The organism is Streptomyces sp. NPDC001852 (assembly GCF_042891825.1).
Classification (GTDB): Bacteria; Actinomycetota; Actinomycetes; order Streptomycetales; family Streptomycetaceae; genus Streptomyces.
Genome location: NZ_JBIATN010000037.1, coordinates 1 through 57,671, shown reverse-complemented (window position 1 = coordinate 57,671; position 57,671 = coordinate 1). Strand labels below are relative to the sequence as shown.

At 73.4% G+C, this 57,671-nt stretch carries 21 protein-coding genes and 2 pseudogenes (1 of these 23 running past the window's edge); 21 read left to right on the top strand and 2 right to left on the bottom strand.

Features of this window, described 5'->3' with window-relative positions:
- Both ACFYZB_RS40630 and ACFYZB_RS40625 read left to right on the top strand, forming a co-directional pair.
- A protein-coding gene (locus tag ACFYZB_RS40630; protein ID WP_388766954.1) for an aminotransferase class V-fold PLP-dependent enzyme crosses the window boundary here: on the top strand, positions 1 to 470 show its final stretch. The gene continues 811 nt to the left of window position 1, outside the view; only the last 470 of its 1,281 coding nucleotides appear in the window; its start codon lies off the left edge, out of view; it ends in the stop codon at positions 468 to 470.
- 151 nt (positions 471 to 621) lie between these two features.
- Positions 622 to 1,668, top strand: a complete 1,047-nt coding sequence (locus tag ACFYZB_RS40625) for a fatty acid desaturase family protein (protein WP_388766953.1) — start codon at positions 622 to 624, stop codon at positions 1,666 to 1,668.
- Positions 1,669 to 1,765: 97 nt separating this feature from the next.
- Here the strand turns inward: ACFYZB_RS40625 and ACFYZB_RS40620 are convergent, their stop codons facing one another.
- A complete protein-coding gene (locus ACFYZB_RS40620; protein ID WP_388766952.1) occupies positions 1,766 to 2,617 on the bottom strand; it encodes a mycofactocin-coupled SDR family oxidoreductase in 852 nt (283 codons plus the stop codon).
- A gap of 227 nt (positions 2,618 to 2,844) precedes the next feature.
- Here ACFYZB_RS40620 and ACFYZB_RS40615 point away from each other — a divergent pair, with 227 nt between their 5' ends.
- From ACFYZB_RS40615 to ACFYZB_RS40550, 14 genes and pseudogenes are all read left to right on the top strand, one after another.
- Positions 2,845 to 5,937, top strand: coding sequence for a BTAD domain-containing putative transcriptional regulator (locus tag ACFYZB_RS40615; RefSeq protein ID WP_388766951.1), 3,093 nt, complete (start codon positions 2,845 to 2,847; stop codon positions 5,935 to 5,937).
- Between the two features lie 661 nt (positions 5,938 to 6,598).
- The gene (locus ACFYZB_RS40610) at positions 6,599 to 7,834 is read left to right on the top strand and encodes an FAD-dependent monooxygenase (RefSeq protein ID WP_388766950.1); all 1,236 of its coding nucleotides are present in this window, start codon (positions 6,599 to 6,601) and stop codon (positions 7,832 to 7,834) included.
- Between the two features lie 325 nt (positions 7,835 to 8,159).
- Positions 8,160 to 9,644: an AMP-binding protein gene (locus tag ACFYZB_RS40605; protein ID WP_388766949.1), complete on the top strand. Its 1,485-nt coding sequence runs from the start codon at positions 8,160 to 8,162 to the stop codon at positions 9,642 to 9,644.
- Positions 9,641 to 10,891 carry a type III PLP-dependent enzyme gene (locus ACFYZB_RS40600; protein WP_388766948.1) on the top strand — a complete coding sequence of 417 codons (1,251 nt, stop codon included), beginning with the start codon at positions 9,641 to 9,643 and terminating at the stop codon, positions 10,889 to 10,891. Before ACFYZB_RS40605 ends, ACFYZB_RS40600 begins: the two co-directional genes overlap by 4 nt.
- Before the next feature lie 19 nt (positions 10,892 to 10,910).
- The gene (locus tag ACFYZB_RS40595) at positions 10,911 to 11,396 is read left to right on the top strand and encodes a cobalamin-dependent protein (protein WP_351215378.1); all 486 of its coding nucleotides are present in this window, start codon (positions 10,911 to 10,913) and stop codon (positions 11,394 to 11,396) included.
- On the top strand, positions 11,393 to 12,733 hold the full coding sequence (locus tag ACFYZB_RS40590) for a methylaspartate mutase (RefSeq protein WP_388766947.1): 1,341 nt from the start codon (positions 11,393 to 11,395) through the stop codon (positions 12,731 to 12,733). Before ACFYZB_RS40595 ends, ACFYZB_RS40590 begins: the two co-directional genes overlap by 4 nt.
- Positions 12,734 to 12,865: 132 nt before the next feature.
- Positions 12,866 to 29,218 (top strand): SDR family NAD(P)-dependent oxidoreductase, encoded by a 16,353-nt coding sequence (locus ACFYZB_RS40585; RefSeq protein WP_388766946.1) that lies wholly within the window; start codon positions 12,866 to 12,868, stop codon positions 29,216 to 29,218.
- Positions 29,215 to 30,591: pseudogene (locus tag ACFYZB_RS40580) on the top strand (type I polyketide synthase); the annotation flags it as partial. The gene ACFYZB_RS40585 and the pseudogene ACFYZB_RS40580, both read left to right, overlap by 4 nt.
- Positions 30,592 to 30,648: 57 nt before the next feature.
- The gene (locus ACFYZB_RS40575; RefSeq protein WP_388766945.1) at positions 30,649 to 31,179 is read left to right on the top strand and encodes a flavin reductase family protein; all 531 of its coding nucleotides are present in this window, start codon (positions 30,649 to 30,651) and stop codon (positions 31,177 to 31,179) included.
- A gap of 43 nt (positions 31,180 to 31,222) precedes the next feature.
- Positions 31,223 to 32,485 (top strand): LLM class flavin-dependent oxidoreductase, encoded by a 1,263-nt coding sequence (locus tag ACFYZB_RS40570; RefSeq protein ID WP_388766944.1) that lies wholly within the window; start codon positions 31,223 to 31,225, stop codon positions 32,483 to 32,485.
- A 1-nt stretch (position 32,486) separates the two neighbouring features.
- Positions 32,487 to 33,239, top strand: a complete 753-nt coding sequence (locus tag ACFYZB_RS40565) for a thioesterase II family protein (RefSeq protein ID WP_388766943.1) — start codon at positions 32,487 to 32,489, stop codon at positions 33,237 to 33,239.
- Between the two features lie 210 nt (positions 33,240 to 33,449).
- Positions 33,450 to 34,574, top strand: a complete 1,125-nt coding sequence (locus ACFYZB_RS40560; protein ID WP_388766965.1) for an NADH:flavin oxidoreductase — start codon at positions 33,450 to 33,452, stop codon at positions 34,572 to 34,574.
- Between the two features lie 47 nt (positions 34,575 to 34,621).
- Entirely contained in the window at positions 34,622 to 35,887 is a 1,266-nt protein-coding gene (locus tag ACFYZB_RS40555; RefSeq protein ID WP_388766942.1) for a cytochrome P450, read from the top strand.
- A gap of 12 nt (positions 35,888 to 35,899) precedes the next feature.
- Positions 35,900 to 36,097 carry a ferredoxin gene (locus tag ACFYZB_RS40550; protein ID WP_351215315.1) on the top strand — a complete coding sequence of 66 codons (198 nt, stop codon included), beginning with the start codon at positions 35,900 to 35,902 and terminating at the stop codon, positions 36,095 to 36,097.
- A gap of 243 nt (positions 36,098 to 36,340) precedes the next feature.
- On the opposite strand, the gene ACFYZB_RS40545 is transcribed toward ACFYZB_RS40550, so the two are convergent.
- Positions 36,341 to 36,796, bottom strand: coding sequence for an SRPBCC family protein (locus tag ACFYZB_RS40545; RefSeq protein WP_351215313.1), 456 nt, complete (start codon positions 36,794 to 36,796; stop codon positions 36,341 to 36,343).
- 253 nt (positions 36,797 to 37,049) lie between these two features.
- Between ACFYZB_RS40545 and ACFYZB_RS40540 the strand changes: the two genes are divergently transcribed.
- The 5 genes and pseudogenes from ACFYZB_RS40540 to ACFYZB_RS40520 form a co-directional block, all read left to right on the top strand.
- Positions 37,050 to 38,240 carry a DUF993 family protein gene (locus ACFYZB_RS40540; RefSeq protein WP_388766940.1) on the top strand — a complete coding sequence of 397 codons (1,191 nt, stop codon included), beginning with the start codon at positions 37,050 to 37,052 and terminating at the stop codon, positions 38,238 to 38,240.
- Positions 38,241 to 38,284: 44 nt separating this feature from the next.
- A complete protein-coding gene (locus ACFYZB_RS40535; protein ID WP_351215309.1) occupies positions 38,285 to 39,697 on the top strand; it encodes an FAD-dependent monooxygenase in 1,413 nt (470 codons plus the stop codon).
- Positions 39,698 to 39,910: 213 nt separating this feature from the next.
- Positions 39,911 to 46,957: pseudogene (locus ACFYZB_RS40530) on the top strand (SDR family NAD(P)-dependent oxidoreductase); the annotation flags it as partial.
- Between the two features lie 3 nt (positions 46,958 to 46,960).
- Positions 46,961 to 51,799: a type I polyketide synthase gene (locus ACFYZB_RS40525; RefSeq protein ID WP_388766938.1), complete on the top strand. Its 4,839-nt coding sequence runs from the start codon at positions 46,961 to 46,963 to the stop codon at positions 51,797 to 51,799.
- Between the two features lie 113 nt (positions 51,800 to 51,912).
- The coding region (locus ACFYZB_RS40520) for an SDR family NAD(P)-dependent oxidoreductase (protein ID WP_388766964.1) at positions 51,913 to 57,671 on the top strand (5,759 nt) is incomplete at its 3' end.

Genomic DNA, 57,671 nt, shown 5'->3' with positions numbered 1-57,671 from the left:
CCGCCGTGGAACAGGTGCCCGGCACCGAACTGATCGCCCCCGGGCGGACCCAGTCCGGCATCCTCGCCTTCCGGCACGAGGAGGTGCCGGCCGCGCTGCTGCGCCGCGGGCTCGCCGCCCGCGGGGTCGCCGTGTGGAAGACGGTCGCCCAGGAGACCCCGCTGTACCTGCCCGGCCGCGGTGTCGTCACGGCCGTACGCGCATCCGTGCACCACGACAACACGGCGGGGGACATCGAGGCGTTCGCCGACGCCCTGCTGGACGTCGTCGCCGAGGCACGACGGCCGCGGCCGGTTCCGGTGCCGCGCCTGCTGTCCGCCGTACTGCCCGCGCCGGCCGCGGCACAGCCGCACGGCGGCGTCCCGGTGGCCCGCGTCGCGCTGCCGCGTCAGCGCAGGGCCGGGCAGCGGCACCTGACCCTGGTGTCCTCCGGGCCGTCCGACACCATCCCGCTGGAGCCCGGGGCGTGAGCGGGCCTCAGCCGCCGCGGAGCATCCCTAAGGCGCCGGTCGAACGGCCGTGAATTAGGGGTGCTCCCGCATTCGTGCCGGGGTCCGCTCCGCCAGGAATAGGGGTCGGATGCCATTATGCTGCGGAATATACGCCCACATACTGGGTCGCATGGCGAACCCCACAGTGCTCACGGAGCAAATTCCGCCGGTCGCCCGAGGAGCAGGGAGTGATTTCTCCCGCCTGTCGCGCAGAATTTCCGAGGCAGGGCTGACGGAACGGCGCCCTGTCTACTACACCCTGCGATTCGGCGCCGTCGTCCTCGCACTGGCGGCCTGCTGTACGGCGTTCGCCGTACTGGGAGACAGCTGGCTGCAACTCCTCGTCGCGGCCGGCCTGGCCGCGGTCTTCGGACAACTCGGCCTCGCCGCCCACGACCTGGCGCACAAACAGGTGTTCACGCGGCGCCGCCCGACCGAGATCGGCGGGCTGATCGCCGCCAACGCGCTCCTCGGCATGAGCTACGGCTGGTGGATGAACAAGCACACCCGCCACCACGCCAACCCCAACCACGAGGAGAAGGACCCCGACGTCGCGCCCAACCTCATCGTGTGGTCGCGCCGGCAGGCGAGCGAGGCCCGGGGGCTCCCGGCCTTCATCGGCCGGCACCAGGCGGCGCTGTTCTACCCGATGCTGACGCTGGAGGGGTTCAACCTCTCCGTCGGCAGTTTCCGGGCCCTGTCCGCCCCGTCGATGAAACGGCCCTTCCTCGAAGGAAGCCTGCTCGTCGCGCACTTCGTCGTCTATTTCGGCGCCGTGTTCACGGTGCTCCCGCCCGGCAAGGCGGTCGCCTTCGTCGCCGTGCACATGGGGTTGTTCGGCCTCTACCTCGGCTCGGTGTTCGCCCCCAACCACAAGGGCATGCAGATGGTCACCGACGGCCAGGAGCTGGACTTCCTGCGCCGCCAGGTGCTCACCTCGCGCAACGTGCGCGGCGGCGCCCTCATCGACGCGCTGATGGGCGGCCTCAACTACCAGATAGAACACCACCTGTTCCCGAGCCTGCCCAGCCCCGCCCTGCGCGAGGCCCAGCGGATCACCGAGCAGTACTGCGCCGAACTGGGCATCCCCTACCACCAGACCGGACTGATCGCCTCCCACCGCGAGGCCCTGCGGCACCTCAGGGACGCCGGTGAACCCCTGCGGGCGCGCCGCTGAACCGAACCCGGTACCGGACCCCTGCACCGAACCCCTGCACGCGGCGGGCCGCCGGCGGACGTTCCGCCGGCGGCCCGTACGACTGGGCTGCGCGGGGTCAGAGCCCGAGCTTCACCTGGGCACCGCCGTCGATCTTCAGGTGCAGGCCGGTGACGTACCGCGACTCGTCCGAGGCCAGGTACACCACCGCGTGCGAGACGTCGGCGGGGGCGACGTACGGGATCGGCATGGCCTGGATGCCGGTGAAGATCGGCAGGGCGTCCTCGACCGTCGGGTTCTCCTTGTCGGGCATGAACGCCTGGTAGACGGCGTCGTTGAGGAGCATGTCCGTCTCGACGTTGGTCGGGTGCACCGCGTTGACCCGGATACCCTGCTGCGCGACGAGCTGGGAGAGCGTGTTGACGTACTCGACCAGCGTGTGCTTCGACAGGCGGTAGCCGGCGAAGCCCGGACCGGCCTGCGAGACGTCCGCGTGACCCGGCTGCAGGCCGACGATGGAGCCGACGAGGATGATCGAGGCACCCTCACCGAGGTGCGGCAACGCGGCGTGCACCGTGTTCAGCACGCCCGACAGGTTGATGTCGACGGTGTCGACGTACGCCCCGATCGGACGGCCCGCACCGATCGGCAGGATTCCGGCGTTCGGGATCACCACGTCCAGACGGCCCAGCTCGGCCACGCCCTCGTCGACGGCCCGCCGCAACGCGTCACGGTCGCGCACGTCCGCGACCCGGACCACCGCACGCCGCCCGGTCTTGCGGACCAGCCGGGCCGTCTCCTCCAGGTCCTCCGCGCTCGCCAGCGGGTACTGGACACTCTCGACCGCGCCGTCACCGAGGTCGATGACGATGACGTCCGCGCCCTCCTCCGCCAGCCGCACGGCGTGGCTGCGGCCCTGCCCTCGGCCCGCACCGGTTATTACTGCTACTTTTCCTGCCAGCCGGCCCATGGGGCCCTCCTTCGTATTCGGTGCGCAGTCCACCGGAGTGCAATGACTCGCCTCATTATTGGGGCGCCATGACCGCTCACAACGCGCCAATCACCCCTAAACCGATAGGGGGAGGCCCCTTGGTTTCCGGCTCGGGCGTGACCGGAGTGAAGGCCGTTACGGCGGGCGCCGCGGCCCTGTCCCGAGGCCCTCTCTTGCCGTCGGCCGTAATGAGGGACAATCTTCCCGTGCTGTTCACGATTCTGGGGCCGATGGAAGCGCGGACCGCCGAGGGCGAACCACTCGAACTCGGCGGCGCACGGCTGCGGTTGGTCCTCGCGCTGCTGCTGGAGGACGTCGGCAAGGTCGTCTCCACCGAGCGCCTCATCGACGAGGTGTACGGCGACGAGCCGCCCGCCAGCGCCGCCAACGCGCTGCAGTCCCAGATCTCCCGGTTGCGCCGCCGACTCGGCGTCACCATCGAGTCCCTGCCGCACGGTTACCGCCTCGACGTCGATCCCGACGCCATCGACGCCCACCGCTTCGAACGCCTGGCCAGGCAGGGACACGAGGCGCTCTCCCAGGGCGACCACCGCCGCGCCGCCGCCCTGCTGCGCGAGGCGCTCGGCCTGTGGCGCGGACCGGCCCAGACCCAGGCCGCCGCGCGCCTGGAGGAACTGCGGCTGGCCGCACAGGAGGACCGCATCGAGGCCGACCTCGTCCTCGGCGAATCCGACGCGCTCGTACCGGAGCTGCGGCAGCTGGTCGAGACGTATCCGCTGCGCGAGCGGCTGAGCGGACTGCTGATGCGGGCCCTGCACGCCAGCGGACGGCGGGCCGAGGCGCTCACCGTGTACGAGCACACCCGGACCACCCTCGTGGAGGAACTCGGCACCGACCCCTCGGCCGAACTCTCCCGGATCCACCAGGAGTTGCTGCGCTCCGACGGCGCGCCCGGCGGTATCACCCCGCGCGGCGTGCCCGCCCAGTTCACCAGCTTCGTCGGCCGCGACCAGGAACTGCGGCGGATCCGTGAACTCGTCGCCAGCGCCCGGCTGGTCACCCTCATCGGTCCCGGGGGCGTGGGCAAGACCCGGCTCGCCGTGGAGGCGGCGAGCAGTGAACGCGCCGACGACGTCTGCTTCGTGGAACTGGCACCCCTGGAGGACGGCGGGCAGGTCCACGCCGCCGTGCTCACCGCGCTCGGACTCAGGCCCGGCGCGGACGGTGGGCGCGGGCCCGAGGAACGCCTGGTGACCGCCCTGGCCGAGCGACGTCTGCTGCTGGTCCTGGACAACTGCGAGCACGTCGTGGAGGACACCGCCCGGCTCGCCCGGCGGCTGCTCGGCGCCTGTCCCGGCGTACGGATCCTGTGCACCGGACGCGAGGCGCTCGGCCTGACCGGGGAGGCGCTGTGCCCGCTGTCCCCGCTGGAGCGCCGCTCGGCCGTGCAACTGTTCACCGACCGCGCGGTGGCCGTCTCGCCCGGCTTCACCGCCGACGCGGCCCGGGCCGGCGTCGTCGAGTGGATCTGCACCGCCCTGGACGGCATGCCGCTCGCGCTGGAACTCGCGGCGGCCCGGCTGCGCACCCTGAACGTGGAGGACATCGCCGCCCGTCTCGACGACCGGTTCAAGCTGCTCTCCCGCGGCGACCGCACGGCGGACCCGCGCCACCGCACCCTGCGCTCCGTGGTCGAATGGAGCTGGGACCTGCTCGACGCCGACGAGCGGGCCATGGCCCGCCGGCTGACGGTGTTCGCCGGCGGTGCGACCTTCGCCGCCGCCGAGGCGGTGTGCCATCTGCCCGACACCGAGCAACTGCTCGACTCCCTGGTGGGCAAGTCGCTCGCGGAGCTGCGCGACGGGCGGGTGACGATGTTCGAGACGGTGCGCGCCTTCTGCGCCGAGCGGCTGGTGGAGTCCGGTGAGCAGGAGGAGTTCCGCCGGGCGCACGCCGCGTACTTCCTGGACCTCGCCCAGCGTGCCGAGCCCTGTCTGCGCCGCACCGAACAGGTGGAGTGGCTGGCCGTCCTCGGCGCCGAGCAGGGCAACCTGGAGGCGGCGCTGCGCTGGACCATGACCGCTGACCCGGAGGCCGCTCTGCGCCTGGTGGCCGAGCTCACCTGGTACTGGTGGCTGCGCGGGCTGACGGTGGAGCACGCCACGCTGGCCACCACGCTGCTGACCGGGATCGGCGAGCGACCGCCGCCGGGCCTGGACGAGGAGTACGCGCTGTGCGCGCTCAACGCCCACACCGAGTGGGCGCTGGAACGCGGTGCCGACCGGGCCGGCCCGGACGGGCAGCAGTGGCTGGACCGGGCGGACGCGGTGCTGCTGGGCATCGACCGGCCGCTCCGGCGTCCGATCCTGACCGTGCTGCGGGCACTGATCGCCGGTCCGGGGCGGGCCGCGGACGAGGCCACCCGGCGCCGGCAGATCGGCGCGGACCCCTGGTCGCGGGCGGTCGGCCTGATGGGCGACGGCTTCCAGCCGTGGTTCGGCGGGCAGCCCGAGGAGGCCGAGGCGCAGTTCGTCACCGCCCTCGCGCACTTCCGCCAGACCGGGGACCGCTGGGGCATGGCCAACTGCCTCGACCCGCTGGCCATGTTCGCCGACTGGCGGGGCGACCACGAACAGGCGCTGGCCCATCTCGACGAGGCGATGGTGCTGGTCGGCCAGCTGGACGCGCCCGAGGAGATGGCGGGCCTGCTGTGTCATCGCGCCGACGCCCTGCTGCACTGCGGCGACTTCGAACAGGCCGCGGCGGACTACGGCCGCGCCGCCGAACTCGCCCGCCGCGTCGGCAGTTCCGACAAGGTCGCCGCCGCCCAGCTGGGCCTCGGTGACGTGGCGCGGCTGCGGGGTGACACGGCCGGTGCCCGGGAGTGGTACCAGCGGGGGCTGGCGTCCTGCGGCGACCACTGGTTCAGCGGCTCGCAGATACAGCGCCTGCACACCGGCCTCGGCCGCGTCGCCGAGGCCGAGCAGCGCCCCGAGGAGGCTCGCACCTGGCACGTGCGGGCGCTGCGCACGGCCCTTGAGCTGCACACCCCGGCCGACCTCGCCCAGGCCGCGGAGGGCCTCGCCGGGCTCGCCGTGCTGGAGGGGGCCGGGGAGCGGGCGGCCCTGCTGCTCGGCGCCGGGGTCGCCCTGCGCGGCATGGCCGTCGCCGGGGACCCCGACGTCACCCGCACCTCCCGCTCGGCCCGCGCCCTGGCCGGAGCGGACCTGTACGCGACGGAATACGACCGGGGCCGCGCCGTAACCCTCCAGGCGGCCGTCCAGCTCCTGACCGACACCCAGACCCGCGAACCGGTACCGGGCGCTCCGGAGTCCTGACGCGGCGTCCCGTACCGGGCCGGTGCGGCGTGGCTCTTGCGGCGGGCCGGGGAGTGCTGACGGGCTCGCGGGCCTGCGAACCGGTGCCGGTCGGGTGGGAGTCCTGACGCAGTGCCCTGCATCGGGCCGGTGTGGCGTGGCTCTTGCGGTGGGATGGGGAGTGCTGACGGGCTCGCAGGTCTGCTAACCGGTGCCAGGGGTGGCCGGGAGCCCTGACGCACGGTCCTGCCCCGGGCTGGGATGGCTCTTGCGGCGGGTGGGACGGCGTCGACCGGCTCGCAGGTCCGGGAATGTGTGGCGGGCGGATGGGAGGCGTGACGCGGCGGTCCGCCCCGGGCCGGCGCGGTTCCTGGCCGCCGTCGGTGGATGTGTCGGGGTCGGCGGTGATGTGGGCTGGCGGCAGCGGACGTGAGGGGGCCGGCAGGGGCGTGGGAGGCCGGGAGTGGGCCGGCGAGGCGTGGGCCGGTGGCAGTGGGGCGGCCAGGGGGTGCGGGGCAGGGGGCTGACCGGGGGCGGGTTCGCCCTGGTCACAGGCCTGACCGGTGCTTGTCAGCGGTGGTCAGCGGGCGGTGCCCGTGCGGTCAGCGGGGGCGGGCAACCTCGTGTTCAGGAAGCAGACGGCGCCGGGCGCGGCGCCACCTACCTGGCAGAGGAGCCCACCATGTACGAGCAGAACTTCACCGCCCCCGGCCGCCGAGTCCTCATCTCCGGCGCCAGCATCGCCGGGCCCTCCCTGGCCCTGTGGCTGAGCCGGTACGGCTACGAGGTCACCGTCGTCGAGAAGGCCCCCGCCCTGCGCGGCGGCGGCTTCGCCGTCGACTTCCGGGGTCACGTGCACCGCACGGTGCTCGAGCGCATGGGCATCTGGGACGAGGTCAACCGCTGCCAGACCCACATGGGCGAGCAGACCTTCGTCGACGAGACGGGCGCCGAGCAGATGCGCCTCGACCCCTCCTTCATGAGCGGCGACGTGGAGATCTTCCGCGGCGATCTGTCCCGGATCCTGTACGAGCGGACCAGGGACCGCGTGGAGTACGTCTTCGGTGACTCCATCACCTCGCTGACCGAGACCGCCGACGAGGTCCACGTCACCTTCGAACGCTCCGCCCCGCGCACCTTCGACCTGGTCGTCGGCGCCGACGGACTGCACTCCAACGTGCGGCGCCTGGCCTTCGGCGACGAATCGCAGTTCGTGCACCACCTCGGCTACTACGTCGCCGGCTTCGACGTGCCCAACCACCTCGGCCTGGACCGCACCGCCCGCTGGTTCAACGCCCCCGGCCGCGGCGTCTGCCTCAACAACTACGGCCGCGACCCCCGTACGGCCGGGGTCCTGATGGTCTTCGAGGCGGACCAGCCGCTCGACCACGACCGTCACGACCTCGCCGCCCAGAAGCGGCTCCTGGCCGAGCGGTACGCGGGCCTGGGCTGGGAGGTCCCGCAGATCCTCCGGGCCCTGGAGCAGACCGACGCGCTCTACCTCGACGCCATCGCCCAGGTCCGCATGGACCGGTTCGCCAAGGGCCGCGTGGTGCTCCTGGGCGACGCCGGGTACGGCGCCACCATGGGCGGCATGGGCACCGGACTCGCCGTCGTATGCGCCTACGTCCTGGCCGGCGAACTGGCCACCCACCCCGACCACAAGGCGGCCTTCGCCGCGTACGAGGCCCGGATCCGCCGGTTCGCCGAGGGCTGCCAGCGCACCGCCGGCGGCGCCGGACCGATGCTCGCCCCGTCCACCGCGGCCCGCATCCGACGCCGCAACCGCACCTACAAGCTCCTCAACGCCCCGCTGCTCGCCGGCTACCTGGACCGGCTGACGGTCAAGTCCGCCACCGCCATCGAGCTCAAGGCCTACCCGCTGCCCACCCCGCTCGCCGCGGCCCACACCCACTGAGCCGGCACCCCAGCGCAGGGACAGCCCCGGACGATGCCCCGGCATCGCGCCGGGGCCCGCTCGTTTTCCGGCCGAACTCCAGGGGAATTCGAGAGCGATATGGCCGCGGCTCGCCTTTCCGGCTCGATTCCCCACTCCTAGGGGGAGATAGGGGTGTGACGCGCCACGGCGCCTCCCATACCGTGGCTGCCGGGGTTTTCGTACCTCCCCTTTTTCATGTACCGACCCACAAACTCAAATCGGGGGTGCGGCGTTGGTCGGCCACCTGCATCTGACGGATGAAGAAAACGGAATACATTCCGGCCCGCCCGCGCACGGTGAACTCGTGCACGGGCTTCTGGACGCCGCCGAGGCCCAGGCACCGAACGCCCCCGCGGTCCAGGACGCGCACGGCGCGTGGACGTACCGGGAACTGGCCGCCCACAGCCGGGCCTTCGCCCGCTGGCTGAGGGACCGCGGAGTACGCCGCGGCGACCGCCTCGTCCTGCAACTGCCCACCAACCGGGCGCTGGTCGCCATGTTCCAGGGCGCCCTGCGCTGCGGGGTGGTGTTCGTACCGCTGAACCCGGCCATGAAGGCCTTCCACCTGCGGCAGGTCATCGGCAACGCCGAACCCGCCCTGGTCATCGGGGACGCCGCGAGCGCCGGGAACCTCGCCGAGGTCACCGACCGGCCGGTGGAGCGGATGGACACGCTCTGGCCCGAGGTGGAGCGGCTGCGCGAACAGGGCGCCGGCTTCACGGACCCGGAGGTGACGCCCGACGACGTGGCGACCCTCATCTACACCTCCGGCTCCACCGCCGCGCCCAAGGCCGTCATCTGCCCGCACGCCCAGGTCGTGTTCGCCACCCGCGCCCTCACCCGGGCGCTCGGCTACCGCGAGGACGACGTGGTGCTGTGCCGCTTCCCGATGTCCTGGGACTACGGCCTGTACAAGGTCCTGATGACCTGTGCCGTGCGCTGCCAGGTGGTGCTCGCCGAGCGCGAGTCGGACCTGCAGATCCTGCGCCGGATGCGCGAGGTCGGCGCCACCGTCGTCCCCCTCGTCCCGTCCCTCGCCACGATGATCATCACCCTGGCGGAGCGGACGCAGGCCGAACAGGCACCGGTGCGGATGTTCACCAACACCGGAGCCGCACTGCCCGGGGCCACCATCGACAAGCTGCGCGAGCACTTCCCCGGCGCCCGGGTGGTGCGCCAGTACGGCCAGACCGAGGCCAAGCGGATCACCGTCATGCCGCCCGAGGAGGACGGTGAGCGCCCCGGCTCCTCCGGACTGCCGCTGCCCGGCACCCGGGTGCTCATCCTGGACGACGAGGGCAACCGGGTGCCCGCCGGCGAGGTCGGCGAGATCGTCGCCGTCGGCCCGCACGTCATGCCCGGCTACTGGCGCAACGACGAGAACACCGCCAAGGCCTTCCGCACCGACCCGGTCACCGGCGAACGGCGCCTGCACACCGGCGACTACGGCCGGCTCGACGACGACGGCTACCTGTACTTCGAGGGCCGCCGCGACGACATGTTCAAGCGGAAGGGCTTCCGCATGAGCACCGTCGAGATCGAGGCCGCCGCCATGGACGTCCCCGGGGTGCGGGCCGCCGCCGCGCTGCCGCCCAGCGACACGCACGACCTGGCGCTGTTCGTCGAGGCCGACCTCAGCCCCGGCGCCGTACGCAAGGAGCTGGCCCGCCGCCTCGAACCGGCGAAGGTGCCCTCGATCTGCCGGGTTCTCACCGAGTTCCCGCTCACCCAGCACGGAAAGAACGCCCGGCAGGAGCTCGCCCTGCTGCTGGAGGGGAGTGCGTCATGAGTTCCGCCATCGACCCGGCCCGGCTGGCCGAGGAGTACGGCACCCCGCTGTACGTGTACGACCTGGACCGGGTCCGTGCCGCACGGCGCGACCTGTTCGGCTGGCTGCCGGACGGCTTCGAGGTGTACTACGCCTTCAAGGCCAACCCGCACCCCGACCTGGCCCGCGCCCTGCGTGACGGCGACGGGCCCGCCTGCAGGGCCGAGATCAGCTCCACCGGAGAACTCGCCGCCGCCCTGGAGGCCGGTTACCCGGGCTCCGACATCCTCTACACCGGCCCCGGCAAGACCGACGGCGAACTGGCCGCGGCCGTCGCCGCCGGAGTGCGCCACTTCTCCGCCGAGTCCCTGACCGACCTGGAGCACATCGGCGCCGCCGCCCTCGCCCAGGGCACCGTCGCCGACTGCCTGCTGCGCATCAACAGCGCCACCGCGGGCGCCACCACCAGCATCCGCATGACCGGCACGCCCACCCAGTTCGGCATCGACAGCGAGACCGTCGCCGAACTGGCCCCGCGCCTGCGCGCCGTACCCGGCGCCCGGCTGGCCGGACTGCACCTGTTCTCGCAGAGCAATGCCCGCGACGAGGCCGCCCTCATCGACGAGCTGACCCACACCCTCGAGGTCGCCGCGGCCATGCAGGAGGACCTGGGCGTCCCGCTCGGCCTGATCGACATCGGCGGCGGCTTCTCGGTGCCCTACGCCCAGGCCGGTGAGCGGGCCCGCTACCCCAAGCTGCGCGGCGAGCTGGAGGCCGCCCTCGACGTGCACTTCCCGCACTGGCGCGAGGGCACCCCGAGGCTGGCGGTGGAGTCCGGCCGCTACCTGAGCGGCGACAGCGGCACCCTCGTGGCCCGGGTCAGCAACGTCAAGGTCAGCCGCGGAAAGAAGTTCGTCATCCTCGACGCCGGCATCAACACCTTCGGCGGCATGTCCGGGCTCGGCCGGCTGCTCCCGGTCACCGTGCACGTCGACACCGCGGCCGAGACGGAGAAGGCCAGCCTGGTCGGGCCGCTGTGCACGCCCGGCGACGTCCTCGGCCGGCAGATCGAGGTCCCGGCGGGCCTCGGCCCCGGCGACCTGGTGCGCGTCGGGAACACCGGCGCCTACGGCCCCACCTCCAGCCTGCTGATGTTCCTCGGCCGGCCCGCACCCGTCGAGGTCACCGTCAGCGGCGGCGAGGTCGTCTCCGCGACCCGCATCGAGCACACGCGCGTCCCCCAGCCGCGGGAGGCCCCCGGTGACTGAGCCGACCCCGCCCGCCGACCTGCTCCCGGACAGCGCGGCCCGCCTGCCCGAGACCCCCCGGGGCACCGTGATCGTCTCCTCCCTCGCCTCCGACTCGCACACCTGGAACCTGGTGTTCCTGCAACTGCTCATCGAGGAGTGCGGCTACGAGGTCGTCAACCTCGGCCCGTGCGTGCCCGACGACCTGCTGGTCGCCGCATGCCTCGACCACGAACCGGAGATGCTCGTCATCAGCAGCGTCAACGGGCACGGCTACCAGGACGGCATGCGGGTCATCGAGCAGCTGCGCGCCCGGACGGAGCTGGCGGAGACGCCCGTCGTGATCGGCGGAAAGCTCGGCACCGACGGCCCCGAGGGCGTCAGCCGGGTGCTGGAGCTGACCCGGGCCGGCTTCGACGCCGTCTTCGAGGACGGCCAGGACCCCGTCGCGAACTTCCGTGCCTTCCTGGAGACCGGCCCCCAGGCCCAGCTGGACCGTGCCGACACGCTCAGGATCAGCGCATGACCGATCAGCTGCCGCTGCCCGCCGGCGCCGTCGAACCCGGCGGACGCCCCGTCGACTTCGGTGAGTTCGTCCGCCGCCGCGGCGCGGCCGAACGGCTCGTGGTGCAGCCCCGCATGGGCTTCGGCGACCCCGCCAGGATGCGCGAGGGACTCCTCGCCACCAAACTCGCCGACGGGGCCACGGTCGGCACCCTCACCCTGGACAGCTACACCCGCGTCGGTGACCACCAGGCCGTCGAGACGGCGCTGCGCGAGGGCATCAGCCTCAACGGATACCCCGTCGTCAACCATCCGGCGGCCACCACGGCCGCCGTGCTCGACGGCATCCGGGACGATACGTTCCCGGTGCAGGTCCGGCACGGCTCGGCCACCCCGCTGGACATCTTCCGGGCGCTCGGCCGGCTCCGGCTGAACGCCACCGAGGGCGGCCCCGTCTCCTACTGCCTGCCCTACGGGCGGATCCCGCTCGCCGACTCGGTGCGCAACTGGGCGGACTGCTGCGAGCTGTACTCCTGGCTGCGCGACGAGGGCGTCGAACCGCACCTGGAGACCTTCGGCGGCTGCATGATGGGCCAGCTGTGCCCGCCCTCCCAGCTCGTCGCCATCAGCCTGCTGGAGGCGCTGTTCTTCGCCCGGCACGGCATCCGCTCGCTGTCCCTGAGCTACGCCCAGCAGACCGACATGGACCAGGACCGGGAGGCGGTGCTGGCACTGCGCCGGCTGTGCGCGGAACTGCTGCCCACCTCCAACTGGCACATCGTCATCTACGCCTACATGGGCGTCTATCCCGAGACCTATCGCGGCGCCCACCGGCTGCTCGGCCGTGCCGCCCGCCTTGCCGTGACGACCGGCGCGCCCCGGCTGATCGTCAAGACCGTGGCCGAGGCCCGCCGCATCCCGACCGTCACCGAGAACGTCCTCGCGCTGGAGTACGCCACCGCCATCGCCCGGGCCACCGAGCCGGGCGACATCGCGGCGGCCGAACGGGCGGACTCCCAGACCTACCAGGAGGCGCGCGCCCTGGTGGACGCGGTGCTCAACCTGCACGACGACATCGGGCAGGCCCTGCTGGCCGCGTTCCGCCGCGGCTACCTGGACGTCCCCTACTGCGTCCACCCGGACAACGCCGGCCGGGCCCGCAGCCACATCGACGCCGACGGCAGGCTGCGCTGGGCCGAGACCGGAAATCTTCCGCTGGGCTCGATAGCCGAGCGGACCGCCGTACGCAAAATCACCTCGGCGGATCTTTTGCAGGACCTGTTCCACGTACGGATGATGTACGACGAACCCGGCGCCGAACTCGACGACGCACTGGTCGGGGAACTCGCCCGAAATTAATGGGCCGGGTAGGGGCGGATAGGGGTGGGGGAACGGCTCGCCGCCCACCTAGAGTCACAAGTCCCGGTCTGCCACCGGCCATTCACCGATTCAGGTTTTTCCGCGATATCGCACAGGGTGTGGAGTATGCAGATGAGCGGGTACGGAAGCTTTGTTTCTGACCTTGAGCGTGCCCGACTCGAGTCGCTTCCTCCGGGGGAGCAACTGCGTCTCCTGCTGGACCTGGTGTGCTCCGGCGCGGCGGAGGTGCACCGGCAGATCACGGCCGGCGCGGGCGAGGAGGACCAGCCGCCGCGGGCGTTCGTGCCGGACCGGCCCTTCCGCGACCAGGGCCTGGACTCGCTCGGGCTGGTCGCGCTGCAGCAGCGGCTGAACAGCGCCACCGGACTGTCCCTGCCGCCCACCGTCGGCTTCGACCACCCCACCCCGGCCGCGCTCGCCGGGCACCTGCGCACCGAACTGCTCGGGCAGGCGGCGGACGCCGGCCCGGCTCCGGCACCGGTCGTGCGCGCCGCCGACGCCGACGACCCGATCGCCGTCGTCGGCATCGGCTGCCGCTACCCGGGCGGCGTCCGTTCCCCCGAGCAGCTGTGGCGGCTGGTCGCCGAGGGGCGGCACGTCATCGAGCCGTTCCCCGCCGACCGCGGCTGGGACCTGGAGGCCCTCTACCACCCGGACCCCGAGACGCCCGGCACCACCTACGTCCGGCACGGCGGATTCCTGCCGGAGGCGGGCGAGTTCGACGCGGAGTTCTTCGGGATCTCCCCCCGCGAGGCCCTGACCATGGACCCGCAGCAGCGGCTCGTGCTGGAGACGGTGTGGGAGGCGCTGGAGCGCACGGGCACCGACCCGGACACCCTGCGCGGCACCCGCACGGCCGTGTTCGTCGGCGCCGAGCCGCAGGAGTACGGCGTCCGGCTGCACGAGGCGCCCGACGGGCTCGACGGCTACCTGCTCACCGGCAACGCGCCCAGCGTCATCTCCGGCCGGGTCGCCTACACCCTGGACCTGGACGGCCCGACCCTCACCGTCGACACCGCCTGCTCCTCCTCCCTGGTCGCCCTGCACCTGGCCGTGCAGTCGCTGCGCGCGGGGGAGTCCTCGCTCGCGCTGGCCGGCGGTGTCGCCGTGATGGGCAGCCCCGGTGTCTTCACCTCCTTCAGCCGGCAGCGGGGCCTGGCCCCCGACGGCGTCTGCAAGCCGTTCGCGGCGGCCGCGGACGGCACCGGGTTCGCCGAGGGCGTGGGCATCCTGGTCCTGGAGCGCCTGTCGGACGCGCGTCGCAACGGTCACCGGGTCCTCGCCCTGGTGAAGGGTTCCGCCGTGAACCAGGACGGCGCGAGCAACGGCATCACCGCGCCGAGCGGCCCCGCCCAGCAGCGGGTGGTGCGCGCCGCCCTCGCCGATGCGGGCCTCACCGGCGCCGACGTCGACCTGGTCGAGGCGCACGGCACGGGCACCACGCTCGGCGACCCGATCGAGGCACACGCCCTCATCGCCGCCTACGGCCGGGACCGCGACCCCGACCGGCCGCTGCGGCTCGGTTCGGTGAAGTCCAACATCGGGCACACCCAGGCCGCGGCCGGGGCGGCCGGCGTGATCAAGGTGATCATGGCCATGCGGGAAGGCGTACTGCCGCGCACCCTGCACGTGGACGAGCCGTCCCGCAACGTCGACTGGTCGGCCGGCACCGTGGAACTCCTCACCGAGGCCCTGCCCTGGCAGGGCGCCGGGCAACCCCGCCGCGCCGGTGTCTCCTCCTTCGGCGTCAGCGGCACCAACGCCCACGTGATCATCGAGGAGGCGCCGAGCGAAGCCGACGACGAGGACGAGCCCGGGACACCGCAGAACACCACCCCCGCCTCCACCCCCGCCCCTGTCTCCGGTCCCGTCCCCGTCGCCTTCTCCGCGCGTGGCGAGAACGCCCTGCGGGCGCAGGCAGGGCAGCTGCTCCGGCTGCTGCGGGAGCACACCGAGGTGGACGCCCACGCGCTCGGCCACGCCCTGGCCACCACCAGGGCCGTCCACCGCCACCGCGCCGTCGTCGTGGCCGAGGACCGCGCGGAGCTGCTGCGCGCCCTGGACACCGCGGCCGAGGGCGGCACCGACCGCGCGCTCACCCGGGGTCTGGCCGACGGCGGCCGGCTCGCGTTCCTCTTCACCGGCCAGGGCAGCCAGTTCCCCCGGATGGGCCGCGAACTCTACGTCTGCGAGCCGGTGTTCGCGAAGGCCCTGGACGCCGCCATCGGCCACCTCGACCTCCAGCTCGAACGTTCCCTGTGGGACGTGCTGTTCGCCCCCGAGGGCTCCGCCGACGCCGCCCTGCTGGACCGGACGATGTACGCGCAGACCGCGCTGTTCGCCCTCGAGGTCGCCCTGTTCCGGCTGCTGGAGTCGTGGGGAGTGCGGCCCGACCACCTCGCCGGGCACTCCCTCGGCGAACTCAGCGCCGCCCACGTCGCCGGCGTACTGAACCTGGAGGACGCCGCCACCCTGGTCGCCGCCCGCGCCCGGCTGATGCAGGCGCTGCCCGCCGACGGCGCCATGGTCGCCGTCCAGGCCACCGAGGAGGAGGTGCGCCCGCTGCTCGGCGAGCGGGTGAGCATCGCCGCCGTCAACGGCCCCGAAGCGGTGGTGGTCTCCGGCGACGAGACCGAGGTGCTGCGCATCCGGGCACACTTCACGGACGAGGGCCGCAAGACCAAGCGGCTGCGGGTCAGCCACGCCTTCCACTCGCCGCTGATGGAGCCGATGCTGACCGAGTTCGCCCGCGTGGCGAGCGTCCTCGACTACAAGGCGCCGGCGATCCCGGTCGTCTCCAACGTCACCGGCCGCATCGCCACCGCCGCCGAACTGTGCTCCCCCGAGTACTGGGTGCGGCACGTCCGCGAGGCCGTCCGCTTCGCCGACGGCACCCGCGCCCTGCGCGAGGCCGGCGTCACCACCTTCCTCGAGATCGGCCCGGACGCCGTGCTCTCCGCGATGGCCCGCACGGCCGTCAGCGACGACACCGACGCCGAGGACCTGCTCTTCGTCGCCGCCCAGCGGCGCGGCCGCGAAGGGCGGCGCGAGCTGCTCACCGCGCTCGCGGCAGTCCACACCCGGGGCGCCGCCGTCGACTTCGCCGCCCTGCACCCGGCCGGACAGCCCGCCGTCGAGCTGCCCACCTACCCCTTCCAGGGCCGCCGCTACTGGCTGACCGCCCCCACCGGCACCGGCGACGCGACCGCCCTCGGCCAGATCGCCCTCGGCCACCCGCTGCTGAGCGCGGCCGTCCCGCTGGCCGACGGCGGCGGCACCGTGCTCACCGGCCGGCTGTCCCCGCACACCCAGCCGTGGCTGGCCGACCACCGCATCTCCGGGGTGACCCTGCTGCCCGGAACGGCGTTCGTGGAACTCGCCGTACAGGCCGGCGACCAGGTCGGCTGCGCCCAGCTCGACGAACTGAACCTGCTGACCCCGCTGGCCCTGCCCGCGAGCGGCGGCGTGGTCCTGCAGGCCGTCGTCTCCGCGCCCGACGCCGACGGCCGCCGGGACCTGACCTTCCACTCCCGCCCCGAGTCGGCCCACGACGACGCGCCGTGGACCCGGCACGCCACCGCCGTGCTCAGCCCCGAACCGGCCCCCGCCCCCACCCCCCTGCCGGGGCAGTGGCCCCCGGCCGGCGCCGAGCCGGTCGACCTCACCGGCCTGTACGAGCGCATGGCCGAGCAGGGCTACGGCTACGGCCCCGCCTTCCAGGGCCTGCGCGGCGTGTGGCGCTCCGGCGGCGAGGCCTTCGCCGAGGTGGCACTGCCCGCCGACGCGGCGGCCGACGCGGGCGCGTTCGCCCTCCACCCCGCGCTGCTCGATGCCGTCCTGCAGTCCACCGACCTGGCCGCCGACGAACCCGAGTCCGCCCAGACCCGACTGCCGTTCGCCTGGACAGGGGTGTCGCTGTACTCCACCGGCGCCTCCTCCCTGCGCGTCCGCATCGTCCCCGACGGCCCCGACGCCGCCGCGCTGACGCTGTACGACACCGCGGGCGCCCCGGTGGCCCGCGTCGACGGCTTCCTGGTGCGGCCGGTCGCCGCGGAGGCGCTGCGCGCCGCCCGCGCCCACACCGAACTGCCGATGCGGATCGACTGGTACGACGTCCAGCCGGCCGCCCCGGCCACCGGCGCGTCCCCGGCCGTCCTGACGGTCGTCTCCCCGCACGGCGCGGACGTGCCGGAAGCGGTGCGCACCACCACCGCCGAGGTGCTGGACCGGCTGCGCGCGCACCTGGCCGCCGACGACACCGAGTCCCGGCTCGTCGTGATCACCCGGGGCGCGGTCGCCGTCTCCGACACCGACACCGTCGACCTGGCCCAGGCCCCCGTGTGGGGTCTGGTGCGTGCGGCGCAGGCGGAGCAACCGGGCCGGTTCGTGCTCCTGGACGTCACCGGGACCGAGCCCGCCGCCGCCGAGGCGGCCGCCGCCGCAGCCTCCGGCGAGCCCGAACTCGCCCTGCGCGAAGGCCGTTTCCGGGCCCCCCGCCTGGTCCCCGCCGACCCCGCGCAGCCCACCGAACTGCCCTGGGACGGCAGCGGCTCGGTCCTGGTCACCGGGGGCACCGGTGGTCTCGGCGCGCTGGTGGCCCGGCACCTGGTGACCGAGCACGGCGTACGGCACCTGATCCTGGCCGGCCGCCGGGGTCCCGAGGCGCCCGGCGCCGCCGAACTGCGCGACGAACTCGCCGGGCTGGGTGCCGAGGTCACCCTGGCCGCCTGTGACGTGTCCGACCGGCAGGCGCTGGCCGCACTGCTCGCCGGCATCCCCGACGACCACCCGCTGACCGGCATCGTGCACACCGCCGGCGTCGTCGACGACGGCCTCGTCACCTCGCTGACACCCGAACGGCTGGACACCGTGCTGCGGCCGAAGGCCGACGCCGCCTGGCACCTGCACGACCTCACCCGCGACCTGGGCCTGAAGGCCTTCGTGCTCTACTCCTCCACCGCCGGCTACCTGGACGGCGCCGGGCAGGCCAACTACGCGGCCGCCAACGTGTTCCTCGACGCCCTCGCCCAGCACCGACGCGCCCAGGGCCTCGCGGCCACCTCGCTCGCCTGGGGCCTGTGGACCGGCGACCGCGGCATGGGTGCCCAGCTCGACCGGGCCGCCCTGCAGCGCATCGCCCGCCTCGGCCTCGAACCGCTCGGCCCCGACGACAACCTCGCCCTGCTCGACGCCGCCCTGAGCGTCGACCGCGCGGTACAGATACCGGTCCGCGTGGACCGGCACGCCCTGGAAACCCGCACCGACGGCGTCCCGCCGCTGCTGTCCCGCCTGGCCCGCACCCCGGTACGGCGTACCGCCGCGGCCGGCGAGCAGGGCGCCCCCGTCGCCGAGGGCCTCGCCCACAGCCTGGCCGGACTCTCCGACGCGGAGCGCGCCGAGGCGCTCCTCGAGCTGGTCCGCGCCCAGATCGCCGCCGTGCTCGGCCACGACAGCGCGGCCGCCGTCGAACCGGGCCGCGCCTTCAGCGAGACCGGCTTCGACTCCCTCGCCGCCGTCGAACTGCGCAACCAGCTCAGGGCCGCCACCGGGCTGCGACTGCCCGCCACGCTCATCTTCGACTACCCCAACCCGAAGGCACTCGCGGCCCATCTCGCCTCCCGCCTCACCGGCGACGGCACCGCCCCGGCCCGCAGGCAGGCGGCGACCGGCGCGGCGGCCCACGACGACGAGCCGATCGCCATCGTCGCCATGAGCTGCCGCTACCCGGGCGGCGTCGAGACCCCCGAGGACCTGTGGCGACTGGTCGCCGAGGGCCGCGACGCCGTCACCGCATGGCCCACCGACCGCGGCTGGGACCAGAGCCTGTACGACCCCGAGCCCGGCGTCTCCGGCAGGAGCTCCAGCAACGAGGGCGGCTTCCTGCACTCCGCCGCCGACTTCGACCCGGAACCGTTCGGCATCAGCCCGCGCGAGGCCCTCGGCATGGACCCGCAGCAGCGGCTCCTGCTGGAGATCACCTGGGAGGCGTTCGAACGGGCCGGGATCGACCCGCGTTCCGTGCAGGGCAGCGACACCGGCGTCTTCGCCGGGGTGATGTACCACGACTGGATGACCCGCATGAGCGAGGTCCCCGAGGAGGTCGCCGGCTACATCGGCAACGGCAGCCTCGCCAGCGTCGTCTCCGGCCGGCTCTCCTACGTGTTCGGCCTGGAGGGCCCGGCCGTCACGGTCGACACCGCCTGCTCCTCCTCCCTGGTCGCACTGCACTGGGCGATCCAGGCGCTGCGCCGCTCGGAGTGCTCCCTGGCCCTCGCGGGCGGAGTCACCGTGATGGCGACACCGGACACCTTCGTCGACATGAGCCGCCAGCGGGGCCTCGCCTCCGACGGCCGCTGCAAGTCCTTCGCCGACACCGCCGACGGCACCGGCTGGGGCGAGGGCGCCGGCATGCTGCTCCTGGAGCGCCTGTCGGACGCCCGCGCCAACGGCCACCCGGTCCTCGCCGTCGTCCGGGCCACCGCGGTCAACCAGGACGGCGCCAGCAACGGCCTGACCGCACCCAACGGCCCCTCCCAGGAGCGGGTCATCGAACAGGCCCTCGCCACGGCCGGGCTCACCACCGCCGACGTCGACGCGGTCGAGGCACACGGCACCGGCACGGTCCTCGGCGACCCCATCGAGGCCCAGGCGCTCCTCAACACCTACGGCAGGCACCGCCCCGAGACGGGCACCCCGCTGCTGCTCGGCTCCATCAAGTCCAACGTCGGCCACACCCAGGCCGCCGCGGGCGTCGCCGGGATCATCAAGATGGTCGAGGCGATCCGCCACGGCGTGCTGCCCAGGACGCTGCACGTCGACGCGCCCAGCTCCAAGGTGGACTGGTCCGACGGCGCCGTGGAACTGCTCACCGAGACCCGCCAGTGGCCCGCCACACCGGGCGGCCGTCCGCGGCGGGCCGGCGTCTCCTCCTTCGGCATCAGCGGCACCAACGCCCACGTGATCGTGGAGGAGGTCACCGAGGACACCGCGCCGGAGCCGGTCCGGCTCCCGGCGCCCGTCCTGGCCTGGCCGGTCTCCGGCAAGACCGCCCAAGCGGTGCGGGGCCAGGCCGAGCGGCTGCGCTCGCACCTGGACACCCTGGCCGACGACGACATCGCCGTCACGGGCCTCTCCCTCGCGGTCTCACGCGCCACCCTCGACCACACCGCGGTCGCCACCGGCACCGACCGGGCGGACCTCGCCGCCGCCCTGGAGTCCATCGCCGCAGGTCATTCCATCACTGAGGCGACCACCGGAAAGCTCGCCTTCCTGTTCACGGGTCAGGGGGCGCAGCGGGTCGGGATGGGCCGGGAGCTGTACGAGGCGTTCCCGGTGTTCGCGGAGGCCTTCGATGCGGTCCTCGATGCGATCGATCTGCCGTTGCGTGAGGTCGTCTGGGGTGAGGACGCGGAGCGGTTGAGTCGTACGGAGTTCACGCAGCCGGCGTTGTTCGCGGTTGAGGTGGCGCTGTACCGGCTGGTGGAGTCCTGGGGTGTCAAGCCGGACTACCTTGCCGGGCACTCGATCGGTGAGTTCGCCGCCGCCCATGTCTCGGGTGTGCTGTCGCTTGCGGATGCGGCGAGGCTGGTCACCGCTCGTGGCCGGTTGATGCAGGCGTTGCCGGAGGGCGGCGCGATGGTCGCCGTGCAGGCGACCGAGGAAGAAGTGCGTCCGCTGCTGGCCGACGGGGTCGGCATTGCGGCCGTCAACGGTCCCCAGTCGGTGGTGGTTTCCGGGGTGGAGGCGGAGGCGCTGCGGATCAAGGCGCACTTCGAGGCGGAGGGTCGTAAGACGACCCGGCTGAAGGTCTCCCACGCGTTCCACTCGCCGCTGATGGAGCCGATGCTCGACGAATTCCGATCCATAGCAAGCGAGTTGGAGTACGGCACCCCGTCGATCCCGATCGTGTCCACCCTCACCGGCGCCCTGGTCACCGACGACCTGTCGGATCCGGAGTACTGGGTCCGCCACGTCCGCGAGGCGGTCCGGTTCGCGGACGCGGTGAAGGTGATGGCCGACAAGGGTGTCACCACATACCTCGAACTCGGCCCCGACGCGGTCCTGACCGCCATGGGACAGCAGACGGCCGAGGACGGGGTGTTCGTACCGGCCCTGCGCCGTGACCGCGACGAGACGCGTGAGGCGGTGTCCGCGCTCGGCAGGCTGCACTCCCTCGGCGCGGGCGTCGACTGGGTCGCGTACTACGGTGCCCCCGAGCGTGTCCCGGCCCGCACCGACCTGCCGACCTACGCCTTCCAGCGCAGTCGTTTCTGGCTGGACGCCACCGGTCCGGGTGCGGGCGACGTCGGTTCCGCGGGGCTCACGCCGGTCGACCACCCGGTGCTCAGCGCCCTCGTCGGCTCGCCCGAGCCGGACGGTGGTGTGGTGCTGACCGGGCGGCTGGTGGCCGGCGGCACCTGGGTGGCGGATCACGTGGTGCTGGGCAGTGTGCTGCTGCCGGGCACGGCGTTCGTGGAACTGGCGGTGCGGGCCGGTGACGAGGTCGGCTGCGGCCGGCTGGAGGAGCTCACGCTGCAGGCGCCGCTGGTGGTGCCCGAGCGGGGCGCGGTCCAGGTGCAGGTCGTCGTCGGGGGCGCGGACGCCTCCGGTGCGCGCACGGTGAACGTGTACTCGCGTGCGGAGGGTTCCTCCGGTGCCTGGACGCGGCACGCGTCCGGGTCGGTCACGCCCCAGGAGTCGGGCGCGGAGTTCGATCTGACCGAGTGGCCGCCCGCCGACGCCCAGCCGCTGGCCGTGGAGGGTGCGTACGAGGCGCTGGCGGGCCGGGGCTATGGCTACGGTCCGGTGTTCCAGGGGCTGAAGGCGGCCTGGCGGCGCGGCGAGGACGTGTTCGCCGAGGTGGCGCTGCCGGTGCAGGCGCACGCGGAGGCCGCCCGGTTCGGCCTGCACCCCGCCCTCCTGGATGCCGCCATGCACGCCGACCTGCTCGGCGAGGACGGCGCGGCCGACGGTGCCACCCTGCTGCCGTTCTCCTGGAACGGGATCACTCTGCACGCCGCCGGGGCCACCGAGTTGCGCGTCCACATCCGCCGTGTGCGCGGCGACGAGCTGTCCGCCATGTGGGTGGCCGACGCCACCGGGCAGCCGGTCGCCACCGTCGAGGAACTCGTCTCCCGCCCGGTCGCCTCCGAGCAGCTCGCCGCGGCCGGCAACCGGCACGCCGAGTCCCTGTTCCGGGTCGGCTGGCAGGAGCTGCCGGTTCCCGAGACGCCCGCCGGGACGGTCGTACGACTGCCCGGCCTGCCCGAACTCGACTCCGCCGTCCCGGAGTTCGACGACCTCGCCGCGTTCGGTACCTGGCTCGGCGAGGGCGGACAGGTGCCGTACACCGTGCTCGCCCCGCTGCCGCCCGCCGAGGGCGACGACGTGCCGGCCGCCGTCCGGGACCGGTCCGCCTCGGCGCTGGAGACCGTCCAGGCGTGGCTGGCGGACGAGCGGTTCGCCGGATCCCGGCTGCTGTTCGTCACCCGGTACGCGGTGGCCGCCCGCCTGTCCGACACCCTCGACCTGGCCCAGGCCCCGCTGTGGGGTCTCGTCCGGGCCGCCGAGGCGGAGAACCCCGGCCGGTTCGGGCTGCTGGACACCGACGGCCGACCGGAGTCCCTCGCCGTCCTGGCCGCCGCCGCAAGCTCCGGCGAGCCCGAACTCGCCGTACACGGGGGCCACTTCGCCGTGCCCCGGCTGACGGCCGCGAAGCCGGGCGAGCCCGCCGAACTGCCGTGGGACGGCACCGGCACGGTGCTGGTCACCGGCGGCACCGGTGGTATCGGTGCGCTGCTGGCCCGGCACCTGGTGGCCGAGCACGGCGTACGGCACCTGGTGCTGGCCGGCCGCCGGGGTGCCGAAGCCCCGGGCGCCCGCGAACTCCGCGACGAGCTCGCCCAGTCGGGTGCCGAGGTCACCCTGGCCGCGTGCGACGTCTCCGACCGGGAGGCGCTGGCCGCGCTGCTCGCCGCCGTACCGGCGGAGCACCCGCTGACCGGCGTCGTCCACGCGGCCGGCGTCACCGACAGCGCGCTGGTCGGCGAGCTGACCCCTGAGCGGTTCGACACCGTGCTGCGGCCGAAGGCCGACGCGGCCTGGCACCTGCACGAGCTGACCCGCGACCTGGACCTGAAGGCCTTCGTGCTCCTCTCCTCCGCCGGCGGCACGGTCCTCGCCGCCGGACAGGCCAACTACGCGGCCGCCAACGTCTTCCTCGACGCCCTCGCACACCACCGCAGGTCCGCCGGACTCGCCGCCACCGCGCTCGCCTTCGGCATGTGGAACACCGACACCGGCATGGGCGAGGTCACCGCGGCCGACCTGGAGCGGATGCGCCGGCTCGGCCTGCCCGCCCTCGACGTGGCCGACGCCCTCGCCCTGTTCGACGCGGCGCTGGCCACCGGGGCCCACCAGATCATCCCGGTGCGGGTCGACCGGGCCGCGCTGGGCGCCCGGACCGACGAACCGCCCGCGCTGCTGCGCGGCCTCGTCCGCGGCACCGGCCGCCGGGCCGCGGCCACGGCACAGGCCGGTGGGACGGGCGGCTTCGCCGAGCGCCTGGCCGCGCTCAGCGAGGCCGAGCGCGACCGCACCGTCCTCGAACTCGTCCGCGCCCAGGTCGCCGCCGTGCTCGGCCACAGCGGAGCGCAGTCCGTCAGCCCGGAGAAGGCGTTCCGGGAACTCGGCTTCGACTCCCTCGCCGCCGTCGAACTGCGCAACGCGCTCGGCGCGGCGACCGGCCTGAAGCTGCCCGCCACCCTGGTCTTCGACCACCCCAACTGCCGCGCCGTCGCCGCCCTGATCAAGGAGAAGACGGGAGCCGCCGCGGGCACCGCCCGCGCCACCGCGCCGTCCCGTACCGCCCCGGCGCCGGCGGCCGGTTCCGACGACCCGGTCGCGATCGTCGGCATCAGCTGCCGTTTCCCGGGCGGGGTGCGCTCCGCCGACGACCTGTGGCAGCTGCTCGTCGAGGAGCGCACCGCCATCACCCCGTTCCCGGCGGACCGGGGCTGGGACGCGCAGGGCATCTTCCACCCCGAGCCCGGCACCCCCGGGCACACCTACACCGTCGAGGGCGGCTTCCTGCACGACGCGGGCGAGTTCGACCCCGAGTTCTTCGGCATCATGCCGCGCGAGGCCCTCGCGATGGACCCGCAGCAGCGGCTGCTGCTGGAGGCCGCCTGGGAGGCCCTGGAGCGGACCGGCACCGACCCGACCACGCTGCGCGGCACCCGCACCGGCGTGTACGTCGGTTCGATGTACCACGAGTACGCCACCCAGGCCGGGCAGGTCTCCGACGACCTCGCCGCCTACCTCGGGAACGGCAGCGCAGGCAGCATCGCCTCCGGCCGCGTCGCCTACACCCTCGGCCTGGAGGGCCCGGCCGTCACGGTCGACACCGCCTGCTCCTCCTCCCTGGTCGCCCTGCACATGGCCTGCCAGGCGCTGCGGCAGGGCGAGGTCGACATGGCGCTGGCCGGCGGTGTCACCGTGATGCCGACGCCGGACATCTTCGTGGACTTCAGCCAGCAGCGCGGGCTCGCTCCCGACGCCCGCTGCAAGTCCTTCGCCGCCGCCGCCGACGGCACCGGCTGGTCCGAGGGCATCGGCCTGCTCGCCGTGGAGCGCCTGTCGGACGCCCGCGCCAAGGGCCACCCGGTCCTCGCCGTCATCAAGGGCTCGGCGATCAACCAGGACGGCGCCAGCAACGGTCTGACCGCGCCCAACGGCCCCTCCCAGGAGCGGGTCATCGAGCAGGCCCTGAAGGCGGCCGGGCTCGGCCACGGCGACGTCGACCTGATCGAGGGCCACGGCACCGGCACCCGTCTGGGTGACCCGATCGAGGCGCAGGCGCTGCTGGCCACCTACGGCCAGGACCGCCCCGCGGACCGGCCGGTCTGGCTCGGCTCCATCAAGTCGAACATCGGCCATGCCCAGGCCGCCGCCGGGGTGAGCGGTGTGATCAAGGCGGTCATGGCGATCCGGCACGGCGTCCTGCCCAAGTCCCTCCACGTCGACGAGCCCTCGCCCAACGTGGACTGGTCCGCCGGTGCGGTACGGCTGCTGACCGAGGCCAGGCCGTGGCCGGAGCACTCCGGCACGCGCCGCGCCGCGGTCTCCTCCTTCGGCCTGAGCGGCACCAACGCCCATGTCATCCTGGAGCAGGCACCGGAGCCCGCCGCGCCGGCCGACACCCCGGCGGTCGCGCCCGCTCCCGTACTGCCGCTGCTGCTCTCCGCCAAGAACGCCGCCGGCCTGCCCGCCCAGGCCGACCGGCTCCGTGCTCATCTGGCCGAGCACCCCGAACTCAGCCTGCTCGACGTCGCCTACTCGCTGGCCACCTCACGCGCGGCCCTCGACCACCGCGTCGCCCTCACCGCCGCGGACCGCGACGAGGCCCTGCACGCCCTCACCGCCCTGGCGGAGGGCCGCCCGTGGCCCGGCTCCCTCACGAGCCGCAACCGCTCGGACGGCCTGACGGCGTTCCTGTTCACGGGTCAGGGGGCGCAGCGGGTCGGGATGGGCCGGGAGTTGTATGACGCGTTCCCGGTGTTCGCGGAGGCCTTCGATGCGGTCCTCGATGCGATCGATCTGCCGTTGCGTGAGGTCGTCTGGGGTGAGGACGCGGAGCGGTTGAGTCGTACGGAGTTCACGCAGCCGGCGTTGTTCGCGGTTGAGGTGGCGCTGTACCGGCTGGTGGAGTCCTGGGGTGTCAAGCCGGACTACCTTGCCGGGCACTCGATCGGTGAGTTCGCCGCCGCCCATGTCTCGGGTGTGCTGTCGCTTGCGGATGCGGCGAGGCTGGTCACCGCTCGTGGCCGGTTGATGCAGGCGTTGCCGGAGGGCGGCGCGATGGTCGCCGTGCAGGCGACGGAGGACGAGGTACGTCCGCTGCTGGCCGACGGGGTCGGCATTGCGGCCGTCAACGGTCCCCAGTCGGTGGTGGTTTCCGGGGTGGAGGCGGAGGCGCTGCGGATCAAGGCGCACTTCGAGGCGGAGGGTCGTAAGACGACCCGGCTGAAGGTGTCGCACGCGTTCCACTCGCCGCAGATGGAGCCGATGCTCGCCGAATTCCGATCCATAGCAAGTGGGTTGGAGTACGGCACCCCGTCGATCCCGATCGTCTCCACCCTCACCGGTGCCCCGGTGACGGACGACCTGTCCGACCCGGAGTACTGGGTCCGGCACGTTCGCGAAGCCGTCCGGTTCGCCGACGCCGTACGGGCGTTGGAGTCGGCCGGTGTGGGCGTCTTCGTGGAGCTGGGGCCGGACGCGGTGCTGACCGCCATGGGGCAGCAGAGTGCCGGGGACGCCGTGTTCGTGCCCACGCTGCGGCGCGGCCGGCCCGAGATCCGGGAGGCGGCGGCCGCGCTGGCGCACCTGCAGGCGCTCGGTGCCAGGCCCGACTGGTCCGCCGTGTATCCGGGCGCCCGGCGGGTCGACCTGCCCACCTACGCCTTCGACAGGCAGCACTTCTGGCTCACCCCGCAGGCGCCGGAGGCGGACACGGTCGCCACGGACGCGACCGGGCTCGGGCTCGTCGACGCAGGGCATCCGCTGCTCGGGGCGGTGCTGTCGCTGCCGGACGGTGGCGCGGTGCTGACCGGGCGGCTGGTGGCCGGCGACTCCTGGGTGGCGGATCACGTGGTGCTGGGCAGTGTGCTGCTGCCGGGCACGGCGTTCGTGGAGCTGGCGGTGCGGGCCGGTGACGAGGTCGGCTGCGGCCGGCTGGAGGAGCTGACGATGGAGGCGCCGCTGGTGGTGCCTCAGGACGGCGCGGTCGCCCTCCAGGTGATCGTCGGCGGACCGGACGCCTCCGGCGGGCGTTCGGTGAGCGTCCATTCGCGTGCGGAGGGTTCCTCCGGTGCCTGGACGCGGCACGCGTCCGGGTCGGTCACGCCCCAGGAGTCGGGGCCGGAGTTCGATCTGACCGAGTGGCCTCCGGTTGGTGCCGAGCCGTTGGCCGTGGAGGGCGCGTACGAGGCGCTGGCGGGCCGGGGCTATGGCTACGGTCCGGTGTTCCAGGGGCTGAAGGCGGCCTGGCGGCGTGGCGAGGACGTGTTCGCCGAGGTGGCGCTGCCGGTCCAGGCGCACGCGGAGGCCGCCCGGTTCGGCCTGCACCCCGCCCTGTTCGACGCGGCCAGCCACGTCGACCTGCTGGACGACACCGCCGGTACCGCCCTGCCGTTCGTCTGGAGCGGTGTCACGCTGCACGCGGCCGGGGCCGCGGAACTGCGCGTCCAGGTACGCCGGGTGGGCGGCGACGACGTCACCCGGCTGCACCTGGCCGACGCCACCGGGCAGCCGGTCGCCACCGTCGAGAAGCTGGTCGCCCGGCCGGCCTCCGCGCGGGCCCTGGCCGGCCCGGCCGCCGTGTCGGACTCGGTGTTCCGCTTCACCTGGCCGCAGGGCCCGGCGCTCACCCCCGACGGCACCGCGCTGCCGGTGCTGGACGAGGTGCGCGCCGCCGCCGACGGCACCGTGCCGCCGTACGTGCTGCTTCCGGTCCGCTCCGGCACCGGTGACCTGGGCGAGGCGGCCCGCGTGGGCACCCTCGAGGTGCTCGCCGCGGCGCAGGAGTGGCTGACGGAACCGAGGTTCGCCGACTCCACCCTGGTGGTGCGCACCCGGGGCGCGGTCGCCGTCGCCGACGGTGAGGACCCGGACGTCACGCAGGCGCCGGTGTGGGGTCTGATCCGGGCGGCGCAGGCGGAGAACCCGGGCCGGTTCGTCCTGCTCGACACCGACGACAGCGAGGCCTCGGCACGGGCCGTGGCCGCCGCGGCCGCCTGCGGGGAGAGCGAGCTGGCGCTGCGGGCGGGCCGGGCGCACGTCCAGCGGCTGGCCGCGGTGGAGACCGGCGGCACCGCCGCGACCCCCTGGGACGGCACCGGCACGGTGCTCGTCACCGGCGGCACCGGAGGCCTCGGCGCGCTGGTGGCCCGGCACCTGGTCACCGAGCACGGTGTGCGGCACCTGGTGCTGGCCGGCCGCCGCGGCCTCGACGCCCCCGGCGCGACCGGGCTGCGGGACGAACTGGCCGCACTCGGCACCCGAGTCACCGTCGCCGCCTGTGATGTGACGAACCGTCAGGATCTGGCCGCGTTGATCGCCGCCGTACCCGCCGACCATCCGCTGACCGGTGTCGTGCACGCGGCGGGCATCGTCGACGACGGCCTGGTCACCTCGCTGACCACCGACCGGGTGGACGCCGTCCTGCGGCCCAAGACCGACGCGGCCTGGCACCTGCACGAGCTGACCCGCGACCTGGACCTGAAGGCCTTCGTGCTCTTCTCCTCCACGTCCGGCTTCTTCGACAACGGCGGCCAGGCCCCCTACGCCGCGGGCAACGTCTTCCTGAACGCCCTCGCCCAGCACCGGCGCGCCCAGGGACTCGCGGCGACCGCGCTGGTGTGGCACCTGTGGGCCGGTGACGGCATGGCCGCCGCCCTGAGCGACGCGGTCGTCGAACGGCAGCGGCGGCTCGGCATCCCGGCCATGGACCCGGGCGACGGCCTGACCCTGCTCGACGAGGCCCTGACCGCGGGCGAGGCGCTGCTCGCGCCGCTCAGGCTCGACCGCGACGCGCTGCGGGCCTCGGCCGCACCGCCGGCCCTGCTGCGGGACCTGACCGGCGGCACACCGGCAGCCCCGCGCCGCCCGGCCCGTGCCGCCGTACGTCCCCTCCGGGCGCCCGCCGTCCAGGAGCCGGAGACGTTGGTGGACCGGCTGGCTGGGCTGGAGGAGGCCGAGCAGCTGCGGATCGTGCTGGATGTGGTGCGTGAGCAGGTGGCGCTGGTGCGGCATGCGGAGCCGGGGTCGATCGATGTGCGGCGCGGGTTCACGGAGATGGGGCTGGACTCGTTGGCGGCGATCGAGTTGCGCAACGCTCTGGCGGAGGCGAGCGGGGTCCGGCTGCCGGCGACGCTGATGTTCGACTACCCCAACGCGGAGGCGCTGGCCCGGTTCCTGCTGGAGGAACTCGACCCGCCGGCCGTCGCCCCGAGCCGGACGCCGGCGCCCGCCGTCCTGGAGCCGGAGACGTTGGTGGACCGGCTGGCTGGGCTGGAGGAGGCCGAGCAGCTGCGGATCGTGCTGGATGTGGTGCGTGAGCAGGTGGCGCTGGTGCGGCATGCGGAGCCGGGGTCGATCGATGTGCGGCGCGGGTTCACGGAGATGGGGCTGGACTCGTTGGCGGCGATCGAGTTGCGCAACGCTCTGGCGGAGGCGAGCGGGGTCCGGCTGCCGGCGACGCTGATGTTCGACTACCCCAACGCGGAGGCGCTGGCCCGGTTCCTGCTGGAGGAACTCGACCCGCCGGCTGTCACGCCCGGCGCCCCCGCCCCGGCCGCGGCGCAGGAGGACCGGCCCGGCATCGGCGACCTGCAGGGCATGGCGGTGGAGGACCTGGTCCGGGCGGCCCTGGGAGCCGCCACGTCCGATGGAAACGAAGGCTGAAGGCGGACACCATGGAAGTCGACCAGATAGTCGAGGCGCTGCGCGCCTCCATGATCGACAACGAGCGGCTGCGCCGGCAGAAGGAGGAACTGGAGCGGGCGGCCACCGAACCCCTCGCGGTCGTCGGTATGGCCTGCCGTTTCGCCGGCGGCGTCGACTGCCCCGACGACCTGTGGCAGATGCTCCTCGACGGCCGGGACGGCGTCACCGGGTTCCCCACCGACCGCGGCTGGGACGTGGAGTCGCTCTACGACCCCGACGGCGGCCCCGGCAAGAGCATCACCCGGCAGGGCGCCTTCCTGCACGACGCCGCCGAGTTCGACGCCGACCTCTTCGGCATCTCACCGCGCGAGGCGGAGGAGATGGACCCGCAGCAGCGGCTGCTGCTGGAGACCGCCTGGGAGACGCTGGAGAACGCCCGCATCGACCCGCTGTCCCTGCACGGCAGCGACACCGGCGTCTTCGCCGGGCTCATGTACCACGAGTACGAGGGCGCCAGCACCGGCGGCAGCCTGGTCAGCGGCCGGATCGCCTTCACCCTGGGCCTGGAGGGGCCGGCCGTGACCGTCGACACGGCCTGCTCCTCCTCGCTGGTCGCCGTCCACCTGGCGGCCCGCGCGCTGCGCCAGGGCGAGTGCTCGCTGGCCCTGGCGGGCGGGGTCACCGTGATGGTCGCCCCCGAGACCTTCCAGTACTTCACCAAGCAGAAGGGCCTGTCCCAGGACGGCCGCTGCCGCTCCTTCGCCGCGGCGGCCGACGGCACCGGCTGGGGCGAGGGCACCGGAATGCTGCTGCTCGAGAGGCTCTCCGACGCCGTGCGCAACGGACGCCGCATCCACGCCGTCGTCCGTGCCACCGCCCTCAACCAGGACGGCGCCTCCAGCGGCATCACCGCCCCCAACGGGCCCGCCCAGCAGCGCGTCATCAAGCAGGCGCTCGCCCAGGCCGGGCTCACCTACCAGGACGTCGACGCGGTCGACGCGCACGGCACCGCCACCCGGCTCGGCGACCCCATCGAGGCCCAGGCCCTGCTGGCCACCTACGGCCAGGACCGTCCCGCGGACCGGCCGCTGTGGCTGGGCTCGGTCAAGTCCAACCTGGGCCACACCCAGGGCGCGGCCGGCGTGGCCTCGCTGATCAAGATGATCCTCGCCCTGCGCGAGGGCATCCTGCCCCGCACCCTCCACGTGGACGAGCCCACCCCGCACGTCGACTGGAGCTTCGGAAACGTACGGCTGCTGACCGAGCAACAGCCCTGGCCGCAGACCGGCCGGCCCCGGCGGGCCGGCGTGTCGTCCTTCGGCATCAGCGGCACCAACGCACACGTGATCCTCGAACAGGCACCGCCCCCCGCGGACGCCGGGGCCGACGCGCGCCCGGCGGCGGCCTGACCCGGACGACGCGGACCCCTAGGGAAGGACGTGGGCCCCATGGCCACCCCAGCCAGCACCGCCACCCTCGAACCTCGCGTCGACTCCGACGCCTTCCGGCAGGTGCTCTCCCGCTTCTGCAGCGGTGTCACCATCATCACCGGACTGGCCGAGGAGCACGGTCGCACCGTACCGGCCGGCCTGACCTGCCAGTCCTTCTTCTCGCTGTCCCTCGACCCCCCGCTGGTGGCCTTCTCGGTCGCCCGGACCTCCCGCACCTGGCCGACCATCGAGCCGTCCGGCGCGTTCTGCGTCAACGTGCTCAGCGCCGCCCAGCAGACGCTGTGCCGGTCCTTCGCGGTCAGCGGGTCCGACAAGTTCGCCGGGCAGGACTGGATGCCCGCACCGGCCACCGGATCGCCGGCCCTGCCCGGCTCGCTGGCCTGGATCGACTGCGCCGTCGAGACGGTGCACCCCGGAGGCGACCACTGGCTGGTCGTGGGCCGGGTCCTGCACCTGAACGCGGCCGACCACGAGGCCGATCCGCTGTTGTTCTACCGCGCAGCCTTCCGCCGCCCCGCGGCCGCCTGACGCGGCACCACCGACCCGCGCCCATCCAAGGAGCACACACACCATGCGATTCGGTCTCATCTACCACCACCAGCTCCCGCGCCCGTGGCAGCAGGACAGCGAGGAGAAGCTGTTCAACGAGTCCCTGGAGCAGATCGAGCTGGCCGACAAGCTCGGCCTGGACTACGCCTGGGCGACCGAGCACCACTTCCTCGAGGAGTACTCGCACTCCGGCGCCCCCGAGGTGTTCCTGGGCGCGGCGGCCGCCCGCACCCGCAACATCCGCCTCGCGCACGGCATCGTCCAGCTCCCGTCGGCCGTGAACCACCCGGTGCGCGTCGCCGAGCGCATCGCCACCCTGGACCTGATCTCCGGCGGCCGGGTCGAGTTCGGTTCCGGCGCGGGCAGCTCCCAGCTGGAGCTGGCCGCGTTCGGCGTGGACCGCGAGAGCAAGAAGGAGCAGTGGGCCGAGAACGTCAAGGTCATCACCCGGCTGCTGACCGAGGCGCCGTTCACCGGCCACCAGGGCCGCTTCACCGACGTACCGCCGCGCAACCTGCTGCCCAAGCCGAAGCAGACCCCCCACCCGCCGATGTGGCTGGCGTGCAGCGCCCGCACCACCATCGAGGACGCCGCCCGCAACGGCATGGGCGCCCTGTCCTTCTCCTTCGTCTCCCCCGAGGAGGCCAAGGACTGGGTGGACGCCTACTACGGCATCATCCAGTCCGACGAGTGCAGGCCGATCGGCTTCAACGTCAACCCGAACTTCTCCGTCGTGGTGCCCTTCATGTGCCACCAGGACGAGGACACCGCCCTGGACCGCGGCCTGGACGGCGCCCACTTCTTCTCCTACGCGCTGATGCACTACTACATCTCCGGCGACCACAAGCCGGGCGTCACCAGCGTGTGGGAGGAGTTCGAGAAGAACCGCGCGAGCGTCGGCCTGGTCCGCGAGCCCGCCGCGCCGGCCGGCGACGGCGAGGAGCAGCCCGAGGACGTCAGGAAGATGCTCGAGCAGATCACCTCGCTGCGCCGCGGCATCGGCACCCCCGAGCAGATCGCCGACATGATCCGCCGCTACGAGGCGGCCGGCGTCGACCAGATCATCTTCTCGGTGCAGATCGGCAAGAACAAGCACGAGCACATCATGGAGTCGCTGGAGCTGTTCGCCTCCGAGGTGCTGCCGGAGTTCGCCCCGCACCGCGACGCGGTGGACGAGGCCAAGCGCGACCGGCTGGAGCCCGCCGTCCGCGCCGCCCTCGCCCGCGTCGAGCAGACCGACGCCGACGTCAGCGACTACATCATCGCGCCGGAGCTGAGGGCCTGACATGACCGCGGACACCACCGTGGGCACCGGTGCCTGGGTCCGGCGCTTCCACCCCGGTCCCCAGGGTGCCCCGCGCCTGGTGTGCCTGCCGCACGCCGGCGGTTCGGCGTCGTACTTCTTCCCCGTGTCCCGGCAACTCGCCTCCACCGCGGAGGTCCTGGCGATCCAGTACCCAGGACGCCAGGACCGCCGGCACGAGCCGTGCATCGACAGCATCCCCGCCCTGGCGGACGCGCTCGTCGAGGAACTGCGCCCGTACGGGGACCGGCCCCTCACCCTGTTCGGCCACAGCATGGGCGCCAGCCTCGCCTTCGAGGTGGCGCTGCGCCTGGAGCGGGCCGGGGGGACGGTGCGCCACCTCTTCGCCTCCGGGCGGCGGGCGCCCTCCACGGTGCGGGACGAGCGGGTGCACCTGAGGGACGACGACGGGCTGATCGCCGACGTCAAACGGCTCAGCGGCACCGACGAACAGGTCCTCGGCGACGAGGAGATCGTACGGATGATCCTGCCCGCCATCCGGGCCGACTACCGAGCGGCGGAAACCTACCGCTACACGCCCGGACCCCCGCTGAGCTGCCCGGTCACCGTCCTGACCGGCGACGCCGACCCGCATGTCACCGACGGGGAGGCGCGGGCCTGGCAGCAGCACACCACGGGGCCGTTCGAGCTCAGGGCCTTCGCCGGCGGCCACTTCTACCTCAACTCCCATGCGGCCGAGGTCATCTCGGTCATCGACAAGGCACTGAGGGGCTGAGACAGGGGCCCGGAACCACCACGGCCCGCCCGCACCGCCGCCCCCCTCCGTCTTTAGGGGGGCGGCAGCGGTGTTTAGGGGGTCGTACGCGTGGCTCCGGCGCGACCCGCTTGGCTTCAATCGGTACGTGGCCGAATCGGTGCGGACCAGGACACCGACCCATTCCACGGCCGGCCGATCCAGCTGAAGGGAATGTCCTCCATCATGTCCATCGCGTCCACTGCGCCTGCTGAAACCCGTCCTGTCGGCCCCCTGTTCGCACCCGTGACGCTGGGCGGCGTACCGCTCAGGAACCGTTTCGCCATGGCGCCGATGACCCGCAGCATGTCCCCGGGCGGCGTTCCGGGAGCCGACGTCGCGGCGTACTACGCGCGGCGCGCCCAGCACGGCGTAGGCCTGATCATCACCGAGGGCACCGTGGTGAACCACCCGGGCTCCACCAACGACCCGGCCGTGCCGCACTTCTACGGCGAGCAGGCGCTGGCCGGCTGGGCCGAGGCCGTGCGCCAGGTGCACGCCGCCGACGGGAAGATCTTCGCCCAGCTGTGGCACGTCGGCCTGGCCCCGCTCGCCGGCGGGGAGCCCGGCGCGGGCACGATGGTCGGCCCCTCCGGGCTCATCGTCCCCGGCCAGCGGGTGACCGAGCCGATGACCCAGGAACAGATCGACGCCGTCGTCGAGGCGTTCGCCCAGGCCGCCGCGGACGCCGAGCGGCTCGGCTTCGACGGCGTCGAACTGCACGGCGGACACGGCTATCTGATCGACCAGTTCTTCTGGGCGGGCACCAACGAGCGCACCGACGGCTACGGCGGCGACATCGCCGGGCGCACCCGGTTCGCCGTGGAGATCATCGAGGCCGTGCGCGCCCGGGTGAGCCCCGGCTTCCCGGTGGTGCTGCGCTTCTCCCAGTGGAAGACCGCCGACTTCACCGCCCGCCTCGCCGAGACCCCCGAGGAACTGGAGGAGTTCCTCACGCCGCTGACCGAGGCCGGCCTCACCGCCTTCCACTGCTCGACCCGGCGCTTCTGGAACCCGGAGTTCGAGGGGTCGGACCTGAACCTCGCCGGCTGGACGAAGAAGCTCACCGGCAAGCCGGTCATCACCGTCGGCTCGGTCGGCCTCGACGGCGACTTCATCACGATGTTCGCCGAGGGCACCGGCGCCGGTACCCAGGGCATCGACAACCTGCTGGACCGCCTGGCGAACGAGGAGTTCGACATCGTCGCCGTCGGGCGCGCGCTGCTCGGCGACGCCGAGTGGGTCGCCAAGATCCGCGACGGCCGCCTCGACGAGCTGAAGCCCTTCGAGCCGGCGGCCCTGGCCACCCTCGCCTGACCCAGCGCCCTTCGCTTCCCACCCCGCCCGAGAGGACACCGAACGTCATGTCCGACGTCGCCCAGGCCGACATCAGTCAGTGCCCGGCCCACGCCACCGCTTCCGCCGGCGAGGACAGCGCCGCGCTCCCCTTCCCGTTCATCCGCTCCTGCCCGCTCAGCACGCCCGACGAGTACGCCGCGCTGCGGCCCGAGCACCCGGCGACCAAGGTCCGGCTGCGGCTGTCGGGCAAGGAGGCCTGGCTGCTGACCCGGTACGAGGACGTGAAGAAGGTCCTGGGCGACCCGGCGATGAGCTCCAACGCCAAGTCGCCCGGCTACCCGCTGCAGTTCCCGGTGCCGGAGGAGGTGCTGCAGTTCATCAAGTTCCCGTTCTCCGCGCTCGACGCCCCCGAGCACACCACCCAGCGCCGCCTGGTGATCCCCGAGTTCACCGCCCGGCGCATCCAGTCCCTCAAGCCGCGCATCCAGCAGATCGTCGACGAGCGGATCGACGCCATGCTCGCCCAGGGCGGCACCGTGGACCTGGTCAAGGAACTGGCCGCGCCGGTCCCCTCGCTGCTGTTCTGCGAGATGCTCGGCGCCGACCCGGAGGACATCGACTACTTCCGGCGCTACTCCGAGGTCACCATGAACCGTGACTCCACCCAGGAGGAGATCACGGTCCTGTACACCGAGATGGACGAGTTCCTCGGCCGGCTGATCCAGAAGAAGGAGCAGCAGCCCGGGGACGACCTGCTCAGCCGCCTCGTCGCCAAGAACCGCGAGGAGGCGAACCTTGAGCTGGCCGACCTGGTCTCCATCGCGCGCCTGCTGGTCGTGGCCGGCTTCGACACCACCGCCAACATGATCGGCCTGGGCACGCTGGTGCTGATGCAGAACCCGGAGGTCGCCGACGAGCTGCGCGCCGACCCGTCGCTGACCCGCAAGGCCGTCGACGAACTGCTGCGCTACCTGTCCATCGCGGACTCCGCGACCGTCCGGGTGGCCACCCAGGACATCCAGGTCGGTGACATCACCATCCGCGCGGGCGAGGGAGTCATCGCCAGCAACGGCGCCGCCAACTGGGACGAGACGGTCTTCGAGAACCCGGGCGCCCTCGACATCCACCGCGACTCCAAGAACCACCTCGCCTTCAGCTACGGCGCCCACCAGTGCCTCGGCGCCAACCTCGCCCGGGTCCAGCTGGAGATCGTCTTCAGCACGCTGCTGGCCCGCATCCCCACCCTGCGGCCGGCCGTCCCGGTGGAGGAGCTGTCCTTCATGCACGGCGGCCACATCTACGGCCTGCACGAACTGCCCGTCACCTGGTGAGGAGGAGCCGACATGCGTGTCTCCGTCGACCGGGGCCGGTGCGTGGGATCGGGGTCCTGCGCGCTCGCCGTCCCCAAGGTCTTCGAGCAGAGCCCCAAGGACGGCCGGGTCGTCCTCGTCACCGACACCCCGGCCCCCGACCTGCACGAGGCCACCGAGGAAGCGGCTGACTTCTGCCCGGTGTCCGCGATCACCGTCGTAGCCCCCTGACCCCGCACACACCGATGGCCCGCACCCCCTGTGTCAGGGGGTGCGGGCCACAGGCACGCGCCGGCCGCCCGCGGGGGGATACGGGCGGCCGGAGATCAGGGGGAGGGGATGGCAGCGCCGCGAGGGGCAGGGCCCGAAGGGGCGCGGAGCCGTGTCGGTATGCGGCTCCGCCGGGCGGGCGCGACCAGCCACGACGGCGCCGCGGACGAAGGCGCCCCACCACGGCTGAGGCAGGCGCAGCGCTTACGCCTCGACCACCTTCGCAAGCCGCTCCAGCCCCGCCACCAGGTTGGTGCTGAGGAACTCGCCGATCACGGCGCCGACCTCGGCGCTCTGCGGGCCGTCGAGGATCGCCGAGTGGGTGATCCGCACGCCGCCCTGGCCGTTGTCGACGGCACGCAGGGAGGTGCGCAGGAACGTCTCGTCCTTCACACCCGACTCCGACGTGGGCGCCATGCACTCCAGGGTGAAGCCCTCGTTCTCGACGACGTCGACGAGGGTGAACGGCACCGGCTGCGGGTGGTGGCCCTGCTCCGGGTCCTGCTCGATCACACCCTTGGCGCCGGAGACGACCGGACCCTCGACACGGATCGTGCTGACGTCGTTGTACCACTCGCGCCAGGTCGGCAGGTCGATGTAGCGGGCCCAGACCGCAGCCGGAGTGGCCTTCGCCTCCACGCTGTGCTCAAACTTCCACATAGTTACCTTCCACGTCTGACGGCCAGTGAGAGCGCGGCGAACCACAAGCCGGCCGACCGCACCTCCATGAAGTCACATCCACCGTTTCCGTATCCAGTGCCAAGACCCCCCTAAGCACGCGGCACCAAGCCGCTCGGCGGGAAACTAGGGGGAGATATCGAGCACTTAGGGGGTCGGCCGTATGGAGCGGCCGATACGTGGCTGGATTTAATGAATCGCCAGTGGATTCCCGTGAGGTCTCGGAGCTGAATCGATGATTAAACTTCCGGAACCGGACGGTACGCTCACGTCGTACCAGCCGAACCCGTCCCCGCGTGAATTCTCCGCGGTGGCCACGCCGTTCCGCAAGCGGTCCATCCTTGCGACGGCACACGTCGTCGGGGATCCCCTGGCAGCCAACGAGCCGTTCGGCCCGCCCGTCGGCCCGCCCCCCGAGCAGCGCCTGGACTGGGACGCCACCCTGGCCTTCCGCCGGCACCTGTGGAGTCACGGCTACACCGTCGCCGAGGCCCTCGACACCTCGCACCGCGGCATGGGCCTGGACTGGCAGGGTGCCGCCGAGCTGATCCGGCGCTCCGGCGCGGAGGCCCGCGCCGTCGGCGGCCGGCTGGCCGCGGCCATCACCACCGACCAGCTCGACCCGTTCGCCCAGCACTCGCTGAAGGACGTCGCCGCGGCCTTCGAGCAGCAGCTCGCGGTCGTCGAGGAGGCCGGCGCCCAGGCCATCATCATGTGCAGCCCGCAGCTGGCCGCCGTCGCCCAGGGCCCCGACGACTACGCCGAGGTCTACGGCAACCTGCTGCGGCAGGCCTCCCAGCCGGCGATCATCCACTGGATCCTGCCCGAGTGGATCCCCTTCCACGCGGGCTACTTCGGCCACCAGGACATCGACGCCGCCTACGACGCCCTCATCGACCTCGTCCAGCAGCACCGGGACAAGGTGGACGGCGTCAAGCTCGCCCCCGTCACCGTCGAGCGCCAGGTCGAGCTGCGCCGCCGCCTGCCGGAAGGCGTGCGCTTCTACACCAGCGACACCGACGCCTACCCCGAGCTGCTGCTCGGCGACGAGCAGGGCCACAGCCACGGCCTGTCCCCGGTGTTCGACCCGGTCGCGCCGCTGGCCGCCCAGGCCCTGCGGGCCCTGGACGACGGCGACACCGCGACCGCCCGCGCGCTGCTGGACGAGACGCTGGAACTGAACCGGCACGTCTTCGTCGGCCCGTTGCGCAGCACCCTCTTCTTCAAGACGGGCCTGGTCTTCCTCGGCTGGCTGGCCGGTCACGCGAGCCACTTCCGGATGGTCTGGGGCGAACAGTCGGCCCGCTCCGTGCCGCACCTGGCCACCGCCTACCGGATCGCCGACACCCTCGGCCTGTTCCCGGACCCCGCCCTGGCCGAGCGGCGCATGAAGACCTACCTCGCCACGTGCGGGATCGAGAACTGACAGCGCCGAGGACCAGCGGCAGTACAGCAGGAAGGAAGCGCGCAATGACCAGGGCAGTAGTGCTCGGTGGCGGAATGGCGGGGGTGCTCGCCGCGGTCGCGCTGAGCCGGTACGCCGACGTCACCGTCGTCGAGAGCGACCGTTACCCGGACACCCCGTCCCCGCGCCGCGGACTGCCGCAGGGACACCACAACCACATGTTCATGCGCGGCGGCGTGGAGGCGCTGGAGTCGCTGCTGCCGGGCATCACCGAGGAACTGCACGCGGCGGGCGCCAAGCGGCGCGCCCTGCCCTCGGGCAACCTGACCCGCTCCGGCGAGGGCTGGTTCCGCCGTCAGCCCAGCTCCGCGTACGTGGTGCTGTGCAGCCGCGACCTCACCGACCACGTGGTGCGCTCCAGGGCGCTGGCCCATCCGCGGATCACCGTCCTGCAGGGCACCCGGGTCACCGGCCTGGCCGGCGGACGCGAGCGGGTCACCGGAGTGCGGATCCAGCCGGAGGGCGAGGCCGAGCGGACCCTCACCGCCGACCTCGTCGTCGACGCCACCGGCCGCCGCAGCAAGGCCCCCGACTGGCTGTCCGCGATCGGGGTGCCCCCCGTGTACGAGGAGGTCGTGGACGGCGGATTCGCCTACGCCAGCCGCGTGTTCGAGGCCCCGCCCGGACTGCGCGAGGACTTCCCCGGCGTGCTCATCCAGGCCCAGGCCGGCACCGGCGAGCCCGGCCGGGGCGCGGCGCTGCTGCCCAACGAGGGCCGCCGCTGGATCGTCACCCTCTTCGGCACCCGGGGCGCCGTGCCGCCCACCGACGAGGACGGCTTCGTGGAGTTCGCCCGCGGCACCCGGCACCCGGTCATCGCCGAACTCATCGCCAAGGCCCGCCCGGTGTCCGAGATCCGCCCCTACCGGGGCATGGCCAACCGGCGCCGCTACTACGAGAAGCTGCCGGTGCCGGAGGGCTTCATCGCCACCGGGGACTCCCTGATGGCGCCCAACCCGAACTACGGCACCGGCATGTCCCAGGCCGCCCGCCAGGCCGTGGCCCTGCGCGAGACGCTGCGCCGCCACCGCGGCCTGCGCCCCGGCCTGTCCCGCAGGGCGCAGAAGGCGCTCGCCCGGATCGCCGTGGCCCCGTGGATGGCCGCCACCACGCAGGACCACTTCTTCCCGGACGTGCAGTCCAACGCCAAGCGCCGGCCGAGCCCTGCCCAGCAGCGGCTGAACGAGCGCGTCACCAAGGTCGCAGCGGAGAACGGCCGGGTGGCCGAGGCGGTGTTCAACGCCGCCGCCCTGTCCGGCTCACCCCTGGCGATCTTCTCTCCCGCAAATCTCCTGGCGATTGTCCGCGGTCCCCGCCTTCCGGAATTGACCGCGACTCAAGCGATAGCCCAGTTCCCCGAATTCGGCGACATCCTGGCGCACGCCCAGGAAATCGATCACGTCGGAACCGGAAACTGATCCTCCCGTCTCCCGGGCGCCCCCAGCGGGGCGCCCGGGTATTTGCCTGAATCCGGCCCCGATGCAGCGGTAGGGGTGCCGGTGACCACATCTGGGGTTGGCCGTCCAAGGCCCGATGAGTAGCGTCGAGGCCGTCCGCTGCCACAACGGAATGCAAGCATGCGACACGCAGTCGAGGGGGTGGCCCGGGTGGGCGCTGAGGAATTCTCTGGGGTGATTCCGTGGATCGTCTCGGGGAAGAGCGCGAACGCGCTGCGGGCACAGGCCGAGAAGCTGTGGAACCACGTGAGCGACCGGCCCGGCGAACGCCCCGCCGACATCGGCCTGTCGCTCGCGACGACGCGGGCCGGGCTGCCGCACCGGGCGGTCGTGCTCGGCACCGACCGCGACACCCTGCTCGGCTCCCTCGGCTCCTTCGCCGGCACCGGCACCGGCGCCTCGGTCGTCTCCGGCGCCGCCGGCGGCGGTGAGCCGCGCACCGTCTTCGTCTTCCCCGGACAGGGCTCGCAGTGGGACGGCATGGCCGTCGAACTCCTCGACCAGTCCCCGGTGTTCGCCACCCAGATGACGGCCTGCGCACACGCCCTGGCCGAGTTCGTCGACTGGGACCTGATCGGTGTGCTGCGGGGCGCGGAGGGACAGCCCACCCTGGAACCGGTGGACGTCGTCCAGCCGGTGCTGTGGGCCGTCATGGTGTCGCTGGCCGCGCTGTGGCGCTCCTACGGCGTCGAGCCCTCCGCGGTCGTCGGGCACTCCCAGGGCGAGATCGCCGCGGCCACCGTCGCCGGCGCGCTCTCCCTGCAGGACGGCGCCCGCGTCGTCGCCCTGCGCAGCCAGGTCATCAAGGAGCGCCTCGCCGGCAAGGGCGGCATGATGTCCGTGCCGCTGCCCGCCGCGGAGATCTCCCCACGCCTGGACCGCTGGAACGGCCGCCTCCAGCTGGCCGCCGTCAACGGCACCTCCACCGCGGTCGTCTGCGGAGAGACCGACTCCCTCGACGAACTCTTCGCCGAGCTGACCGAGGAGGGCGTGCGGGTCCGCCGCATCCCCGTCGACTACGCCTCCCACTCGCACTTCGTGGAGGAGATCGAGGACCGGCTCGGCGAGGTCCTCGCACCCGTCGCCCCGCGCTCGGTCCGGCTGCCGTTCTACTCCACCGTCACCGGCGACCTCCTCGACACCGTACAGCTGGACGGCGCCTACTGGTACACCAACCTGCGCCGGACCGTCCGCTTCGACGAGGCCACCCGGGCCCTGCTGCGCGACGGCTTCACCCTGTTCGTGGAGCCGACGGCGCACCACATCCTCAAGAACGGCGTCCAGGAGTCCGTCGACGCCGCCGGCAAGCAGGCCGGCGTGGTCGGCTCCCTGCGCCGGAACGAGGGCGGCCTGCTCCGGTTCGCCACCTCGCTCGCCGAGGCCTGGGTGCGCGGCGCCCCCGTGGACTGGGCCGCCTTCTACGACGGCACCGGCGCCCGCACCACCGACCTGCCGACCTACGCCTTCCGGCGCAAGCGCTACTGGCGCAAGGTGCCCACCGTGGGCGGCGGAGTGCCCGACCTCGGCCAGGTCGGCCTCGAACACCCGCTGCTGGCCGCCGCCGTGGAGACCGCCGAGTCCGGCGGCCACGTCTTCACCGGCCGCCTGTCGCTGAGCACCCACCCCTGGCTCGCCGACCACGAGGCGCTCGGCGCCGTCCTGCTGCCCGGCACCGCCTTCGTGGAGCTGGCCGTCCGGGCCGGCGACCAGGTCGGCTGCGGCACGCTCGACGAACTGACCCTGCACGCACCGCTCGTCCTGCCCGAGCGCGGCGGAGTGGCCCTGCAGGTCCTGGTCGGCGCCCCCGACGACGCCGGCGCCCGGACCGTCGGCATCCACTCCCGCGCCGACGGCGAGGACCAGCCGTGGGTCCGGCACGCCTCCGGCGCGCTGACCGCGCAGACCTCCGACGCCGGCTTCGACCTCACCCAGTGGCCGCCCGCCGGTGCCCAACCGATCGGCCTGGACGGCGCCTACGAGCGGCTCTTCGGCCGCGGCTACGCCTACGGGCCCGTGTTCCAGGGCCTCACCGCCGCCTGGCGGCGCGGCGAGGAGCTGTTCGCCGAGGTCACCCTGCCCGAGCAGGCACACGCGGACGCCCACGCCTTCGGCCTGCACCCGGCGCTGCTGGACGCGGCCCTGCACACCGAACTCGTCGGCAGGCCGGGGCAGGACGACGGAGAAACGGTCCTCCCCTTCGCCTGGACCGGAGTCCGGCTGCACGCCGTCGGCGCCACCGCGCTGCGCGTGCGGCTCGTCACCGACGCGCAGGGCAACACCCTGCTGGAGGCCGCCGACACCAGTGGCAGCCCGGTCGTCAGCGTCGAGTCCATCGCGGCCCGCGCCGTCTCCGCCGGACAGCTCGAGGCCGCCGGCGGACGCCGCGAACTGCCCCACCGCCTCAACTGGACCACCCTTCCCCTGGACGGCGCCGACCGGCCGGACCCCGTCCACGTCTCCGGCCTGGACCAACTGGACGCCGACCGGCCCGTCCCGCCCACGGTGGTCGTCGACTTCGACGCCCCCGCCGGTGACGGCACCCTCGACGCCGTACACACCACCGCCCACCGCGCCCTGGACCTCGTCCAGACCTGGCTCGGCGACGAGCGCTACGCCGACGCCCACCTCGTCGTCGTCACCCACGGCGCCCTCGCCCTCCCCGGCGACCCGGCACCCGCCCTCGCCCTCGCCCCCGCCTGGGGTCTGCTGCGCGCCGCCCAGGCCGAGAACCCCGGCCTGCTCACCCTCGCCGACCTCGACGGCACCGACGTCTCGCGCACCGCCCTCGCCGCCGCCCTGGCCTCCGGCGAACCCGAACTGGCCCTGCGCGACGGCACCCTGTTCGTCCCCCGGCTGGCCCGCACCACCGAACCCGCGACTCCCGCCGACCCGGCCGCCCTCGACCCCGAGGGCACCGTGCTGATCACCGGCGGCACCAGCGGCCTGGGCGCCCTCGTCGCCCGCCACCTCGTCACCGAGCACGGCGTACGGCACCTGCTGCTGACCAGCCGCCGCGGCGCGGACGCCCCCGGCGCCGCCGAACTCCGAGCGGAACTCACCGAGTCGGGAGCCGAGGTCACCCTCGCCGCCTGCGACGTGTCCGACCGCGACGCCCTGGCCGACCTGCTCGGCACCATCCCCGCGGCACGCCCCCTCACCGCCGTCATCCACGCGGCGGGCGTCCTGGACGACGGCACCGTCACCGCTCTCACCCCCGAGCGCCTCGACACCGTCCTCGCCCCCAAGGCCGACGCCGCCTGGCACCTGCACGAACTCACCGCCGGCCACGACCTCGCCCTCTTCGCGCTGTTCTCCTCCGCCGCCGGCACCCTGGGCGCCGCCGGCCAGGCCAACTACGCCACCGCCAACGTCTTCCTGGACGCCCTCGCCGCCCACCGCCGCGCGGCCGGACTCCCCGCCACCTCCATGGCCTGGGGCCTGTGGGCCGAGGCCACCGGCATGACCGGGAACCTCGACGAGGCCGACACCGAACGCCTGCGCCGCCAGGGCTTCCCCGCCATGACCACGGCCGAGGGCCTCGCCCTGTTCGACCAGGCCCTCACCGCCACCGAGCCGCTCCTGCTGCTGCTCCGCCTCGACCTGGCCGCCCTGCGTGCCCAGGCCGGCGCCGGCCAGACGCACAGCATCCTCGGCGACCTGGTGCGCGTCCCGGCCCGCAAGACCGCCCGCACCGGCGGCACCGACGCCTCGTCGCTGGCCGACCGGCTGGCCCGGCTGCCGGAACCCGAGCGCGACACACTCCTGATCGACCTGGTCCGCACCCACGTCGCCGGCGTCCTCGGCCACGACTCCGCCGACGCCGTCGAACCCGACAAGGCGTTCAAGGAACTCGGCTTCGACTCCCTGACCGCCGTCGAACTGCGCAACCGGATCACCGCCGCCACCGGCCTGCGCCTGCCCGCCACCCTCGTCTTCGACCACCCCAGCGCCCGCGCCGCCGCCCGGTTCCTCAAGGAGACCGCGCTCGGCGCCACCACGGCCCAGGCGCCCGCCCCCGCCACCACCGGCGCGGCCGACGAACCGATCGCCGTGGTCGCCATGGCCTGCCGCTTCCCCGGCGGCGTCCGCACCCCCGAGGACCTGTGGCGGCTCGTCGCCGAAGGCACCGAGACCGTCTCCGCCTTCCCCACCGACCGGGGCTGGGACATCGAGGGCGTCTACCACCCCGAGCCCGGCACCCCCGGCCGCACCTACACCCGCTACGGCGGCTTCCTCCACGACGCCGCCGAGTTCGACGCCGAGTTCTTCGGCATCTCCCCGAACGAAGCCCTCGGCATGGACCCGCAGCAGCGACTGCTGCTGGAGACCTCCTGGGAGGTCTTCGAACGGGCCGGCATCGACCCCGCCACCCTCCGCGGCAGCCGCACCGGCGTCTACACCGGCGCCATGTACCACGACTACGCCAACTCCCGTGCCACCGGCTCCATCAACTCCGGCCGCCTGTCCTACACATACGGGCTCGAAGGCCCGGCCGTCACCGTCGACACCGCCTGCTCCTCCTCCCTGGTCGCCCTGCACCTCGCGATCCAGGCCCTGCGCTCGGGCGAGTGCACCCTCGCCCTGGCCGGCGGCGTGACCGTGATGGCCACCACCGAGGTTCTCGTGGAGTTCGGCCTCCAGCAGGGGCTGTCCCCCGACGGCCGCTGCCGTTCCTTCGCCGAGCAGGCCGACGGCACCGGCTTCTCCGAGGGCGTCGGCCTCCTCCTCGTCGAGCGCCTGTCCGACGCCCGCGCCCACGGTCACCCCGTGCTCGCCGTGGTCCGCGGCAGCGCGGTCAACCAGGACGGCGCCAGCAACGGCATCTCCGCCCCCAACGGCCCCGCCCAGCAGCGCGTCATCCGCCAGGCCCTCACCAGCGCCGGCCTCACCCCGGCCGACGTCGACCTGGTCGAGGCGCACGGCACCGGCACCACCCTGGGCGACCCGATCGAGGCGCAGGCGCTGCTGGCCACCTACGGCCAGGACCGCCCCGCGGACCGGCCCGTCTGGCTCGGCTCCATCAAGTCGAACATCGGCCACACCCAGGCCGCCGCCGGCGTCGCCGGGGTCATCAAGGTGATCGAGGCGGTCCGGCACGGTGTCCTGCCCCGGACCCTGCACGCCGACGCCCCCTCCACCAAGGTCGACTGGACGGCCGGCAACCTGCGGCTGCTCACCGAGGCCCGCGACTGGCCGGCCGGCGACACGCCCCGCCGTGCCGCCGTCTCCTCCTTCGGCATCAGCGGCACCAACGCCCACGTCATCGTGGAACAGGCCGAAGAAGCCACCGAGCCGTCCGAGCAGCCCGTGGACGCCGACGCCGCCCCCTCCGGAGTCCTGCCCTGGCTGCTGTCCGGCCGTACCCCGCAGGCCCTGCGCGCCCAGGCCGCCAAGCTCGCCGCCTGGCTCGGCACCGCCCCGCGGGCCGGCGCACCGGAGACCGCCCGCGCACTCGCCGTCGAACGCACCGCCTTCGAGCACCGTGCCGCGGTCCTCGCCGAGAACCACGACGACGCCCTGCGCACCCTCACCGCCCTCGCCGAGGGGGACCTCCCCGCCACCGCCGTCACCGACCGCGCCCGCACCTCCGGCCGCAAGCTCGCCTTCCTGTTCACGGGTCAGGGGGCGCAGCGGGTCGGGATGGGCCGGGAGTTGTATGACGCGTTCCCGGTGTTCGCGGAGGCCTTCGATGCGGTGCTTTCCGCGATCGAGCTGCCGTTGCGTGAGGTCGTCTGGGGCGAGGACGCGGAGCGGTTGAGTCGTACGGAGTTCACGCAGCCGGCGTTGTTCGCGCTTGAGGTGGCGCTGTACCGGCTGGTGGAGTCGTGGGGTGTCAAGCCGGACTATCTGGCCGGGCACTCCATCGGTGAGTTCGCCGCCGCGCATGTCTCGGGTGTCCTGTCGCTCGCGGATGCGGCGAGGCTGGTCACCGCTCGTGGCCGTCTGATGCAGGCGTTGCCGGAGGGCGGCGCGATGGTTGCCGTCCAGGCGACGGAGGACGAGGTACGTCCGCTGTTGGTGGACGGTGTCGGTATCGCGGCCGTCAACGGTCCTCAGTCGGTGGTGGTTTCCGGTGTGGAGGCGGAGGCGCTGCGGATCAAGGCGCACTTCGAGGCGGAGGGTCGTAAGACCACCCGGCTGAAGGTCTCGCACGCGTTCCACTCGCCGCTGATGCAACCGATGCTCGCCGAATTCCAGGCAGTGGCAGGCGAGTTGGAGTACGGCGAACCGAACATCCCGATCGTGTCCACCGTCACCGGCACCACCGTCGACAGGGACGAGATAGGAACTCCCGAGTACTGGGTCCGGCACGTCGGTGCCACCGTGCGCTTCGCCGACGCGGTGCACCAACTGGCGGCGCTGCGGGTCGGCACGTTCCTGGAGATCGGACCGGACGCGGCCCTGACCGCCACCGGGCCCGACTGCCTGCCCGACGGGGACGAGGCCGACGCCGTGTTCGTGGCCGCGCTGCGCCGGGGCCGTGCGGAGCGGCGGGAGCTGACGGCCGCGGTCGCGCTGGCCCACTGCCGGGGTGTCGCCGTCGACTGGACGGCGTACTTCGCCGGACACCCCGCCGGCAAGGTCGACCTGCCGACCTACGCCTTCCAGCGCCGCCCCTACTGGCTCGCCGAGACCGGCGCCGCAGGCGTGGTGGCCATCGGTGGTACGGCCGGCGCGGCAGAACCCGACGACGCCGACACCGGGCGCTGGGCGGAGATCCTCGCCCTTCCCGACGGCGAACGCGAACGCGCCGTACTGACGCTGGTGCGCGACCAGGTCGCCGCGGTGCTCGGCCACGAGTCGGGCGACGCCGTCGAGCCCGACCGGGCCTTCACCGAACTCGGCTTCGACTCGGTCGCGGCAGGCGAACTGCGCAAGCGGCTCACCCGCGTCACGGGCCACCACCTGCCGGCCACCCTGGCCTTCGACCACCCCAACTCCCAGGCCGTGGCGGCACTGCTGCTCCAGGAGGAGACGGCGGGAGGGGCCGGACCGGCCCAGCCGCTGCTCGCCGAACTCGACCGGGTCGAAGCGGCCCTGTCCGCCGCCCCCGAGCTGAACGGCGACACCGCACGGATCACCGCCCGACTGGAGGCGTTGCTGCGCACCTGGCGCGACACCCGCCGCGGGACGGCCGAGGAGCAGCCGGACGACGACTTCACCACGGCCACGGACGACGAACTCTTCCAGGCCCTGGACAACCTCGAGATTGGTTCATGAGCGATGGGGAATGACGACAAACTTCGTGACTACCTCAGGCGCGCCACGGCCGATCTCCAGCAGACCCGGCGCAGGCTGCGCGAGGCCGAGACCAAGGACCACGAGCCGATCGCCATCGTGGCCATGAGCTGCCGCTACCCGGGCGGCGTCGGCACGCCCGAGGAACTGTGGGAGCTGGTGGACTCCGGCCGCGACGCCATCTCCTACTTCCCGGACAACCGCGGCTGGGACACGGAGGCGCTCTACGACCCCGAGCCCGCCAAGCCCGGCAGGACCTACAGCCGCCAGGGCGGGTTCCTGCACGACGCCGGGTACTTCGACGCCGACTTCTTCAAGATGGGCCCGAAGGAGGCCAAGGAGACCGACCCGCAGCAACGGCTGCTGCTGGAGACCGCCTGGGAGACCCTGGAGCGCGCGGGCATCGACCCGGTCACGCTCAAGGAGACGAAGACGGGCGTGTACGTCGGCGTGGTCTACCACGACTACCTCGTCGGCGGCGGCACCGGCAGCCTGGCCAGCGTCGCCTCCGGCCGCATCGCCTACACCCTCGGCCTGGAGGGCCCGGCCGTCACGGTCGACACCGCCTGCTCCTCCTCCCTGGTCGCCCTGCACCTGGCGGTCCGCGCGCTGCGTGCCGGGGACTGCTCCCTCGCCCTCGCGGGCGGCGCGACCGTGATGGCCCACCCGCACGCCTTCGTCGGCTTCAGCCAGGACCGCGGACTGTCCCCCGACGGCCGCTGCAAGTCCTTCGCCGACGCCGCCGACGGCACCGGCTGGGGCGAGGGCGTGGGCATGCTGCTCGTGGAGCGGCTCTCCGACGCCCGCCGCAACGGCCACCCGGTGCTCGCCGTGGTCCGCGGCAGCGCGGTCAACCAGGACGGCGCCAGCAACGGCATCTCCGCCCCCAACGGCCCCTCCCAGCGCCGGGTCATCCAGGAGGCACTGGCCTCCGCGCAGCTCACCGCGGACCAGGTCGACGCGGTGGAGGCGCACGGCACGGGCACGGTACTCGGCGACCCGATCGAGGCGCAGGCGCTGCTGGCCACCTATGGCCAGGGCCGCCCCGAGGACCGCCCGCTGTGGCTGGGCTCCCTGAAGTCCAACATCGGGCACGCGCAGGCCGCCGCCGGTGTCGGCGGCATCATCAAGATGGTCGAGGCGATGCGCCACGGGACCCTGCCCCGCACCCTGCACGTGGACGAGCCGAGCAACAAGGTCGACTGGACCCAGGGAGCGGTACGGCTGCTCACCGAGCCCCAGGAGTGGCCCGCCGACCCCGGCCGTCCCCGCCGGGCCGGCGTCTCCTCCTTCGGGTTCAGCGGCACCAACGGCCACGTCATCATCGAGGAGGCCCCGGCCGCCGAGGAGCCGGAGGAGACCGAACCGGCCGAGCCGGCGACCGGCACCGCCGAGGTGATCCCGCTCCTGCTGTCCGCCAAGGGCACGGACGCCCTGCGCGACCAGGCCCGGCGCCTGCTGACCCGCGCCGCGGCCGACGACGAGCCCACTCCGCTCGACCTGGGCCACTCCCTGGCCACTGCACGCACGGCTCTGCAGGACCGGGCCGCCGTCATCGCCACCGACCGCACCGAACTGCTCCGCCGGCTCACGGCCCTGGCCGAGGGCCGCCCCTCACCCGGCATCGTCCAGAGCACCGTCGTCCCCGACGGCCTGACGGCGTTCCTGTTCACGGGTCAGGGGGCGCAGCGGGTCGGGATGGGCCGGGAGTTGTATGACGCGTTCCCGGTGTTCGCGGAGGCCTTCGATGCGGTCCTCGAGGTGATCGAGCTGCCGTTGCGTGAGGTCGTCTGGGGTGAGGACGCGGAGCGGTTGAGTCGTACGGAGTTCACGCAGCCGGCGTTGTTCGCGGTTGAGGTGGCGCTGTACCGGTTGGTGGAGTCCTGGGGTGTCAAGCCGGACTACCTTGCCGGGCACTCGATCGGTGAGTTCGCCGCCGCCCATGTCTCGGGTGTGCTGTCGCTTGCGGATGCGGCGAGGCTGGTGGTGGCTCGTGGCCGGTTGATGCAGGCGTTGCCGGAGGGCGGCGCGATGGTCGCCGTGCAGGCGACCGAGGAAGAAGTGCGTCCTCTGTTGGTGGACGGTGTCGGTATTGCGGCCGTCAACGGTCCCCAGTCGGTGGTGGTTTCCGGTGTGGAGGCGGAGGCGCTGCGGATCAAGGCGCATTTCGAGGCGGAGGGGCGTAAGACGACCCGGCTGAAGGTCTCCCACGCGTTCCACTCGCCGCTGATGGAGCCGATGCTCGCCGAATTCCGATCCATAGCAAGCGAGTTGGAGTACGGCACTCCGTCGATCCCGATCGTCTCCACCCTCACCGGCGCCCTGGTCACCGACGACCTGTCGGATCCGGAGTACTGGGTCCGGCACGTCCGCGAAGCCGTCCGGTTCGCGGACGCGGTGAAGGTGCTGGCCGACAAGGGTGTCACCACGTACCTCGAACTCGGCCCCGACGCGGCCCTGTCCGCGATGGGTCCGCAGTCCGCCGAGGGCGCCTTCGTCGGCTTGCTGCGCCGCGAGCGCGAGGAGGAGACCGAACTGGTCACCGCTCTCGCCCAGGCCCACTGCCGGGGCGTCACCGTCGACTGGCGGGCCTTCTTCGCCGGACGCGGAGCGCGGCCGGTCGACCTGCCCACGTACGCCTTCCAGCGCCGCTGGTACTGGCGCGACCCGGAGACGGCCGCCGGCACCGCGCCCGTCACCGCGGACGCCGTCGACACCGCCGTGTGGAACGCACTGGAGCGGGCGGACGCCGCCACCCTGGCCGACCGGATCGGCGTACCGGCACCCGTACTGGGCGAGGTGCTGCCCGCCCTGAAGGACTGGCGGCGCCGGCAGCGCGACGAGGCCCGCACCGACTCCTGGTGCTACCGCGTCGACTGGCAGCCGGTCACCCTCGCCTCCGCCGAGCGCACCACCCCCGACGGCACCTGGCTGCTCGCCGTACCCGAGGGCTGCACCGACGATCCGCGCGTGCGGGCCGTCAGCGAGGGGCTGGCCACGCAGGGCGTGTGGACGGTACGGCTGGAGGTCGGCGACCAGAACAGGGAGGCCCTCGCCGGGCAGCTGCGCGCCTACACCAACCTTGCCGGCACCCTCTCCCTGCTCGCCCTCGACAACCGCCCGCACCCGCGGCACGAGTCCGTGTCCCGCGGCACTGCCGCCACGGTCACGTTGGTACAGGCCCTGGAGGACGCCGGGATCGGCGCCCCGCTGTGGTGTGTCACCGCCCAGGCGGTCGCCGCCGGACCCGGCAACGGAACGGCCGACCCCGCGCAGGCGGCGGTCTGGGGCCTCGGTTCCGCCCTCGGCCTCGACCTGCCCGAGCGCTGGGGCGGTCTGGTCGACCTGCCGGCCACCGTGGACGCCGACATCGTGCGACTGCTGTGCCAGGTGCTCGCCGCACCCGGCGACGAGGACCAGCTCGCCGTGCGCGGCGACCGGGTGCTCGGCCGCCGCATGGTCCGCACGGCACTGGCCGACCGGCCCCCCGTACGCGCCTGGAAGCCCCGCGGTACCACGCTGATCACCGGGGGAACCGGCGGGCTCGGCGCCCATGTCGCCCGGCTGCTCGCCGACCGGGGCGCCGAACACCTCGTGCTCACCAGCCGGCGCGGACCGGACGCGGAAGGCGTCGCGGCACTCGTCGCCGAACTGGCCGCACGCGGCACCCGGGTCACCGTCGAGGCCTGCGACGTCGCCGACCGCGAGGCGGTACGCCGCCTGCTGGAGTCGGTCCCCGAGGAGTCGCCGCTGACCGCGGTCGTGCACGCGGCCGGCGTCATGCAGCGCATCGCCCCGCTGTCCGACCTGACCCTGGAGGAGTTCGCGGCCGTCGCCGACGCCAAGGTGGCCGGCGCCCGGCACCTCGACGAACTGCTCGGCGACCGCCCGCTGGACGCCTTCGTGCTGTTCTCCTCCGGATCCGCGGTCTGGGGCAGCACCGGACAGGCGGCCTACGGAAGCGCCAACGCCGCCCTGGACGCGCTCGCCCGTGCCCGCCGGGCCCGCGGCGCCACCGCGACCTCCGTCGCCTGGGGCTCCTGGGACGGCGGCATGGTCGACGCCGAACTCGGCGCCGCCCTCAGCCGGATCGGCACCCCGCCGATGGACCCCCACCTCGCCGTGGCCGCCCTCGGCCGCATCCTCGACCGCGACCTGACCCACCTCGTCGTCGCGGACATCGACTGGGCGCGCTTCGCCCCCGTCTACACCATGGCCCGCCCCCGCCCCCTGATCGACGCGGTGCCCGAGACCCGGGCCGCGCTGACGGCGGGCGCGGCGGACGGCGGAGCGGGGGCGGACGGGCCCGGCTTCGCCGCCCGGCTGGCGGAGCTGCCCCGGGCCCAGCAGGGCCGGGCGGTCCTGGACCTCGTCCGCACCCACGTGGCCACGCTGCTCGGCTACGACGACCCGGCGGACCTGGACCCGGCCCGGCCCTTCACCGACCACGGCTTCGACTCCGTGGCCGCCACCGACCTCAAGCAGGCGCTGTCCGCCGCGACCGGCCTGAAGCTGTCGGCCACGCTGGTCTTCGACCACGCCACCCCGGCCGCGCTCGCCGCCCACCTGCACGGCGAACTGTGCCCGGACGGCGACGGCGGCGGCGTCATGGCCGTCCTCGCCGAACTCGACCGGCTCGAGGAGACGCTGGCGGCCCTGCCGCCCGAGGACATCGAACGGCACCGCATCCCCGGCCGGCTCCAGACCCTCACGGCCCGGCTCGCCGGCACCGGAACCGGGCCCTCCGCCGAGGAACAGCTCGCCGACGACGCGACCGTCGACGACGTCCTGTCCTTCATCGACAAGGAACTGGGCCTCGCCTGAGCAGCCCCGCTCCACCCGCACCACCCGCACCACCTGCAGCACCACTGAATTGGCACCACCGGCACAACCCGAGCATGACCCGAACCACCGAACCAGGCGTATTCCAAAGGACGTTGCGAGGCGGGCAGATGGCTGACGATCAGAAGCTCCTCGAGTACCTCAAGCGGGTCACGGCCGACCTGGCCCAGACCCGCCGCAGGCTCCAGGAGTACGAGGCCAGGGAACAGGACCCGATCGCCATCGTGGCCATGAGCTGCCGCTACCCCGGCGGGGTCGCCTCGCCCGAGGAGCTGTGGCGGCTGGTGGCCGACGGGGTCGACGCGGTCGGCCCCTTCCCGGCCGACCGCGGCTGGAACCTGGACTCGGTCGACGACATCGACTTCGCGCGCAGCGGCGGATTCATCGACGGCGCCGCCGAGTTCGACCCCGCCTTCTTCGGCATCTCGCCGCGCGAGGCCGTCGCCATGGACCCGCAGCAGCGGCTCATGCTCGAACTGTCCTGGGAGGCGCTGGAGCGGGCCGGCATCCCCGCCGACAAGGTGCGCGGCGGCCAGGTGGCCGTCTTCGCCGGCTCCGGCTTCCAGGACTACGGCGACCTGCTCAACACCGCGCCCGAGGCGGCCGGCCCCTTCATGGGCACCGCGGCCGTCGCCGCCGTCATCGCCGGCCGGGTCTCCTACACCCTCGGCCTCGAAGGGCCCGCGGTGACCGTGGACACCGCCTGCTCCTCCTCGCTCGTGGCCGTCCACCTCGCCGCCCAGGCGCTGCGCGAACGCGAGTGCAGCCTCGCGCTCGCCGGCGGCGTCATGGTGATGTCCACACCCGGCCCCTTCCTCGGCATGGCCCGGCAGGGCGGCCTCGCCGCAGACGGCCGCCCCAAGGCCTACGCGGACGCCGCCGACGGCACCGGCTGGGCCGAGGGCGCCGGCATCCTCGTCCTGGAACGCCTCTCCGACGCCCGCGCCAACGGCCACCCCGTCCTCGCCGTCGTCAAGGGCTCGGCGATCAACCAGGACGGCGCCAGCAACGGCCTCACCGCCCCCAACGGCCCTTCCCAGCAGCGCGTCATCCGCGAGGCGCTCGGCGCCGCCGGGATCTCCGCGACCCAGCTCGACCTGGTCGAGGGCCACGGCACCGGCACCACCCTCGGCGACCCGATCGAGGCGCAGGCCCTGCTGGCCACCTACGGCCAGGGCCGCCCCGAGGACCGCCCGCTGTGGCTGGGCTCCCTGAAGTCCAACATCGGGCACGCGCAGGCCGCCGCCGGCGTCGGCGGCATCATCAAGATGGTCATGGCGATGCGGCACGAGACCATGCCGCAGACCCTGCACATCGACCGGCCCTCCACCCACGTCGACTGGAGCGCGGGCAACGTCAGACTGCTGACCGAGGCCCGCCCCTGGCCCCGCGGCGAGCACCCGCGCCGTGCCGCCGTCTCCGCGTTCGGCGTGAGCGGCACCAACGCCCACCTCATCCTGGAGGAGCCCCCGGCTCCGGCACCCGTCGAGGACAACGCCACCGACGCCGGCGTCGACGCGGACGCCGCCCGGGAAACCGCCCCGGCGCCCTGGCCGGCCGGCACCCCCCTGCCCTGGCTGGTCTCCGCCCGCAGTGCCGACGCCCTGCGCGCCCAGGCGGAGCGCATCGGCTCGTATGTCGCCGAGCGCGGCGACCTCAGCCCCCTCGATCTCAGCCACTCCCTGGCCACCACGCGCACCGCGCTGGAACACCGCGCGGTCGTCCTGGCCGCCGACCGGGACTCGGCCGTCACCGCCCTGACGGCCCTCGCCCAGGGCGACAACCGCCCCGAAACCGTCCGCGGCACCATCACCGACGGCCTGACGGCGTTCCTGTTCACGGGTCAGGGGGCGCAGCGGGTCGGGATGGGCCGGGAGTTGTATGACGCGTTCCCGGTGTTCGCGGAGGCCTTCGATGCGGTCCTCGAGGTGATCGAGCTGCCGTTGCGTGAGGTCGTCTGGGGTGAGGACGCGGAGCGGTTGAGTCGTACGGAGTTCACGCAGCCGGCGTTGTTCGCGGTTGAGGTGGCGCTGTACCGGCTGGTGGAGTCGTGGGGTGTCAAGCCGGACTACTTGGCCGGGCATTCGATTGGTGAGTTCGCTGCCGCGCATGTCTCGGGTGTGCTGTCGCTTGCGGATGCGGCGAGGCTGGTCACGGCTCGTGGCCGGTTGATGCAGGCGTTGCCGGAGGGCGGCGCGATGGTTGCCGTGCAGGCGACGGAGGACGAGGTACGTCCGCTGCTCGCCGACGGTGTCGGCATTGCGGCCGTCAATGGTCCGACTGCGGTGGTGGTTTCCGGGGTGGAGGCGGAGGCGCTGCGGGTCAAGGCGCACTTCGAGGCGGAGGGTCGTAAGACGACCCGGCTGAAGGTCTCCCACGCGTTCCACTCGCCGCTGATGGAGCCGATGCTCGCCGAATTCCGATCCATAGCAAGCGAGTTGGAGTACGGCACTCCGTCGATCCCGATCGTGTCCACCCTCACCGGCGCTATGGTCACCGACGACCTGTCGGATCCGGAGTACTGGGTCCGCCACGTCCGCGAAGCCGTCCGCTTCGCCGACGCGGTGAAGGTGCTGGAGTCGGAGGGAGTGACCCGGTTCCTGGAGCTGGGGCCGGACGGTGTGCTGACCGCGATGGCGCAGCAGTCGGTCGAGTCGGAGACGGCCGTGCTGACGGCCGCCCTGCGCAAGGACCGTGCCGAGGCCACCGCCGCCCTCACCGCCGTGGCGCACCTGCATGTGTGCGGCGCGGCCGTGGACTGGGCGGGCGTCCTCGCCGGCCGCGGCGCCGGCCGGGTGGAGCTGCCGACGTACGCCTTCCAGCGCGGCCACTACTGGATCACCCCGGAGAACGGCGCCGGTGACGTGTCCTCCGCCGGACTCGACGCCGCCGACCATCCGCTGCTCGGCGCCGCCGTGACGCTGGCCGACAGCGACGGTGTGGTGCTCACCGGCCGGCTCTCCACGTCCGCCCAGCCGTGGCTCGCCGACCACGTGGTGGGCGGCACCGTCCTGTTCCCCGGCACCGGGTTCGTCGAACTGGCCGTACGGGCCGGCGACCAGGTCGGCTGTGACGTCCTGGAGGAGCTGACGCTGGAGGCGCCGCTCGCGCTGCCCGAGCGCGGGTCGGTGCAGGTGCAGGTCGCCGTGGGCGCCGCCGACGCCTCCGGCATCCGGTCGCTGACCGTCCACTCCCGCCCCGCCCCGGACGCACCCTGGACCCGGCACGCCGCCGGTGTGCTGGCACCGGGCGCCGACCAGGGCCGCTTCGACCTGACCCAGTGGCCGCCGCCCGGCGCCGAAGCCGTCGACGTGACCGGGCTCTACCCGGACCTCGCCGGACTCGGCCTCCAGTACGGTCCGGTCTTCCAGTCCCTCAAGGCCGCCTGGCGCGACGGCGACACCGTCTATGCGGAGGTCGCCCTCCCCGAGAGCGGCCACCGGGACGCCGAGCGGCTCGGCCTGCACCCCGCCGTCCTCGACGCGGCCCTGCACGCCGTCAGCTTCACCGGCGTGACCGGCGGTCAGGCGGCCCTGCCCTTCGCCTGGTCCGGGGTCACCCTGCACGCGGCGGGAGCCGCCGCCGTACGCGTGCGGCTGACGCCGACCGGGTCGGGGGTCTCCCTCGCCCTCGCCGACGCCGGCGGGCGCCCCGTGGCCACCGTCGAGTCCCTGGTGCTGCGGCAGATCTCCGAGGAACAGCTCGCCGCCGCCCGGGCCGGCTTCCAGGACTCCCTCTACCACGTCGAGTGGATCCCGCTCCCGGCCGCCCCGTCCGGCGGGCAGGAGCCCGTCACGGTCGTCACCGGTGTTCCCGGGGCCGACGCGCAGGCGGTGCGCTCCGCGGTGCACGAGGCGCTCGGTCGGTTGCAGTCCGCCGAGGGCCGGCTGGTGTTCGTCACCCGGGGCGCGGTGGCACTGCCGGGCGAGGACGTCACCGACCTCGCCGGTGCGGCCGTCTGGGGCCTGGTCCGCTCGGCGCAGGCCGAGGACCCGGACCGTTTCGTCCTGGTCGACACGGACACCGGCATCGAGACCGAAACCGGCACGGATGACGCCGTCGCTCTGGCGCTGGCGACCGGCGAGCCGCAGGTCGTGGTGCGCGGTCGCACCGCCCACGGCGCCCGGCTGACCCGCACGCCGCTCGCGCCGGACGAGTCCCCGGTCTTCTCCGCCGAGGGGACGGTGCTGGTGACGGGTGCGACGGGCACGCTGGGTGGTCTGTTCGCCCGGCATCTGGTGTCCGAGTACGGTGTGCGCCGTCTGCTGCTGACCAGTCGCCGGGGTGAACAGGCTCCCGGTATGCGGGAGTTGGTCGAGGAGCTGTCCGGGCTGGGTGCCGAGGTGACGGTGGCGGCCTGTGACGCGGCGGACCGGGAGGCGCTGGCCGCTCTCCTCGACGGCGTGGCAGATCTTTCCGGCGTGGTCCATGTGGCGGGTGTCCTGGACGACGGTGTGATCGCGTCCCTGACGCCGGAGCGGGTGGAGAGGGTGCTGCGTCCGAAGGTGGACGCGGCCCTGAACCTGCACGAACTCACCGCCGGCAGGAACCTCACCGCCTTCGTCCTCTTCTCCTCCGGCTCCGGCACCCTGGGCGCCCCCGGCCAGGGCAACTACGCCGCCGCCAACGCCTTCCTGGACGCGCTCGCCGCGCACCGCAAGGCCAACGGCCTGCCCGCGCAGTCCCTCGCGTGGGGCCTGTGGGCCGGAGGCATGGCCGACACCCTCGACGAGGCGGAGCGCGGCCGCATCTCCCAGGGCGGCATCCACCCCCTCGCCCCCGAGGAGGGACTCGCGCTCTTCGACGCCGCCCAGCGCAGCGCCGAGCCCACCCTGGTCCCGGTCAAGTTCGACCTGAACGCGCTGCGTTCCCAGGGCGAGGGCACGCCCGCGCTGCTCCGCACCCTGGTACCCGGCGCGACCCGGCGCCGCCGCAGCGCCGGCACGCCCAGGACCGAGCCCGGCACCCTCAAGCACCGGCTCGCCTCGCTGTCCGAGGAGGAGCGACTGCCGGCGCTGCTCGAACTGGTCCTCAACCGGGCCGCCGTCGTCCTCGGCTTCCCCGACGCCGGGGCCGTCGAGCCCCAACGGGCCTTCCGGGAACTCGGCGTCGACTCCCTGGCCGCCGTCGAACTGCGCAACGGCCTCAACGAAGACACCGGTCTGCGGCTGCCCGCCACCCTCGTCTTCGACTACCCGAGCCCCGCCGACGTGGCCCGCCACCTCCTGGAGGAACTGTCCGGCCAGGACGCCGACGCCCCGGTGGCCCTGCCCGCCGCCGCGGGCACCGACGGGGACCCGATCGTCATCGTCGGCATGAGCTGCCGTTACCCGGGTGGGGTGGAGACGCCGGAGGAGTTGTGGCGGCTGGTCGCCGACGGGGTGGACGCGGTCTCGGAGTTCCCCACCAACCGTGGGTGGAACATCGAGGAGCTGTACGACCCGACCTCGGAGCGTCCCAACACCAGCTACGTCAAGCACGGCGGCTTCCTGCACGACGCCGCCGACTTCGACCCGGCCTTCTTCGGCATCAGCCCGAACGAGGCCCTGGGCATGGACCCGCAGCAGCGGCTGCTGCTGGAGACCGCCTGGGAGGCGATCGAGCGGGCGGGTATCGACCCGGCCACGCTGAAGGGTTCGGCCACCGGCGTGTTCGCCGGGATGATGTACCACGACTACGCCGCCAACAGCGGCACCGGCGCCATCGCCTCCGGCCGCGTCTCCTATGTCTTCGGTTTCGAGGGACCGGCCGTCACCATCGACACGGCGTGCTCGTCGTCGTTGGTGGCGTTGCACCTCGCGGCGCAGGCGCTGCGGTCGGGGGAGTGCTCGTTGGCGCTGGCCGGTGGTGTGGC

Bases quoted from the DNA above. Each gene is read 5' to 3' on its own strand.
- ACFYZB_RS40625 (WP_388766953.1), top strand. From the start codon at position 622: ATGGCGAACCCCACAGTGCTCACGGAGCAAATTCCGCCGGTCGCCCGA.
- ACFYZB_RS40620 (WP_388766952.1), bottom strand. From the start codon at position 2,617: ATGGGCCGGCTGGCAGGAAAAGTAGCAGTAATAACCGGTGCGGGCCGA.
- ACFYZB_RS40610 (WP_388766950.1), top strand. From the start codon at position 6,599: ATGTACGAGCAGAACTTCACCGCCCCCGGCCGCCGAGTCCTCATCTCC.
- ACFYZB_RS40600 (WP_388766948.1), top strand. From the start codon at position 9,641: ATGAGTTCCGCCATCGACCCGGCCCGGCTGGCCGAGGAGTACGGCACC.
- ACFYZB_RS40590 (WP_388766947.1), top strand. From the start codon at position 11,393: ATGACCGATCAGCTGCCGCTGCCCGCCGGCGCCGTCGAACCCGGCGGA.
- ACFYZB_RS40585 (WP_388766946.1), top strand. From the start codon at position 12,866: ATGAGCGGGTACGGAAGCTTTGTTTCTGACCTTGAGCGTGCCCGACTC.
- ACFYZB_RS40575 (WP_388766945.1), top strand. From the start codon at position 30,649: ATGGCCACCCCAGCCAGCACCGCCACCCTCGAACCTCGCGTCGACTCC.
- ACFYZB_RS40570 (WP_388766944.1), top strand. From the start codon at position 31,223: ATGCGATTCGGTCTCATCTACCACCACCAGCTCCCGCGCCCGTGGCAG.
- ACFYZB_RS40565 (WP_388766943.1), top strand. From the start codon at position 32,487: ATGACCGCGGACACCACCGTGGGCACCGGTGCCTGGGTCCGGCGCTTC.
- ACFYZB_RS40555 (WP_388766942.1), top strand. From the start codon at position 34,622: ATGTCCGACGTCGCCCAGGCCGACATCAGTCAGTGCCCGGCCCACGCC.
- ACFYZB_RS40550 (WP_351215315.1), top strand. From the start codon at position 35,900: ATGCGTGTCTCCGTCGACCGGGGCCGGTGCGTGGGATCGGGGTCCTGC.
- ACFYZB_RS40545 (WP_351215313.1), bottom strand. From the start codon at position 36,796: ATGTGGAAGTTTGAGCACAGCGTGGAGGCGAAGGCCACTCCGGCTGCG.
- ACFYZB_RS40540 (WP_388766940.1), top strand. From the start codon at position 37,050: ATGATTAAACTTCCGGAACCGGACGGTACGCTCACGTCGTACCAGCCG.
- ACFYZB_RS40535 (WP_351215309.1), top strand. From the start codon at position 38,285: ATGACCAGGGCAGTAGTGCTCGGTGGCGGAATGGCGGGGGTGCTCGCC.
- ACFYZB_RS40525 (WP_388766938.1), top strand. From the start codon at position 46,961: ATGGGGAATGACGACAAACTTCGTGACTACCTCAGGCGCGCCACGGCC.